This window comes from Saccharothrix tamanrassetensis, assembly GCF_014203665.1.
Taxonomy (GTDB): domain Bacteria; phylum Actinomycetota; class Actinomycetes; order Mycobacteriales; family Pseudonocardiaceae; genus Actinosynnema; species Actinosynnema tamanrassetense.
In genome coordinates, this window is record NZ_JACHJN010000016.1 from 1 (window position 1) to 56,297 (window position 56,297).

Here is a 56,297-nt window from a genome sequence, read left to right on the forward strand (position 1 = left end):
CACAGCCCCTGGCAACGCGGCAGCAATGAGAACACCAACGGACTGCTCCGCCAGTACTTCCCCAAAGGCACCGACCTCTCCGTCCACACCCAGGCAGACCTCGACAAAGTCGCCGCCGAATTGAACGGACGCCCCCGCCAGACCCTCGACTGGCGCAAGCCGATCGAGGTCTACAACGACCTGATCAACACCCACACGTCGCCATGACCACTTGACCCCACCTTGCCTTCTGGGACGTGTCGAATCAGAGTGTCGTCGTTCGACGCAGAGGTGACGGCTGGTCGACACGTCCGGGAGCGGCCCGGACCCAGCCGGCGAAGCCAGGGAGTGACGATGCGGTTTCTGCTGATGCACCGACTCGACGAACGCCACCCGGAAGCGTGGAACCCCAGCCAGGAGTTCATCGAGACGATGGGTGCGTTCATCCGGGATTCGATCGACAAGGGCATCCTCATCACCGGGGAGGGCGTCCACCCGTCCGCGAAGGGCGCCCGGGTCCGCAAGGCCCGCGACAGCGGGATCACCGCCACCGACGGGCCGTTCACCGAGGCCAAGGAGGTCATCGGCGGCTTCGCGCTGATCAACGCGAAGGACCGCGCCGAGGCCGTCGAGTTCGCCCGGCGCTACGCCGACCTGTTCGACGAGATCGAGGTCGAGGTGCGCCAGGTCGTGGAAGAGGAAGACCTGCCGACCCCGTCCTGACCACCTCCCGCGAGGCGGGCCGGGGGGATGCGGCGTCGGACTCCGCATCCCCCGACCGAAGGCTCCGGCACCGCGCCGTCTGTGGACGCGGCGCCGGAGCCGGTGTTCGCCGGATTCCTCAGCGCAACCCGGACGTCAGCTCATCCGACCCCGAGCGGATGGCGTCAGTACCAGTGCTGGTCCTGGTAACCGGTGGTGCACCTGAAACCGAACACCTTGCCGTCGCTGTGCGCCGCGATGCACTTCCCGCGGTGCTCGGCGTTCTCGATCAGGAAGCCGTCACCGACGTCGCGGAAGATCCAGCGCTGGTCCTGGTAAGTGTCACAGCGGTGGGTGAAGACGCGGCCGTTGGCGTGCATGGCGAGGCACGCACCGCTCTTGCCGTTGGCCAGCTGACCCACACCGCTGAGCGTCCAGAGCTGGTCCGCGTAGTCCGGTTCGCACCGGTACACGAACACCTTGGGGTGGTGGTTGGCGATGCACTTGCCGGACAGCTTCCTGTTCCGCAGCAAGAACCACGTCGCCTGCGTGTTCGCGTCGCCGGCCTTGGCGTCGGCGACCGTGCCCGTGGCCCGCGGGCTCTCCGCGGCGGACGCGGGGCCGGCCATGAGGATCAACCCCATTGCCGTGACCAACCCCAGTAACAGGCTGATGACCTTGTTTCGTCGCACTCCGATTTCCCCCTCTACCTTTTAGTGGAACCCCGGCGCCCCCTGGCACCGGTCGTGCGGGTCCGGTGGCCGGCGCGGGCCGCTGGTCCATGCCCTCGATCCGCCCGCCGGTGACCGCCGTGGGAAGACCCTGCCCGCCGGACCCCGACGGGAACGTTGACAGAACGTTGAATCGGCTCGTGGCCGCCGCTATACAGGACCGGGGAGGCCAGCACTGGGGGGAGCCGGCATGGCCGTGGAGTTCCGATTGCTGGGCAGCGTCGAAGTGCGGGTGGACGGCGAGCCGGTGGACGTGGGGCCGGCACGTCAGCGCTGCCTGCTGGCGGCGCTGCTGGTCGAACCCAACCACCCGGTTCCGGCGGATCGACTGGTGGACCGGGTGTGGGCCGACCGCAGTCCCCGCCGGGCGCGGGAAACGCTGCGCACCTACCTCACCCGGCTCAGGCACGCCCTCGCCGGCACCGACGAGGTGCGGATCGGGCGCGGCACGGGTGGGTACGTGTTCACCGTCGACCCGGCGGCCGTGGACCTGCACCGGTTCCGACACCTGGTGGCCGGGGCACGAGCCGCCGACCGGCCGGCGGCACTGGACCTGCTCGGGCGGGCGCTGGCGCTGTGTCGGGGCGAGCCGTTCGCCGGCTTGGACAGCCCGTGGATCAGCGCCGTCCGGGCGGAGGTGGAGGCCGAGCGGACAGCGGCCGAACTGGACCACACCGACCTGCTGCTGCACCACGGCCGGCACGGCGAGGTGGTGGCGGGACTGCGCGCCCGGGCCGTCGAGCGACCGCTGGACGAGCGGCTGGCCGGGCAACTCGTGCTCGCCCTCTACCGCTGCGGTCGCCAGGCCGACGCCCTCGACCACTGCCGGCGCGTCCACACCCGGCTGGCCGAGGAGCTCGGGGTGGACCCCAGCCCGCCCCTGAGACGGCTGCACCAGCAGGTGCTCGCCGCCGACCCGGCGCTGGCCCTTCCACCCAGCCCTTCGGACGCCACCCGGCCGGAGGGCGGCGGCAGGCCGTCCCCGGTGCCGCGGCAGCTGCCCGCACCGTCGCAGCTGTTCACCGGTCGATCCGACGAACTGCGCTGCCTCGCCACGGCACTGGACGCACCGGCGAACCACGGTGCCACGCTGGCGGTCTCCGCGATCGGCGGGACCGGCGGGATCGGCAAGACCTGGCTCGCGCTGCACTGGGCCCACCACCACCTCGACCGGTTCCCCGACGGGCAGCTGTACGCCAACCTCCGCGGCTTCGACCCCGGCGCCGAACCGCTGTCCCCGGCCGCGGCGGTCCGCGGTTTCCTCGACGCCCTCGGCGTCGCACCCGCCTCGGTCCCGCCGGACGCGGACGCGCAGTCCGCGCTGTACCGCAGCCTCGTCGCCGGCAAGCGGGTGCTGATCGTGCTGGACAACGCCGCCGGCACCGACCAGGTCGTCCCGCTGCTGCCCGGCAGCCCGACCTGCACCGTGCTGATCACCAGCCGCGACAAGCTCACCGGTCTGGTCACCACCCACGGCGCCCGCCCACTGCTGCTGGACGTGCTCGGCCACGAGGCGGCCGGTGAACTGCTCGCCCGTCCCCTCGGCGCCGACCGGCTCGCCGCCGAACCGGAAGCCGTCGAGGAGCTGCTGCGGCACTGCGCGGGTCTGCCGCTGGCGCTGGGCATCGTCGCCGCCCGCGCCGCCACCCACCCCGACCTCCCGCTGCGGGTGCTCGCCGACGAACTGCGCGACCGCACGACGCGGCTGGACGCGTTGGACACCGGCGAAGCGGACCTGAACGTGCGCGCGGTGTTCGCCTGCTCCCACCACGCGCTCGACACCGAGGCGGCGACCCTGCTCGGGCTGCTCGGCGTGGCCCCCGGCCCGGACATCGGCCTCGCCGCCGCCGCGTCCCTCGCCGCGCTGCCCCGTAACCGGACCGCCCTGCTGCTGCGGAAGCTGGAGACCGCGCACCTGGTCCAGCAGCACCGGCCCGGCCGCTACCGGATGCACGACCTGATCCGGCTGTGCGCCGCCGAGCAGGCGCACCGCGACCTGACCGAGGACACCCGCGTCGCCGCACTGCGCCGGCTGGTCGACTTCTACACCCACACCGCGTACGCGGGTGATCGGCTGCTGGAGCCGCACCGCGAACCCCTCCAGGTCGGCACCCCGGTCGCCGAATGCCGTCCCGAGCCGTTGCCGGACCAGGCAGCGGCACTGTCCTGGTTCGAGGCGGAGCACGCCTGCCTGCTCGCCGCGCACCGGCTGGCCGTCAGCCGGTGCTGGCACACCTCGGTGTGGCGACTGGCCTGGGTGCTGCGCACCTTCCACCGGCGACGCGGGCTCCTGCACGACGACCTCGCCGTCTGGCGGGCCGGCTTGACCGCCGTCGAACGACTCGGCGACGTCGCCGCCCAGATCCGGGCCCACCGGTTCCTCGGCCACACCTGGTCCGAGTCGGGCCGCTCCGCCGAGGCCGTGCGCCACCTCGAACGCGCCCGCTCACTGGCCGAGCAGACCAACGACACCGCGACCCGGGCCCACGTCCACATGGCCCTCGGGTGGATGGAGAAAGCGCGCGACGCCGACCGGCGGGCGCTGGACCACGTCGCCCACGCCGCACGCCTGTACCGGACCCTGGACAACCCCGTGTGGGAAGCGGACGCGCTCGCCACCACCGGCTGGTTCCACGCCGAGTCCGGCCGGTACGACCAGGCGCGCACCCACTGCGAGGCGGCACTACCGGTCTACCGCGTGCACCACGACCGCGAGGGCGAAGCCGACGCGCTGAACAGCCTGGGCTACATCGCCCACCACACCGGCCTGCACACCGAAGCACTCGACCACTACCGGCAGGCCCGCACCCTGTTCCGGGACCTCGGCCACACCTACAACGAAGCGGACACCCTGGACCGCATCGGGGAGACCCACGCGGTCCTCGGGCGCCCCGGCCCGGCCCGTGACGCCTGGCACCAAGCCTTGCAGCTCTACCTGGACCAGCAACGCGTCCCCGACACCGAGCGGGTCCGGCAACAACTCGCCGCACTCGAAGACGACTGAGGCGCCACGGTCCGCGCCTGCGCCCCCGGGTACCTCCGTCACCGGCCTGCCGCGACCCGCCCTCCGCGCCCGGCCCCTGCGGGCCGGAACGACCCTTCCGAGTCCTCGTCCCGCGGCCCGTGAACAGGCGGGCCCACGGTGGGGCGGCGTAGGCTCGCCTACCGTGAACGACACTGCGAAGGCTGCGGAGACCAGCGAAAACCCCGAGCACAGCCAGGGCGGGACGTACTCGGTCAAGGGCAAGGAGTTCACCCGCGACACCCGCTACATCACCACCCGGATCACCACCGACGGTCGTGACGGGTTCACCGTCGAACCCGGTCGGTACCGGCTGATCGCGGCGCGGGCCTGCCCGTGGGCGAACCGGGCCATCATCGTCCGCAGGTTGCTCGGCCTGGAGGACGCGCTCTCCCTCGGCCTCGCGGGTCCGACGCACGACGCCCGCTCGTGGACCTTCGACCTGGACCCGGGCGGTCGCGACCCGGTGCTCGGCATCGAACGCCTCCAGGAGGCCTACTTCCGGCGCGACCCGGACTACCCGCGCGGGATCACGGTCCCGGCGATCGTGGACACGACGACCGGCGCCGTGGTGACCAACGACTTCGCGCAGATCACCCTCGACCTGTCCACCCAGTGGCGGGCACACCACCGCGAGGGCGCGCCCGACCTGCTGCCCGCCGCGCACCGCGACGAGATCGACGCGGTCGACCAGCGGGTCTTCACCGAGGTGAACAACGGCGTCTACCGGTGCGGCTTCGCGGGCAGCCAGGAGGCGTACGACGCCGCGTACGAACGCCTGTGGACCGCGCTGGACTGGCTGGAGGACCGGCTGGGCGACCGGCGCTACCTGGTCGGCGACTCGATCACCGAGGCCGACGTGCGCCTGTTCACCACCCTGGTCCGCTTCGACCCGGTCTACCACGGGCACTTCAAGTGCAACCGCCGGAAGCTCACCGAACTGCCCAACCTGTGGGCCTACGCCCGCGACCTGTTCCAGACCCCCGGCTTCGGCGACACCGTGGACTTCGAGCAGATCAAGCGGCACTACTACGTCGTGCACAGCGACATCAACCCCGGCGGCATCGTCCCGAACGGGCCGGACCTGTCCGGCTGGACCACCCCGCACGGGCGTGAAGCACTCGGCGGACGGCCGTTCGGCGACGGCACCCCGCCCGGGCCCGTCAGCGAGTCCGAACGGGTGGATCCGGGACACACCCCGCTGCGTTGAGGGGCACCGTGCACCCGTCGGAACTCCACCTCGCGGTGATGGTGCTACGACAACGATCTTCGGTCGGCCGGCACTCGGCGTGACCGGAATCCGGGTGCGGGCTCTGTTGCCGAACCGCCGCGAATACGGTGACGGATCCGCCGGGGAGGGATCGGTTGCCCGGCTGTGGCAGATACCACCAACAGTGGGCGACAGCGGTTCCGGTGGGTAGTTTCGGGCCAGTGCCCACCACACTCGCGCCCCGAAGCAGACGTGCGGTGATCGGCGTGATGGTGGCCCTCTTGCTCGCGGTGGCAACGGTGGTGGCGCTCGACGCGACCGGCCGGGTGACGCTCGCCTACGACCGGGTCGCCGGGCGGCCCGCGGCGATCCTCGAAGAGGTGCCAGGACCGGAAACCGGACCCGCCTGCCCGCTCGACATGCGGTACGTGGACGAGGAACCCGGAGGTCTGCGCCAGGACGTGCTGGACGCCTGGCACCGGCTGCGCGCCACGGCGGGGGAGCAGGGGGTCCGGTTGTGCGTGCAGGACGGCAAGCGGAGCGTGGGCCAGCAGCAGCGGGAGTTCGACGAAGCCGTGCGCCGGTTCGGCAACGCGGAACTGGCCGCGCGGTACGTCCTGCCGCCCGAGAAGTCCATGCACGTCAAGGGACTCGCCGTGGACGTGCAACCGCTCGAGTCCGCGGGCTGGGTGGAGCGCAACGGACGCGCGCTGGGGTGGTGCCGCCGTTATCTGAACGAGGAATGGCACTTCGAGTACGACCCGGGCTACGTGACCGCCGGGTGCCCCGCGATGCTGCCGAGCGCCAGCGGGAGCTGAACAGGGATCGTTCCCGTGTGCCCTCGGTGTGCTCTGCGCTACGCTGCGCTGACGACTTTGGGGGTTGTGGGCGATGTTCTACTTCGGTGGTCTCTTCGGCGTGCAAGCTGGGCCTGTGGCTGTTCTGCCTGATCGACGTCATCACCACGGACGACGGTGACGCCCGGAACCTGCCGAAGTCCGGCTGGCTGCTGATCGTGCTGTTCTTCCCGCTGGTCGGCTCGATCGCCTGGCTGGTCGCGGGCAGGCCGGTGCGGCCGGTCGGCAGGCGGCGGCCCTTCGAGCGCGACACCCCCGCCTTCCCCGAGTACGACCGCCCCGGCCGGTTCGCCGCCGCCGATTCCGTGTCGGACGAGGAGTTCCTGCGCCGCTGCCGCGAGCGCGCCGAGGAGCAGCGGCGCAAGGCTCGCGAGGCCGAGGGCGGGAACCGCTAGGCTCCGGTCTGTCGCATGTGGACGCTCGGCTCGCCGGTGCCGACGCCGGGTCGGTGGGCGTGGACCTCATCCCGCTCTTGGCCGAGGCGGCGAGTTGGGCCGAGGACGCCACCGTCCAACTGTCGTGCGGGGACGGGATTCCCGGCCGGGGAACGATAATCCAGTGGCTCGGCCGGGGATGCGTCGTTAGCCTCGGGCCAATGATCTACGAGCACCCGTTGGCGTACCTGCTCGGGGTTGAGGGCACTGCCTTGCTGCGCGCGTTCACCGGGGAGCACGACCGCGACTTCGTGGATGCACGGATCTCCGAGATCCGCAGGTTGCTCGACGACGAGGCGCTGGCGAACGCCGCCGTGGACGTCGATCGGTTGGACACGGTCGACGGCTACCGGGTCTGGTCCGGGAGGTATGACGATCCGGGCAACGCGGCGTTCGACATCGACGGTCCCGTGGTCGAGGAGATCGTCGACGCGTTGCCGGTGGGTGTTGCCCTGGACGCCGCGTGCGGCACCGGTCGTCATGCGCGGTTCCTGGCCGAGCGTGGCCATCGGGTCATCGGTGTGGACAGTTCGCCCGACATGCTCGCGCGTGCCCGGGTACGGGTGCCCGAGGGCGAATTCCTGCTCGGCGACCTGCACCGGCTCCCGGTGTCCGACGCCGAGGTGGACCTGGTCGTCTGCGGCCTGGCGTTGACGCACATCCCCGCGCTCGAACCGGTGGTGGCGGAGTTCGCCAGAGTGCTGCGTCCCGGCGGACACCTGGTGATCTCCGACGTCCACCCCGAAGCCGTGGCGCGGGGCTCGGTTCCTTCCGTGCGCGGACCGGACGGACGACCAGGGCGGCTGGCCACCTATCGCCACCTGGTCGGCGACTACCTGCGCGCCGCCCTGCCGGTGGGACTGCGACTGCGGCGCTGCGAGGAGCCTCGCCTGCCGGTGCGGGACGAGCCCGGCCCGCCGGAGCCGACGACACCCGGGACCGTCGGGCCCTGGGAACTCTGGCCGTGGTGCCTGGCGGACCTGGTGCCCGAGGCGGCACGAGCCGCCAACGCCGGAATGCCCGCGATGGTCGTCTGGCACTTCCAGTTGGGCGAGTCCTGACCGACCGGCCACCGCTTTCGGCCACCTCGCGGTCCGGTCGCGAGGTGACCGTGCGGCTGATCAGCGGGTCGGCTCGCGCAGACCCGGTGCCTCGTCCGCGATCGTCGTGTCGGGCCCGTGTCCGGTGTGGACGGTCGTGTCGGCGGGCAGCGCGAGCAGTTTCGCGGTGATGGAGTCGATGATCAGGTCGTGGCTGGAGTAGGAGCGGCCGGTGGCACCGGGACCTCCTTGGAACAGCGTGTCGCCGGTGAAGACGGCCTTCAGCGCAGGGGCGTGGAAGCAGCACGCGCCGGGGGAGTGGCCCGGTGTGTGCAGGACGTGCAGGGTGGTTCCGGCGATGTCGATCCTCTGCCCGTCGGTCAGCTCGCCGTCGGGCTCGACGTCCGGGTGGCACATGCGCCACAGGACCAGGTCCGCGGGGTGGAGCAGCACCGGGGCGTCCGTGGCCCGGGCCAGTGCCGGTGCCACGCGCACGTGGTCGTCGTGCGCGTGCGTGGCCAGGATGGCGCGGACCTCGCGGCCCGCCACCACTCGGAGGATCGCCTCGACGTCGTGCGGCGCGTCGATCACCACGCACTCGGAGTCGTCGCCGACCACCCAGACGTTGTTGTCCACCCGGTGGGTCTCGCCGTCCAGGGAGAAGGTGCCCGAGGTGACCCCGTGGTCGATCCGGGCCATCAGAACACCACCACGGAGCGCAGCACGTCGCCGTCGTGCATCCTGGCGAACGCCTGCTCGACCTCGTCCAGCGCGATGGTCTCGGTCACGAACGCGTCGAGGTCGAGACGGCCCTGCCGGTAGAGGTCGACCAGGTACGGGAAGTCGCGGGACGGCAGGCAGTCGCCGTACCAGGACGACTTGAGCGAGCCGCCGCGCGAGAAGAAGTCGATCAACGGCATCTCCACTCGCATGTCCGGGGTCGGCACGCCGACCAGGACCACGGTGCCGGCCAGGTCGCGCGCGTAGAACGCCTGCTTCCACGTCTCGGGCCTGCCCACGGCGTCGATCACGACGTCCGCGCCGAACCCGCCGGTCAGCTCGCGCACCCGTGCCACCGCGTCCTCCGCCGAGGAGTCGACGCGGTGCGTGGCGCCGAAGCGCTCGGCCCACTCCAGCTTCCGGGGGTCGATGTCCACGGCGATGATCGTGGTCGCCCCCGCGAGCCGGGCGCCCGCGATGGCGGCGTTGCCGACGCCGCCGCAACCGATCACCGCGACGCTGTCACCGCGGCCCACCCCGCCGGTGTTCATCGCGGCGCCCAGCCCCGCCATGACGCCGCAGCCCAGGAGGCCCACCGCCAACGGCGAGGCGCTCGGGTCGACCTTGGTGCACTGGCCCGCGTGCACGAGCGTCTTCTCGGCGAACGCGCCGATCCCCAACGCGGGCGACAACGGCGTGCCGTCCGCGAGAGTCATCGGCCGGCCGGCGTTGTGGGTGTTGAAGCAGTACCAGGGCTTGCCCTTCAGGCACGCGCGGCAGGTACCGCACACGGCGCGCCAGTTGAGGATCACGAAGTCGCCCGGTGCCACGTCGGCCACGCCCGCCCCGACGGACTCCACGATGCCGGCGGCTTCATGGCCCAGCAGGAACGGGAACTCGTCGTTGATCCCGCCTTCCCGGTAGTGCAGGTCGGTGTGGCAGACCCCGCACGCCTGCACGCGCACCACGGCCTCGCCCGGCCCCGGATCGGGTACGACCACCTCCACGACCTCGACCGGCGCACCTTTGCCGCGTGCGATGACGCCGTGAACCGTCTGTGCCACGGAGAACTCCTCAGGATGATCCGCAATCGGTTATCAGGCCACGTGAAACCATACGGGCAGCGAGTCCCGGACGCGCGTGGCCTTCGCCGCGGTCACAGGGTGCTGTGCAGCGACTTCGAAGCGCTTCAGGTGCTTTACCGATGCGGGTACCCGAAGGGCCGCACACCATGCCTGGTGGTGCACGGCGGGCCCGGTCACCGTACGGCGCTGTCGACACCCGACCTGGTGAACGTGTTTTCCCGCCGTTCCGCAGCCGCCTTCACGGGTATCCGACCCACACTTCGGACGAGGGGAGTCGCTATGGAACACCACGACGACAAACCGACGCAGAGCCTGACCACCGACATGGACGACCGGCACAAGTCGTGTCGCAGCCGTCGGACGGTGCGCAATGTCCTGGCGTGTGCGGCTGTGGCCGCGATGGCAGGCGTCGGTATCGCGGTGCCGGGCCACACGAGTCTGGCGCAGCCCGCCACCACACCCACCCAGGCCGCCAGGAACGCCGATGCCGTCCAGCAGATCGTGGACATGGTCAACGCCGAACGGACCGGCGCAGGGTGTGCGGCGGTGACTTTGGACAACCGGGCGCAGCAGGCCGCGCAGGCGCACGCCGACGACATGGCCGCCCGTGACTACTACGACCACACGAGCCCGGAAGGCGCCGACGCGGGCGATCGCCTGGACGCCGCCGGCTACAGCTGGCGCAAGTGGGGCGAGAACATCCACAAAGGACCGTCCGGTGCCGAGCAGGCCATGCGGGACTGGATGGCCAGCGGCGGCCATCGCGCCAACATCCTCGACTGCGGATTCACCAACGTGGGCGTGGGCGTGAACACGAGCGCCAACGGCCCGTGGTGGGTCCAGGTCTTCGCCTCCTGACCGCGGAGCGAGTCGCCGGACTCCGGCGGACCGGTCGGATCAAGGCCGGCCTGCGTTCACCTCGCCCGCGTCGGCGACCCGGCCTGTGCGCGAGCCGGTCGTCACGCCACTCCACCGGACGAGGCCGCGCGGGCGCGCTCGGTCATACCGTCCAGGACGTCGACGTGCGTCTCGGGCACCGTGACGTCCAGGTGGATCACTCGGTCGCCGGCGCGGGTGAAGGTGAACTCGAAGAACGAGCAGCACGCGGTCTCCCTGGCGGTCAGCTCCCGCGCGGTGGTCTCCACCTCGGGCGTGCCGTCCAGCGTCAGTCGCAACCGTGTCGGTCCGGTGCGGTGGACCGCGCTCAGCGCGGTGCTGAACAACGTGTCGAACTCGGCTACCCGCAGTGGTTGCCGCGCGGTCGGCAGCGTGCAGTCCTGAGGTGCCCACGTCGGTTCGTGGCCGGTCTCCGTAGTCGCCATGACCCCACGGTAGGCCTGTACGTGGGTGGAGGAGGCGAGTGTCGAGCTGTGGTGATCGCGGTCGGTTACGGTCACGCGGTGACCGTTGCGCGTTCGATGCTGCTGTTCGTCATGGCCGCCGTGCTGGAGATCGGTGGCGCGTGGCTGGTCTGGCAGGGCGTTCGCGAGCATCGGGGCTGGGCGTGGATCGGTGCCGGCGTACTCGCGCTGGGTGCCTACGGGTTCGTCGCCACGTTGCAGCCCGACGCGCACTTCGGGCGCATCCTGGCCGCCTACGGCGGGGTGTTCGTGGCCGGATCGCTGGCCTGGGGCGTGGTCGCCGACGGCTACCGCCCGGACCGGTACGACGTGATCGGAGCACTGGTGTGCCTGGCCGGGGTAGCGGTCATCATGTATGCGCCCCGCAGCTGACGCACGGCCCCGACAGCACGTTCGGCGTCGAGCAGGCGTTCCTCACCCCGCACCACCACGTCCAGGATCCGTTGGTGCGGGGCGCCGAGCCGGCCGGTGCTTGGCGGCTGACGTCGAGTTCGGCCTACGACTGGGCCTCCTGATCCGCTGCCGCTTCGCACGACGGCGGTGGGCTGGTGACGACGAAGAAGGTGAAGTCCTCGCGGACCTTCGCGTCGACGGCCATGGGCAGGCGGACGCGGCCGTTGTCGACCATCCCTCTCACGGCGGGCCGACTCAGGCCGAGCCCGGCCGTGAGCAGCTTCTCGACCCGGATGGGTGCCGGGAGTTCGAATCTGATGACGACTTCGAGCGGCGCCGGATCCCCGCACTCCAAGTCGTAGAACGGCATGTCGGTCTCCAGCTCCCACGTGCCGCTCCAGTCGAGCCGGTATGCGGCCTTGCGGGCCAGGGCCGGGTCCATGACCAGACGTCGCACCATGGCCGGATCGTTGTTCTCGAACATCAGCAGCCGATCGTGCTCCAGCGCCTGCACGCGGATGCGCTCGTGGACGGGCGTTTTCGACGTGCGGCCGCACAGTTCGCAGCAGATCAGCATCCAGACGTCGAGGAGCTTGCCGCTCGCGTTCACCCGGAACTTCCCGGTGGGACGGTGGCGCGTGGACCTGCACGACACGCACGCTTTGACGATGGCGGGCAGTCCGAGTTCTCTGACCACCCACAGCGCTTTCCGGTCGACGTCAGGTTCGCCACCGTCAACGGGCACAGGGGTACTGCGGAAGTCGTTCATGGCTTCGGTCGATTCCAAAGTCTGTGGAGGAGGCATCGGGCAGCGCTTTGCCGTGCCGGGTATTTCCACCCGCTGAAGGACAAAGGGCCGGTGCCGGAAAGCGGAGCACGCCGACCGGCTCGACGTTGCACATCACGTCGCGTGAAGAAAGCCCGCACCGATTACACGGTGCGGGATTCGAGCGGCATGCCGGAGACAGACGGGGAGCGACTCGAACCCGTCTCATTCCGTACGCGTGCCTCTGCCTAGATCTCCATGCGCGCCATAGTGGTCAACCGGTAGGACGTCCGGCAACCTGTTTTCCAGGAGATGACGGTCGGTTGGCTGCGACGATTCATATCCGGGCCGGCGCTGGTGCCGGAAGCGGTTACCGAGGTCCCTCCGCGGCCACGGTGCCTCCCGTGCGACACGGCCTTCCCGACACTCGGTTGCCAGTGCCGAAGACCGTGGGTCAGCTCCGGCCGGTGGCGGTGAAGCGGAGGTAGCCGAGGTAGGTGACGGGGCGGAACGCGTCGGCCTGCGCGACGCCCTCGGCAGCGGCTTGTCGGGCGCGTTCGAGGACCACGGCAGCCTCGGCGACCGCGCGGTCGTGGTCCACGCGGGTTCGGGCGATGGCGGTGTTGGCGGCTTTCAGCTCGTCGGCCAGGGCGGCTTGTTCGGCCCGCAGGACTTCCCGCAGCTCACGGGTCGTCCTCTCGGCCTCGTTCCGGACCTGCTCGTACTGGGCGTCCAGCCCGGCCTTCTCGGCGGCGAAACGGTCTTTGAGGATCTGTCGCTCGGCGGGCGTCAACGACGTCGGCCCGCTGCCCGCCGCCTTGGTGGTGAGGTGTTCGCGCCACTGGTCGATCCGCGCCGCCTTCACCTCGCCGATCCCGGCGGCGCGCACGCTGCTCCCGTCGACCAGGACGAAGAACGCCACGCGGTTGGCTCCGTGCATGGCGTAGCGGACGCCGACGAAGTCCGCGGCGGTCCGGATGCCGACCGCTTCGAGGTTGGCGGTCAAAACCGGTCCCATGCCTTCGATACCGGCGGTCTTGACGGGGAACAGCGCCAAGCGCGCGCGCAGGTGCGCCTTCTGCCGCACGACCAGGATCCGTTGCTCTTCGAGGTGCATCCGGGCCGCCGACGCCTGCCGGTCGCGGTCGATCCGCTGGAGTTGCTCGTCGACGGCGCGCTGGTGGGTTCCGAGGCGCTGGTTGTGCCGCTGCTGGAGGGTTCGCCGACTGCGCTGCTGCTCGGCCTTGGACCGCTCGGCTTCCTGGGCGATCCGCCGGGCCTCCAGGTTGAGCCGGGTGAGGTGGGCGGCGGCGGCCAGTCGGGCGCGGACGAGCCGTTTGCGCTCGGCACGCGCGGCGCGGGCCCGGGAGTGCTCCGGCTGGCGGCGGTAGCCCAACGCCGTGGACGCCGTCCACGCCAGCACCGCCGACACGTCCACGATCGCCATCGCCTCGTCCACGAAGACGGCCGCCGGGACACCGAACGGCAGCAGCAGCACCAACAGCACCCACGTCAGCACGGTCAGGGCCGGCGTGCGCCGGTTGAACCGCACCAAGGGCGGCGGGGCGGGCATGTGGGCCTGGGCCTGCACGCGTTCCGCCATCCATGCCGGCAGGGCGGCGATGACCGGGACCGGGGCCTTGACCGGCTGCACGACGTCGAACGGTTCGAGTGGTTCGAGCGGCGGGGGCGCGGCGCGGTGGTGGAGCAGGATGTCCTGGAAGCGCTCGGCGAGCCCGCGCAGGCGCGCGTCCGGGTGGCCGGTGAGGGTGGCCAGCCGGAACGAACCCGTCGGGTCGGCGAAGTCGGACTCGGCGAGGAGCAGGTGCTCGGCGTCCTCGTCGCGCAGTTGGCGCCACAGCGACGGGTCGGTCGCCAGGGCCACGAGGGACAGGTAGACCACCCACGACGAGAACCGGTCGACGTCCGGACCGAAGTCGGCGGCGGTGCGGTCGGGCGACTGGTAGTTGCGGTGCCCGGTCTCGGCGGCGGGCAGCCCGGCGAGCGCGGGGACGTACATGCCGTCGTAGTCGACCAGCTTGATCGAGCCGTCGGAGCAGACGAGGAGGTTGCCGTGCTGGAGGTCGCCGTGCCCGACCCCCGCTGCGGCGAGTTCGGCGACCAGGCGCGCGAACCGCGTGGCGGTGTGGGAGAGGGCCGCGGGGTCGTCGGTGTTCCGCTCGATCCAGCGGACGAGGTTGACCGCCTCCACCCACTCCATCCGCAGCACGGGGTACCAGGTGCCCTCCACCAGGATGCCGCGCCCGATGTAGTCGAAGCCGACCGTCCAGTCGTCGTCCAGGCGCGCGAGGTGCTCGCCGACGGCGCGGTAGCGGGTCGCCTGCTCGCGCACCTCGCGGGTGAAGCACTTGACCGCGTAACGGGTGCCGTCGGCGACGGTCAGCGAGAAGACGCCGGCGAAGTTCCCCGAGATCGCACGGGGGCGGCCCAACGCGTCGACGCGGACCTCGGCCCCGGCGAGGTCGGTGCCGCGGAAGCACAGCGCGGTGTTCTGCAGCGCTTCGACGTAGGTCGCGCCGGACGGGAACGAGCGGGCGGGCTCCTCATCCGAGGTCCACGTGAACGACGGTGACGTCGTCATTGCGCATCAACCCCTCCTCCCGCGCCTTCTTCAACCACACCTCGAACCCGTCCGGATCACCGGATCGGGTGAACTCGGACAGCACGTGCCACGGCTGGTCACCACGTGCCGCCGCGCCGAGGAACCACGCGGCGAGCGCGTCGGTGCAGAGGAAGAACTGGTCGCCCTGCTCCGCGCTGCCCGACAGCGTCCGCACGTGCCGCGCCAGCAGCGCGTGGTCGCGGTTGAACGCGTTGACCAGCCCCGGCGAGTTGTCGAACGCCTCCGCGGACTCCAGCGGGAATGCTCGCAGCAGGCGGTCGTCGCGGGTGTGGAACAGGCAGCTGTCACCCAACGCGGCGACGTCCCACCGGGTGGCCGACGTCGAATCGGTGTCGAACCGCGCGGCCAGCACCGTGGCGTGCGGCCCCCGGTCCAGCTTGGGCTGCTCGTACCAGGCGATCGGGCGGCCGTCGGCCTCGCGCGTGGCCACGTAGTCGGCGAGCCACCCGCGCCAGGCCTCCCCGGCATCGACCAGGGCCGTCGCGAACCGGTCCACGTCCCGCAGCACGCACTCGTCGTCCCGCGTCGCGTCGATGACGGACCTGGTCAGCAGGTCCGCCCAATCGCCCGCGAGCAGGCTCTCCGACGCCCCGTCGGCCACGGCCGCGAACACGGGTTCGGCGAGCCAGGTCTCCGGGGCGGAAGCGGGCAGGACGTGCGCGACGTCCTCGCACTCCCGGAGTGAGTTGCCCTGCTTGGGCGTGCGGAGTGAAGAGGTGAACATGCCGCTGCTCAGCGCAGGTCCGTCGCACGCGTTCCGATGTCCAGGAACTGGACGAGCGAGGTGATGTCCGCGTTGTAGACGAAGCCGCGCGTCAGGTCGGTGGCCGTCACGCCCTGCTGCATCGCGTAGAAGCGCATGTGCGGCGGCAGGAGGCTGGACATGCCGAACAGGGTGCGCGAATAGGTGTCGGGCAGCGCGACGTCGGTGTCGGGGAACATCACCGGGACGGCTTTGGCGGCGGACACGTGCAGGTTGAACAGCAGTGCCGCGCCGTCGGCGCTGACGTGCGTCTGCACGGCCCACGCGGCACTGGCCGGGTCGCCGTCGGTGGACTCGCCGTCGGTCAGGTTGAGCACGATCGGCGGGAAGCAGTCCGGGTGCCGGGCCACCCAGTCCGACACCAGCGACTCCGCGCGGGACAGCGCCCGGCACATCGGCGTCGCACCGTTGGCCACCGGGTCCACCCAGACCGGGAAGCGGGTCGTGGTCTCCACCAGCCCGCCCGCGCCGTCGGGGACCTTCTTGACCCGCTTCTCCACCCGCGCGGGCTTCTCCGCGACCTGGCTGAGCGGCACGAGGTCACGTCCCGCGAGCGGTCCGGTGAACGCCGAGCCGACCGTGTGCCCGTAGCCGATGACGGCGATGTGGAAGTAGTCGCGGACGCCTTCCTCCTTCGCGCACTTCACGCTCAGCTCGGCGAGCAGCCGGTTGATGGCGTCGGCGACCACGTCCGCCTTGCGCTGCTGCGCACCGCCCCCGATCGGGTCGCTCATCGACGCCGACTGGTCGACCAGGAACACGAAGCAGGACGGGTTGGCGCGACTGATCTCGGCTGCATAGGTCACGTGAAGGTCCACCTCTCACGCGATCACCCGCTGTGGCACAGGCGTGATCGCGCTGACTCGACAGGCACTGCGCTGCGGTGTCGCCCCTGGGGACACGCAGTGTTGCCTGACGTACGACGGATGCGCTGGGAAAGCATGTGGATCACTCGACAGGTTAGCGCTATCCGAAGTGGGTGACGACGTACTCCACGCTCGGCCGTCTTGCTCCGGGTCATCGCTCCAGGTGCCTCAGGCCGGATCACCCGACCAGAGGGTGCCTCACGTCGTGCCGGTGGGCTCGCGGGATGTCCGAGCGGCCGTGGGTGCGGCCCGGCGCTGTCAACCGCCGAGGTTGTCCACGGCGGCGGACAGCTTCGCGGCGTGCTGCTCCAACTCGGCGTCGGTGAGCTCGGTCTGCCCCGCGCGACGGAGGAACTCCTCCCGGGTGATCAACTCCAGCCCCTCGCCCTGTCCGTCGGCGGCGGCCACCACCTCGACCCGGCCCTCCACCAGCACCAGGATCGGGTCCGGCAGGTCGGAGTCGAGTAGGCGGCGCAGATCCCGGCCGTGGACCGTGCCCGTGTCGTCGAAGGTCATGGTGTCGGCATACCCTTCGCGGCCGATCCCAACCGCGCCCTGTTCCGCCGGGGCGGACCGTCCCGCCAGGCCGCCCGTCGGGCTCAGTCCGGTGGTTCGGTCGCCCCTTCTTCCTCCTCCTGGATGTCGGACGCGGCCGGTGTCTCCCGCGCGACCGCGGGCAGCCCCACGTCCAGGTCCTCCACCGATGGGGTGCCCGGCGCCCGTGGCGGGTCGGGGTTGAGTGGTGCGTTGCCGGATTCGCTCATGCGGGACGGCTACCCAGCCGCCGGGCCGCCAAGCCGGATTCCCTCCCCCGTGCGATCACGCCACCGGAGTCGACCGACGAGTTCCGGCTCCTCCCGGACCCGCACCGGTAGGACTCCGAGTTCGGAGCGATCACCGTGCTGGGAGGATGGCCGACCGTGGTCGAGGTGAGTGAACGGACTGTGCGGGACCTGGCCGACCCGAAGTCGTTCGAGCGGGGCAGGAAGTACTTGGCCGAGGGGCGGGTGCGGCGGATCGGCGTGGACGGGACGACCGTGACCGGCACGGTGGACGGCACCCGCACCTACCGCGTGCGCCTGGAGGTGACCCGGCGCGGCCTGGGCGGGCGGTGCTCCTGCCCGTGGGGCTCCGAGGGCTTCTTCTGCAAGCACTGCGTGGCGACGGCGCTGGCGTGGCTGGCCCGAGGCGGCCAGGTGGGCCCCGCGCTCCCGAAACCCCTGTCGGACGAGCGGCTGCGCTCGTTCCTGCTCCGCTGCGACCACGAGTGGCTGGTCGACCAGGTGATGGCCGCGACGAAGACCGATCGCGTCCTGCGCGCCCGGCTCGCCGTCGCCGCCGGGGCCACCGCCGACAGCGCGTTCGACGACCGCGAGATCCGCGACCGCCTGGAACGCGCCATAGAGATCGCCGACTACGTCGACTACGGCGCCGCCCACAGCTATTTCGAGTACGTCCACGAGGCGCTGAACGCGGTGGCCGAACTGACCGACGGCGGCTTCCCGGACGCGGCGATCACCCTGTCCGAGTACGCGCTGGAACTGCTGGAGGGCGCCGCCGAGCGGGTGGACGACTCCGACGGCGGCTTCTGGGAGGCCCTGACCCGCGTCCGGGAGATCCACCTGACCGCCTGCGAAGCCGGATCCCCCGACCCGCTCGCTCTCGCCGAGCGCCTGCTGACCCACGCACTGGACAGCGAGTTCGAGGTGTTCCACGACGTCCTGCCCGACTACGAGCGCGTCCTGGGCCCGACCGGTCTGGCCCGGTACCGGGAGCTGGTCGAGGCGGCCTGGAACTCGCTGCCGCGGCGGAGGGCGAACGACTGCAGCAGCCGCACGCTGACCATCACCCCACCTGATGGAGCGCCTGGCCGAGTCCTCCGGCGGGGCCGACGCGCTGATCGACGTGATGGCCCGGAACGTGACCAGCGGCTACGACGCGCTGCGCATCGCCGAACGGCTGTGCGCGGACGGCCGCGAGGACGAGGCGTTGACGTGGCTGGAGCGAGGCTTGGCCGACCACGAGCCAGACCCCAGGCTCCGCGACCTGGCCGCGGAGATCCACCTGCGCGCCGGCCGCCGCGACGAGGCGGCGGCGATGCTCTACGCCAACTTCGCCGAGCGCCCCGTCCTCGACGCCTACCGGGCGCTGCGCGACGCCGCGGCCCACGACTTCCCGCGCTGGCGCGACCGCGCCCTCACCCTGCTCTCCGACACACCACCGGCGAAGGACCCGTGGTGGTCCGGCCGCTCGACACTGGTCGAGATCCTCCTCGACGAAGGCGATGTCGAAGCCGCCTGGCAGGCCGCCGCGGACGGGGGCTGCTCGGCGGAACTCCGCCTCCGCCTCGCCCGAGCCCGGGCCGTCACCCACCCGGCCGACGCCATCCCCGTCCTGCTGCGCGCCGCCGACCAGGCCATCGAAGGCCGCACCCGCGACTCCTACCGGTCGGCGGCCCGCCTCCTGTCCGAGGCCAAGCGCCTGTCCACCCGCTGCGATCGCGACACCGACTTCCACGACCACGTCACGACCCTGCGGCACACCCACCGCACCAAGTGGGCACTGCGCCAGGAGTTCGACCAAGCCGGCCTGCGCTGACCACCGCGCCCGCCGCCGGGACGACCGCGATCAACAGCGCGCCGCAACGGGCCGGGAGCCGGCCTCGTCGGGATCGTGACACCAGGCGCACGAGTCGGTGCCGAGCGACGAATGTCACGCCTGCCTGCGGTTATGACCATGGCCGGCGGGTTCGGCGATTCCCGCTTACGGGTATGGGAGCGGGCATGGTGCTCTCGTTGAAGCGGGCCGTGAGCGGGCGGCTGCTGTACTTCTTCATCCTCGGCGACATCCTCGGTGCCGGCGTGTACGTCCTCGTCGGCTCGGTCGCGGGGAAGTCCGGGGGCGCCGTGTGGCTGCCGTTGCTGTGCGCGCTCGGGTTGGCGACGCTCACCGGTGCCTCGTACGCCGAGTTGGCCACGAAGTACCCCAGAGCGGGCGGGTCCGCGCACTACGCGACGAGAGCGTTCGGCAACGCGGTCGGTTCGGTGGTCGGGTTCTGCATGCTCGCGGGCGGGATCGTGTCGGTGGGTGCGCTGGCGCGGGCGTTCGCGGGTGACTACCTGCGGTCACTGGTCGCCGTGCCGGTGGTGGTGGTCGTCGTGGTGCTGCTGGCCGGGTTGGCGGCGCTGAACATCCGGGGCGTCAAGGAGTCCCTGCGCGCCAACGCGGTGGCCACGGTCGTCGAACTCAGCGGGTTGGTGCTCGTGATCGGGCTCGGCGCCTGGGTGGTGCTGCGCGGTGACGCGGAGCCCGCCCGGCTCGCCCAGGTCGACACCGGGCACGGGGTGTTCGGCGCGGTGCTCGCCGGGACGGTGCTCGCCTACTACTCGTTCGTCGGCTTCGAGACGTCGGTCAACCTCGCCGAGGAGGTGCGCGACCCGCGGCGGTCGTACCCGAGGGCGCTGTTCGGCGCGCTGGCCACGGTCGGCGTCGTCTACCTCCTCATCGGACTGGTCACCAGCGCGTCCGTGCCGACCGACCGGCTCGCCGAGTCCAGCGGGCCGTTGCTGGAGGTGGTCCGGGTCGCCGGTGGCGTGCCGGAGTGGCTGTTCAGCCTCGTCGCGCTGGTCGCGGTCGCCAACGGCGCGCTGCTGACCGGCATCATGTCCTCCCGGCTGGCCTACGGCATGGCCCGCGACGGCCTGCTGCCCGCCGTGCTGGGCCGCGTCCTGCCCGGCCGCCGCACGCCCTGGGTGGCCGTGCTCACCACGTCCGGCGCGTCCCTGGTCCTGGCGTTGACCGGGGAGGTCGAAGCGCTTGCGAGCACGCTGGTCCTGCTGCTCCTGGTGGTCTTCACCGCCGTCAACGCCTCCGTGCTGGTGCTGCGCCGCGACCCCGGTGACGCCGAGCACTTCCGTGTCCCGGCCGTCGTGCCGGTGTTGGGCATCGGGTCGTGCCTGCTGCTGTTCACGCAGTTGGAGGCCGGTGTGTGGCTGCGCGGTCTGGTGCTGCTGGGGCTGGGTCTGGTGCTCGCCGCGGTGAACGTGGTGCGGCGCAAGCGCGCGGTCGCCGCGTCGGGAGAGGCCCTTTCCGCTCGCGGTGGTTCGACGAACGACGCTTGAGGCTGCCGATCCCCGCTCCGACGGCGGCACCGCCAACCGGTCGTGGTGACGGCCCGGTGACGGTCGGCCACGACTGCTACCATCGATGCGGAGAACCGTTCGGATGGAGACTCGACGTGTTGGGTGAAGACGACATCTCCGGGTGATACCCGGATGTGAAAGGGCCATCGGCGCTGCCGTTGTGGCCTTTTGTCGTCCACCTTTCCTGCTGGGCACAGTTCTGCCCACACCACACCCGAGGTCTCATCCATGTCCCACACCCGCGTCGTCGTTTCCGGCCTGTCCTTCTCCTGGCCCGACGGCACCCCGGTCTTCGAGGAGCTGTCCGCCACCGTCCCCGGCGGTCGCACCGGTCTCGTCGCCCCCAACGGGGCCGGGAAGACGACCCTGCTCAAGCTCGTCGCGGGCGACCTGAAGCCGTCGGCGGGGAGCGTCACCGTCGACGGCGTCCTCGGCCACCTCCCGCAGGACCTGCCGCTGACCGGTGAGCCGACCGTCGCCGAGGTCCTCGGCGTCGCGGCGATCCTGCGGGCGCTGGCGGCCGTCGAGTCCGGCGACGTCGCCGAAGAGCACTTCACCACCATCGGGAACGACTGGGACGTCGAGGAACGCACCCGCGCCCAGCTGGACCGGCTGGGACTGGGCGACATCGGCCTGGAACGCCCCCTGGGCACCCTCAGCGGCGGCCAGGTCGTCTCCCTGGGCCTGGCCGCGCAGCTGCTCAAGCGGCCGGACGTGCTGTTGCTCGACGAGCCCACCAACAACCTGGACCTCGACGCCCGCCACCGGCTCTACGACGTGCTCGACGACTGGCACGGCTGCCTCCTCGTGGTCAGCCACGACCGCGCCCTGCTCGACCGCATGGACCGCATCGCCGAACTCGACAGCGGCGAAATCCGTTACCACGGCGGGAACTTCACCGAGTACGAGCAGGCGGTCGAGGCTGCGCGGGAGGTCGCCGAGAAGAACATCCGCAACGCCGAGCAGGAGGTCAAGCGCGAGAAGCGGGAGATGCAGCAGGCCCGCGAGCGCGCCGCGCGCCGGGCGAGCAACGCCACGCGCAACCTCGGCAACGCCGGGCTGCCCAAGATCTTCGCCGGGACCATGAAGCGCAACGCGCAGGAGTCGGCCGCCAAGGCGGACGGAACGCACGCGGCGCGGGTCGGCGCGGCCAAGGCCAAGCTCGACCAGGCGGAGCGGGCCTTGCGGGACGAGCAGAAGATCAGCCTGGAGCTGCCGCAGACCGCGGTCCCCGCAGGACGCACCCTCTTCCTGGGCGAACGCCTGCGGGCCGGCTACGGCGAGCGGGACCTGTTCGCGGGCGGGGGCGCGGACCTGGCGATCCGCGGTCCCGAACGGATCGCGCTCACCGGTCCCAACGGCGCCGGGAAGTCCACCCTGCTGCGGATCGTCCACGGCGACCTGGAGCCCACCGGCGGCGACGTCAAGCGAGCCGACGGCCGGATCGCCTACCTGTCGCAGCGCCTGGATCTGCTGGACGACGAACGCACGGTCGCCGAGAACCTGGCGGCGTCCGCACCGGCGATGCCGCCGGCGCAGCGGATGAACCTGCTCGCGCGCTTCCTGTTCCGCGGCTCCCGGGCGCACCTCCCGGTCGGCGTCCTGTCCGGCGGGGAACGGCTGCGTGCCACGCTGGCCTGCGTCCTGTTCGCCGAACCGGCCCCGCAACTGCTGTTGCTGGACGAACCCACGAACAACCTCGACCTGGTCAGCGCCGGGCAGCTGGAGAGCGCGCTCAACGCCTTCCAGGGCGCGTTCGTGGTCGTCAGCCACGACGAGCGCTTCCTCGCCGAGATCAGGATCGACCGCGGGCTGCGGATCGAGAACGGCCGGCTGCTGGAAACGTCCGCGCCCGTCACGGCCCGTTGAAGCCGGGGCAGGCATGGCTGGAGCAGCTCTGCTCGCCGACTCCCCGGAGGACGCCCGGTGCCCCGGACCCGGTGCGATCGTGCTCGCCGGCCACGGCCGCAGGCTGCGCTCACGATGGCAGGGAGCAGAGATCCGCGTCGACCCGACATCGGCGGTGCGGCTGCCCCTCGATGCTTGGCCGAAGACGGCGCCGGGGTGTCGGTGTCGGGCAAGCCGGTCGGACTCCCGGCCGGGACCTCGCCCCACCCACCGGCGAGCTGCTCCCGCCGCATCTCGCCGTGCACGGGGACCGCTTCTCGGTGGGCGAAAAGGGTTGGGGACAGTCACTGGCCAGAACAAGGCCAGTTGGTCTCAAGACCGGGGCGGCGGCACCGCACTGATCGTTACATTGTGCGCCATGCCCAGCGTGGAGCGGCGATTCGACGCATTCCTGTCCTACAGCTTCGCCGCCGATCGACACCTGGCCCTCGCGCTGCAAGGGGGCCTGCACCGGCTGGCCAGGGCCTGGTACCAGCCCAGGGTGCTGCGCATCTGCCGTGACCTCAGCAACCTGCCCGCGAGCAGCGACCTCGCCGGCACCATCAGGGACGCGCTGGACAGCTCGCGGCACTTCGTGCTGCTGGCCTCCGAGCAGTCGGCGGCGTCGAAGTGGGTGCGGCAGGAAATCGACTACTGGCAGCAGAACCGCACGCCCGAGACGTTCCTGATCGCGCTCACCAGCGGCAAGATCGTCTGGGACGACGAGGCCGGGGACTTCGACTGGGCACGGACCACCGCACTGCCGCCGCAGCTCAGCGGGTGGTTCGTGGCCGAGCCGCTGTGGGTCAACCTGAACTGGACCCGCGAGGTGGGCCACCTGTCGTTGCGCAACGACCGGTTCCGCTCCGACGTCGCGACGCTCGCGGCGCCGATCCACAGGCAGCCGAAGGACTTCCTGGACAGCGAGGACCAGCGGCTGCACCGGTCCGCCGTGCGCACGCGGCGGATCGCCACCACCGCGCTCGCCGTGCTGACGGTGCTGGTGACGTTGCTCGCCGGGATTACCTGGCAACAGCTCGACGAGTCGAACCGCCGGCGCGACCAGGCACTGTCCCGCGAACTGGCCGCACGCAGCGGGGAACTCGGCGACCGCGACCCCGCTGTGGCGAAGCTGCTCAGCGTCGCCGCGTGGCGCATCAGCCCCACCCCGCAGGCCAAGGTCGCCATGCTGCGCGCCGCCGCGCGGCCGGGCATCGCCGCGCTCTCCGTGAACAGCGCACCGGTCGTCTCGGTGGCCTACTCGCTCGACGGCAAAACCGTCGCCGCGGCCGGCGCCGACGGCAAGGTCCGGTTCTGGGACACGGCGACGTTCCAGCAGGCCGGAGAACTGACCGCGGATGCCGACTGGGTGGTGTTCAGCCCGGACGGGCACCACTTGGCCACGGCGGGTGAAGTCGACGGCGCCCGTTTCTGGGATCTCGCCGCGCGCCGAGAGGCGGGCAACCCGCTCGGCTCCCCGACAGGCCCGACACCCGACCCGTCCGGGCGAGACGGGCACACGCGCCACAAGAACACGACGATCGCGTTCGGTCCGGACGGCAGGTCCGTCGCGACCGGCGTGGGCGACGGGACCGTGCGCATCTGGGACGTGGGCACGCGCGACCAGGTCGGTGCGCCGCTGGCCGGGCACCCCGGCGAAGAGAGCCCGTTCGCGGCGTTCTACCCGGCCGGGGGGTTCCTCGCCACTGCGGGCAACGACGGCACAGTGCGGTTCTGGGACGTGGGCACGCACCAGCAGCTCGGCCCGCCGCTGGCCGCGCACACCCCCGACCCCCAGAGCCCGATCGGCCCGGTGCTCGCGTTCAGCCCGGACGGCGCGACGCTCGCGAGCGCGGGCACCGACGGCACGGTCCGCTTGTGGGACACGGGTTCCCGGCAGGAGAAGGGCCCGCCGCTGAGCGGGCACACCCGCTCCGACCGTTCGCTGGTGCGGCCGTCGGTGGCGTTCAGCCCCAGCGGCACGATGCTGGCCACCGGCAGCCAGGACGGCACGGTCAGGCTGTGGCACATCGACCGGCAGCAGCAGATCGGCGCGCCGCTCGCGGGCCACAGCGGCCCGGTCACGTCGGTCGCGTTCGCCCCGGACGGCCGGACGCTCACCAGCGCCGGCTCGGACGGGAAGGTGCGGCTGTGGCACGTGGCCGGTCACGAGCAGGCCGGCAACGTGCTGGCCGGGCACGTCGCGAGCGTCTACGCGGTGGCCTTCAGCCCCGATGGGAGAACGCTGGCCAGCAGCGGCGACTACGGGGGGATAACCGACCGCCTCGGCAGCCCTTACGTGTGCGGGAACAGCGGCTGGGGTCTCTGCCTCAGCGGTTTCGGCTGGCTGAGCGCCAATGGCAGGGTTCTGGGCGGAGTCAAGGTCGTCTCACCGTCCAGGTACGACGACCACGGCGGGTGGCGGATCGCGGACGGTCCCACCGTGTTGCTGTGGGATGTCGAGCGGCGGCGGGAGACCGGCCGGATGATGACCGGCCACACCCGCACGATCCGCGCACTCGCGTTCAGCCCCGACGGCCGCACGCTGACCGGTGGCGGTTTCGACGACCCGTCCAGCAGCACCGGCCGGATCCTGGCGTGGGACCTCGGCGATCGCCGCACGGTCGCCAGCACCCCGGTCGGCAGGGACCGACCCGTCTGGGCACTGGCGTTCACCCCGGACGGCGAGTCGCTGGTCAGCGGCGGCGACCTGGAGGCGCTCGGCAACGTGACCCTCGCCGAGAGCGGCATCACGACCGACCCGGGCGAGGACGGCGGGCCGGGCGAGAAGGACAAGTCGACGGTGGTCTTCTGGGACTCTCAAGGCCGGTCGCGCGACGGCACGTTGCTCTACGACCGGGCCACCTACTCGATCACGTTCTCCCCGAACGGTTCGACCATCGCCACGAGCGGCGCGGACGGCCAGATCCGGCTGTGGGACGCCGCGTCCCGCAAGCAGTCGGGCGACCCGTTGCGAGGGCACACCGGCCCGGTCGGCTCCGTGTCGTTCTCCCCGGACGGCAAGACCCTGGTCAGCGGTGGGGACGACGGCACGATCCGGTTGTGGGACACCGCCACCCGCACGCAGCTCGGCGAACCGGTGCTCGGCCACACCGGACCGGTGTACTCGGTGACGTTCAGCCCGAACGGCGCCGTGCTCGCGAGCGGGAGCGGCGACAACTCCGTGCGGCTGTGGGACATTCCGACCCGCACCCAGGTCAGCGAGTCGTTCCTGGCGCACCGGGGGCCGGTGCGGTCGGTGCGGTTCAGCCCGGACGGCAGGTGGCTCGCGACCGGCGGCGAGGACATGGCGGTCCGCCTGTGGGACATCGGCTACGCGGCGGACGTCCAGGGATCGTTGTGCGCCATGGTGAACCGCACGCTCACCCATGCGGAGTGGGAGCGCCTGATCCCGGACGCGCCGTTCCACCAGACCTGCCTCTAGTCCCGGGCGACGGCAGCAGCGCCTTCGCCACCTCGTGCACGGATCCGCCCTCGCGCTCGACGCCACCGGCTCCCCGCCGGTGAGTCCGCGCACCCTCGTGATGCCCTCCCCACACCCTCCGCGCCACGGCCCGGAAGCCGCCGCGCAGGCAGGGCGTGGCGGCCCGCCTCACCGACGGGCGCCGGGTGGTTCCAGGAAGCCCGAGGTGACGAAGTACCGCAGGTACTTGTCGATCAGGTCCGCGTCGACCGGCGGGCAGGTCAGGTCCGCGTCGGCGATGCCCGCCTCGAAGTTGGCGCGACCGAACTCCGGGAACGTGCCGGCGAAGTACATCTCCTTCACCGAGAGGTCCGACTGGCGTGCTGATTCGAGGAATATCGGCATGAACGGCGCCATCGGTTGGTCCGGATCACGTGCGGTCAGGTCCGCCATGTGCTCGACCCAGGCGTCGTAGGGCACGGTCTCCACGTCGTACCCCAGCTCGCGCAGCCGGTCGACCACCAGCGCGAGCCGGGCGTCCCGGGCGTTGGTGACGTTGTACGCGTGCCCTTCCGCCGGGCGGTTCGCCAGGATGTGGACGATCGCGCGGGCGGTGTAGTCGACCGGCACGAAGTCCAGCGGCAGCGGGGCGTCCGGCGCCAGGCCGGTTTCGGCGATGCTGCGGAACAGCGCGCACATCATGGTGTCGGTGTTCCAGACGCCGGTGTCCCGCGCGCCGGTGATCTCGTAGGGCCGGTGGATGCCGACGGCGAGCCCCTGGTCGGCGGCCTGCGCCACGAGGCGTTCGGCCACCCACTTGGTCTCCGGGTAGCCGAGCGAGATGCGGTCGCCGAAGCGCAGCGGCGTGTCCTCGTCGACCTGGCGGATGCCGGCGGCCCCGAAGCCCGCGAGGACGGCGATGCTGGAGATGTGGTGGAACGCCTTGGGCCGACCGGTGCGGGCCAGGTCCAGGGCGCTGCGGGTGCCGCCGACGTTGGACGGTTCGAGCGCGCGGTACGGGTAGGCGAAGTTCACCCGGGAGCCGGAGTGCAGGATGGTGTCCACGTCGTCCGCCACGGCCTCGAACGTCTTCCCGTCCAGGCCCAGCCGAGGTGCCGCGAGGTCCCCGACGACGACCCGGACCCGGTCGGACACGGTCGCGGGGTCCAACCCGTAGCGGCGCAGCCGCGCCCCGAGCCGTCGCCTGCCCGCCTGCTCGTCCTCCGCTCTCACCAGGCACAGCACGCGGTCGGCCACGTCGCCCCGGACGAGTGCGTCGAGCAGGTAGGTCCCCAGGAAACCGGTCCCGCCGGTGAGGAACACCGTGCGGCCGGTCGGGGGCAGGCCGGTCGGGGACAGGTCGGTCGCGGTGGCGCAGCGGAACTCCGGGTCCAGCCGCGCTTCGGCCTCGAAGTCGACCTCGCCGTCGTCCGCGTGGGGATCCTCGCCGCTCACGAGGGCGTCGATGCGGGCCGCGAAGGTCTGCACGGTGGGGTTGGCCAGCAGGCCCCGGATCAACTGCCGGCTGCACGCGGCGGGCAACCGGAACTCGGCCCGGCACGCGGCGGCCAGCCGGGTCGCCTGGAGCGAGTGGCCTCCCAGGGCGAAGAAGTCGGTGTCCCGGCCGATCCGGTCGCCGACGCCGAGCAGGGTCGACCAGATCCGGGCGACCGCCCGCTCGCGGTCGGTCCGGGGCGGCTCGGAGGCGGGCGCGGGCCCGGCCTGGGGCGCCTCGTGGACCAGCCGGGACCGGTCGATCTTGCCCGCCCGCGTCAACGGCATCCGGTCGCGCACCAGGATGGGGTTGGGCACCATGAACTCCGGCAGTCGGTCGCGCAGGAACTCCCGCAGTCGCCAGGAGAGCTGGTCGGGCCCTACCTCGCCGTGCGGGGTGACCCATGCCAGCAGCCGGTCGTGGTCGCCGTCGCGGGGCGCGACCACGGCGGCTTCCCGGACCTGCCGGTGGGCGCTCAGGTGCACCTCGATCTCGTCCAGTTCGATGCGGTAGCCGCGCACCTTGACCTGCCGGTCGCGCCGGCCGGCGAACTCCAGCACGCCGTCGGGCCGCCACCGGGCCAGGTCGCCGGTGAGGTAGAGCCGACCGTCCGGGTCCGGACCGAGGTGGTCCGGGACGAACTTCTCCCGGGTGGCCGCCGGGTCGCCCAGGTAGCCCAGGGCGAGGCCGTCGCCGCCGACCCACAGCTCGCCCGTCTCGCCGGGGTCGGCCAGGCTGCCGTCGTCCCGCACGACGTACGCGGTCGAGTTGGCCACCGGTGTGCCGATCGGCACCGTCTCGGCGTCCGGGCCCAGTTCGGTCACCTCGTGCACCGTGGACAGCGAGGAGTTCTCGGTCGGGCCGTAGCCGTCGAGGAACGACCCCGGACGGCCGTGCGCGAGCACCTGGCGGACCGCCTCGGGCGACAGGGTGTCGCCACCCGCGATCAGGCACCGCAGCGAACCGAACAGGGCGGGCTCGACCCTGGCCATTCGGTGGAACAGCCCGGCGCTCAGCCACATCACGCTGACCTGCTCCGCGCGGAGCGTCCCGGCGAGCGCGGGCGCGTCCAACAGCGTCGCCACATCGGCCAACACCAGCCGCGCGCCGTTGAGCAGCGCGCCGAAGTACTCGAAGCAGGACACGTCGAACGTCGGGTTGGTGGTCGCGAGCAGCACGTCGTCCGAGGACAACCGCAAACGCGGATCACCGCCGCACGCCAGCCGGATCGGTCCGCGGTGCGGCACGACGACACCTTTCGGCGCGCCCGTGGAACCGGACGTGAAGATCACGTAGGCCGGATCGTCCGGTCCGATGTGGACGTTCCGCGCCGCGCCGGTGCGCTCGGCCTCCACCGCGACGTCGACCACCGTGAGGCGGTCGTCCACAGTGGACCTGTCCCGGTCGTCCGCGATCACGGTTCGGACGTTCGCCTCCTCCAGGACGTCGGCCAGGTGCCGGTCCGGGTACTCCGGGTCCAACGGCAGGTACGCCCCACCCGCCGCCATCACCGCGAGGATCGCCGTCACGCACTCCACCGACCGGTCGAGCAGCACCCCGACCACCTCGCCGGGCCGCACACCGAGGGCGACGAGGTGGTCGGCGAGCCGGTCGACCCGGTCACCCAGTTCCGCGTAGGTCAACCGCGTCGCGCCTTTGCGCACCGCCTCGGCTTCCGGCGTGGCCTCCACCTGGCGGGCGAACAGTTGCGGCACGGTTGCCGTGCGCGGGTATCCGGTCGACGTCCGGTTCCACTCGCGGACCCGGCCCTCGTGGTCGCTGTCGAACTGCACATCGCTGCGGAAAAATGGCATGGCGCAACTCCCGAGGGGGTCCCAGAACGGGGGAAAGGCGGTGGACTCCAGTGCGGAACGTACCCACGAGGCCGCCTCAAGCCACCTCCGACCAGCAGGTTCACCCGTTGAGCGCCATCGATCGCCCGTTTTTCTTCGCTCAGTCGGACGAGCTTCGCCCCGGTGGACAAAGGGTATCCTCCCGGACAATATCTCGGAATTCCCGAGATTCCGTCGAATATTTTCCAGAATGACCCGGCGGTCTGTTCCGGCTCTCTTGCACCACGTCCGCGGTTTCGCCCCGGACTCCGGTCGCGTTTGCTGCGGGGCACCTTCACCCGCGTGGTTGCCGGTGCATCCGGCAGTGGCCCCGGCGAGCCGCGCCCGCCGGGACCTCGGGACTCAGGCGGGGCGGAGGCGTGCCGGGAGGGCCTGGTGTCCGTTGGAGATGAACGAGCGGACCGGCCGCAGGTCGTCCGGAGGCACGGCGAGTGCCAGGTCCGGGAAGCGCTCGAACAGCGCGGGCAGGGCGATTTCGGCTTGCAGGTGGGCCAGTGGGGCGCCCAGGCAGTAGTGGACGCCGTGGCCGAACGCGATGTGGGTCTTGTCGGGGCGGGTGATGTCGAAGCTGTCGGCGGTCGGGCCGTGCAGGTCCGGGTCGCGACCGGCCGCGGCGTAGGCGGGCAGGATCGCGTCCCCGCGCCGGATGACGACGTCGCCCAGGTCGATGTCCTCCACGGCGTAGCGCAGCGGCACGTTCGTCACCGGGGCCTGCCACCGCAGGGTCTCCTCGGTCACGTCGCGCCAGTGGCGCTCGCCGGAGCGCACCAGCGCGAGCTGGTCGGGGTGGGTGAGCAGGGCGGCGATGGCGTGGTCGAGGAGGTTCACGGTGGTCTCGTGGCCGGCGGCGACGAACAGCAGCAGCGTGTCGACCAGCTCGGACTCGGTGAGCCGGCCGTCGTCCTCGTCGCGGGCGGCGACCAGGTCGCTGATCAGGTCGTCGCCGGGGTCGCGGCGGCGGCCGGCGACCAGGTCGTCGAGGATCTCGTAGATGTGGCGCTGGTTGGCTGCCGATTCGGCGGGTGTGGCGGTGGTGTCGAAGATGACGTCCACGGCCTGCCGGAGGCCGGGGCGGGTGTCGTCGGGCAGGTCGAGCAGCCGGCAGACCACCTCGATCGGCAGCGGGTAGGCGTACTTCGTGCGCAGGTCGGCCACGTCCGGGCCGGCGTCCAGTTCGTCCAGCAGGTCGTCCGCGATCCGGGTGATCGCGGGCCGCAGCGACTGCGTGCGGCGGGGCGTGAAGGCCTTGGACACCAGGGACCTCAGTCTTCGGTGGTTCTCGCCGTACGCGGTGAACATCGTGTGGACCGAGATCCACATGTGCAGCGGCCACTCCTCGTCGACCCGGCCCTCCCGCCAGGCGGGCCAGTGGCGGTGCGGGTCCTTGGACACCCTGGGGTCGCCGAACAGCCTCCGGAGCACGTCGACCCGGTTGGCCGACCAGGCCACCACGCCGCCGGGCAGTTCGACGGGCGTCACCGCTCCACGTTCCCGCAGGAGTGCGCCTTCACCGTGGATGTCGTGACCGGTCGGGTCCAGGGGAAACGGTTCCATGCCTTCATGGTGATCACCAGGGCGAGGCCGGGTACACCGCTGAGCGGCTCATCGCCCCGAACGTGGTACCCCGCGATCTGCGGTGTCCGCTGTCCGGGGCGACGGCCCGGTCCGGCCGGTCCGGTGGTCGGCGGGTCCGGGCGGCCCGCGGCGCAGCGGGACGCGCCGGTCGCCGGGCACCACGGCCGAGCGCGTCAGTCCAGGCAGAACTCGTTGCCCTCGGGGTCGGCCATCACGATGAAGCCGCCGCTCATCGGGGGAGCGGGCTCGTCCCGACGCACCCGCGTGGCCCCCAGCGCGACGAGCCGCTCGCACTCGGCCTCCAGCGCCGCCATCCGCTCCTCTCCCCGCAGCCCGGGAGCCGTGCGGACGTCGAGGTGGACCCGGTTTTTAACGACCTTTCCCTCCGGAACCTGTTGGAAGAACAAACGCGGCCCGTGCCCGTCCGGGTCCTCGATGGCCGACCTCGTGTTGCGCTGCTCCTCGGGGACGCCGACGCGCGCCAGGAAGTCGTCCCACGCGGCCAACGGGTCGGCACCTTCGGGCAGGTCGACGCCGGGCGGGCCGGGGTGGACGTAGCCCAGCACGTCGCGCCAGAAGGAGGACAGCGCACGCGGGTCGTGGGCGTCGAAGGTGACCTGGATGTGGCGGCTCATCGGGTAGCTCCGTTCATGGCGGGTTCGGTGCGCAGGTAGAGGTCGCGCGGTGGGCGGACGTCGGACAGGTGGCGGTTCAGCCCGCGGTACCCGCGCAGCGTCCGGTTCCGGTGTTCGTCGGCATCCACGGAACCCACCATGACACCCAATGCGGACGGATCCGGTCCTCTATCAGGCCCCGACACCCTGTGGAGTGGCCCCGTAGTACCGGCGTGGCGGACCCGTTCCGCTCTCCTGCCAAGTGGTTTCCACCAGCTCCTGCTCGCGCGGCCTGAACAGCAGCTGGTAGATCGTGCCTCCCCGCGGCCCGGCAATCGATAGCGCATTCGTTCCTCAGCCAAGGTAGCCGTGCAGGAAGACGTGGATGCTCGACGTCACGATTTCGGTGATCTCGTCCGGCGCGGGGACCGCGCCGAGGTAGGCCGGGTCCACCACCGAGACGAGCGTCATCAGGTGGATGGCCGCGCGCTCGGGGTTGTCGATGCGCAACAGCCCCCGGTCCCCGGCCTTGGCCATGTAGCCGGCCAGCTCGCGGCGGACGCGCAGGGGCCCGGTCTCCTGCCACGCGGTGATCGCGGCCGGCGGGATGTGCCGCGCCTCCGCGTTGATCGCGGAGGCGGTGGCTGGGTGGGTCAACGAGGTCGCCGGCCGACATCCCGCCGTCACCGCCGGCGACGTGGTCGTCGAGCCCGTCGACCTGGCCGACTACGACCTGCCGTTGCTGGACGAGCCCGCCCCGGCGATGTTCGGGGTGTACAGCAAGCCGCACACCCGGCGCTGGGCCGCCACGATCGCCTCGTTCGACGGGTTCGTGTTCATCACCCCGGAGTACAACCACTCGGTGCCCGGCGCGCTGAAGAACGCGATCGACTACCTGTACGCGGAGTGGAACGACAAGGCGGCGGGCTTCGTCAGCTACGGCGTGCACGGCGGCGTCCGCGCGGTCGAGCACCTGAGGCTCACGATGGCCGAGTTGAAGGTCGCCGACGTGCGCAGCCAGGTCGTGCTGCCGGTATTCACCGACTTCAAGTTCAGTGACCCGAACGAGCCGATGGACCCCGGTGTGGTGGCGCCCGGCCCGCACCAGGAGCCGACCCTGATGGAGATGCTGGACGAGATCATCGCGTGGTCGAACGCCCTCAAGCCGTTGCGCACCCAGAGCGCTGCCGCCGTAGGCGCCTGACGGCATCCGCGGGGTTTGCAGGTCTTCAGGACCCGCGAACGCCGTGTTGACCGGCCCTCCCCGTCCAGCGCTACGCGACGGTCCACCGGGTGAACCGGCACTCCGCCGGCGCGGGGCTGCGTGGGCAGCGGACCGGCCGCTCGACGGTCAGGGCGGCGTGCCGTGCCACGTCTCGACTTCAGGCAGTGCGTGCGCGGTCGTAGACGAGGGCGATCTCGCCCAGCTCGCCGGTCTCCTGGTGCGCGAGCGTCCACTTCGAACTCGGCAGGCCGTCGTCGAACAGCCGCTGCCCGTCCCCGGCGATCTCGGGGCAGAGCAAGAGGTGCAGCCGGTCGACCAGGTCCGCCGCGAGGAGAGCCTTGATGACGCTCGGACTGCTGTTGACGAGGATGTCGCCCTCACCGGAGGCCTTGAGTTCGGTGACGACGTCCGCGGCGGGGGCGTTCACCACGCGGGTGCGTTCCCACGGTGCTTCGGTCAAGGTGGTCGACAGGACCACCTTTTCCGTGTCCACCAACCACTTCGCGTATTCGCGATCACGTGGATCGGCGTTCTCGTCGTCGGCGACCGTCGGCCAGAACCCGAGGAACCCCTCGGCATTGCGTCGGCCGAGCAGTGCGGTCGTCGCGCCCTCCCAGATGCGGGTGAGGTGGTTCCGCGCGACCTCGGTGGTCGCGTAGCGGACGATCGCGCCGGCGTCACCGGGTCCGCCGGGGCCGTTGTAGCGCCCATCGAGGGTGAGGCCGAGGTTGGCGGTCACCTTGCGCGCGGTCGAGTCGGTCATGGCTGTACTTCCTCTTCTTCGGTGGGGACCAGCTCGGTGGTGCGCCGAGTTCGGCCGATGGCGTCGGTGAGGTTGTCGAGCACCTGACCCCAGCCGGTTCCGATCCCGGCGATGTAGGGGACGGCCTCGACGGTCGTCTCGGTGATGCGCAGATCAACCCGCAACAAGGTGCCCTCCGGGGTCGGGGTGAGGGTCAGGTCGTAGTGGCCGGTGAACGAGACCGCTCCGGGTGCGTCCAGCACCGAGAGGTCGAACACGAGGCGCTCGGGTTCCTTCGCGGCGTGGACCTTCCCTTCGGAGCGGTACCGCCCTTCGGCGTCGCGGTATTCCAGGACCGCGCGCCCGCCCTCCAGCGGCTCCAGAACGCAGTCGGTGACCGTCATCGACGGCGGAGCCCACCACGACGCCAACAGGTCGGGGTCGACCCAATGCCGCCAGACGACGTCCCTCGGCACGGCCAGCACGCGTTCGAAGGAGAAGGTGCGACCGTCGGCCCACCTGTCCCGATCCGCGACCGCGGATTCCGCCTCGATGGCCGCCCGGTACCGCGCGATGACGTCCCGTTCGCCCTCGTGCGCCTCGGTGGCTTCGACCAGTTGCCGCAGTCGGTGCGACAGGGCTGCCAGTGGTTCCGTCTCGACCGCGTAGACGCGACGTTGTCCGAGGGGGAAGACGGTGACGAGACCGGCGCGGGCGAGGGTCTGGAGGTGCTTGGTGGTCTGCGGCTGCCGCAACCCGGTCGACTCGGCCAGCTCGCCGACAGACCGGGGGCGCTCGGCGAGCAGTTCCACGATGCGCCACCGCGCGGCGTCCCCGAGTGCTGATGCGATCCGATCCACGAGCGGTAGTATTCACTTGAACGAATATGCTTGTCAAGGAATATCTCATGGACGTGCGTCCACGCACTGCCGCTCAAGCAGTCCCGCAGGTCGCTACCTGCGCTTTCAACAGAAGGCGGTGCGGTTATGACCTTCGAGGAGTGATCGCCGCGTAGATCGGGTACCTGCGCCACAACCGACTGACCAAAGAGGAGTGGACGTGACCGTCTCCGGCATCATCAGCGCGCTGATCGTGGGCTTGATCATCGGCCTGCTGGGCCGACTCGTCGTGCCCGGCAAGCAGCGCATCCCGATCTGGCTGACCATCGTCGTCGGCTTCATCGCCGCGATGATCGGCACCTTCATCGCCAACGCCATGGGCGTGGGCGACACCCGCGGCATCGACTGGATCGAACTGATCATCCAGGTCGCAGTAGCCGCCGCCGGCGTCAGCCTCGTCGCAGGCCTCTACGGCCGCAAGCACGTTCACTGACACCCGTCTCTCCGATCGGCGCGGCAGGCGGCCCCTCACCAGGCCCGCCTGCCGCGCCGCTGTTCACCGCAGCGAAAACTTCCTGGTGCGAGCGTCGGTACTCGGGTTCACCGGGCGGCTATACCTCGACTGCGGCGCCTACTTTCGTTGCCCAAGTCCTGGAACAGGCGCCCTCCAACGAATCACCCGCTACCCCGGATGGCCACCGCGTCGCCGAACGCGCACCGATCTGGTCAACCGTCCCAAGTGGACCGTCAATGTGGTCGACCCGTCGCCCAATCGGCCGGCAACGGTCAAGGCGTAGATCGCGGACGCCACCACATCCGTGACGACCGGCGGGTGCTTGGTTTCGGTGAGCGCGTCGTACACCTGGAACCTGCCCGTGCGACCCCGTACGACAAAGACGTTCGAAGCCGCCGCGACGGTGGCACCGGGGTTGGCTTCGAGTGCGGCTCGTCCCCACGACACCACGTCATGCACCTCCGAGGACAGCAGAACGGCAGCGCTTTCCCGCAACGCTGTGTCCAAGACGTCCTCTTCGACCGCCAAGTGGTGGTCACGTCCTGCGGTGTCGAGCCAGACAGGTTCGGCGAGCGGGGCGGGAAAGCGTTCCAGCACCACGGCCGTCCCGGCGGAGATGCCGGTGACCACCCGGTAGGCGGACACATGCCTGACCTCCGGTACCGGATCATCCACTGGACGCACGGCCGACCGCACGTCGCCGATCGGTAACGACATGGTGCGGTACAACAGATCGCCGAGCGCCTGTGAGCCTTGCCCGCGCAGCGCGAAGGCCCGGTCGACGATCGGCTCGTAGGTCGTCTGGTCATGCCCGGCGATCGCGGCATCGACCTGCCCGCGCAGATTCCCCGCCCGGTCTAGCCACTCCGCGTGCTTGGCCAGCGCCGCTATCGGTGTACCCGGCACGATCTCGTCGTCGTGGAACGCGCCGAGCAGTAGCGGCACGCCCAACGCCGCCCCGTAGAGGCTGATCGAGCCGTGATCGGAGATCAGCAGGTCCGCCGACACCAGCGTCGCGTGCCAACCCTCGTGTGGCGGCACGAGTAGCACACCCGCTTCACGTGCCGAGTGCAGCCAGCCCCGCACCTGGTAGGGACTGTGCCCGAACCACACACTGGGGTGCAGGACGACAGCCACCTTGTACTCGTCCCGAGGCAGCGAGGAGAGCAGCCTGGCGGCCAACCCCAGCTCGCTCGCGATCATCGAACGCCGCCCCCACGTCGAGTTGAGCACGACCAGCCGCTGGTGGCCGTCGACTCCCAGCGCGCGCCGGTAGCGCCGCCGATGGGGAACGCTGACCAGCAGGCGGTCCAGGCAGACGTCACCCGTCACCACCGCGCGCGGCAGCGCCTCCGGGCAGCTCGCTGCCAGGCGGTGCAACTCCTCTTCGTGGGACAACACGATCGCCGCTGGCACGACTCGCCCGTCACGGACGAGTTGGTCGGATCTGAAGCCGGAGACCGACATCGGATCGCCGATCCCGTTCTTGATGTACTTGCCGCGCCCGACGCCGTGCGGCAGGACGACGACAGGTGCGTCCAACAGGTGAAGATCACCCGCTTCGCTGGCGGCGATGGCCAGGTCGAACCGCATGCCGACGGCTTGCTCCCAAGGCACCAGCCGGCCGCCCAAGGACCGCACGAAGTCGACCACCCCGTCGTTGAACGCCGAGCTGCGCTCGTGGGTGAAGACCACTTGGATCCGCGGATCGTGGCGGATGAGGCTCAACACGTCGAGCAGCCGGGTCGTCGTCGTCACCGTCCGGGTGACGACCAAGACCGTGCGCTCGAAGCCCACCGTGATCCACCGATCGGCATCCGACCCCACGGGCACCCGAACCGGCGGATCAGCCGACACGGCCACCGCCTACTCGCCTTGTCGCACGACCACCAGCCGTCCGGGCGTGGCGCGATGGTCGAGAACGGGGCACGAGGTCGGATCCTAACCGGTCCGCCCCGCCGCTCCTTGCGTGAAGAAGAGGGAGCAGTCGTCTGCCAGTCGTCTGCCGGAGACGGAGATGAGCGGCACCGGCAGACGGAACGGCGAAACGCGTCAGGACGTGAAGGCGAGGCCGACGATGTTGCCGGGAGCCAGGCCGGCGAGGGTCGCGCGACCGGTGTCGAGGTTGACGCGGTAGAGCTTCGGGCCGGACGCCGCCAGGGCGTGCCCGCTGGGCGAGATGTCGAATCCGTTGGTGGCGCCCAAACGGGTGCCGAGCGGGCCGACGGGGAACAGTTGGCCGGTGTTGGGCGAGACGACCGGTGTGACGCCGGTGCGGGTGCCCTGGGTGGACAGGGTGTTGTTGCGGGAGTCGATCACGTAGAGCGTGGTGGAGGTGGCGCCGGCGACGCTGTTGGTGTAGCCGGCCGCCGCGACCTTCGGCGCTTCGCCGCCGCTCGGGTAGGCGAGGGTGCCGTCGGTGGCCGCCACCGCCCCCGTGTCGGGGTGAAGGCGGAGGTTCTGCCCTTCGGAGGTGACCAGGCGGATGCGGTCCACGGTCGGGTTGAAGTCGAAGCCGATCGCACGCCCGTTGAGGGTGACCGGCGCGCCGATGCCCGTGGCCTTCCCGGTACGCGGGTCGACGGTGTAGAGCCTGCCGGACTTGCCGACGCCGTAGAGCGCGCCGGTGGCGGGACGCACGTCGATGCCGACCAGCCGGTCGTGCTTGTCCAGGCCGCGGACGCGGACGCGGTGTCCCAGCAGCGGCAGCGCCGTGCTGCCGGTGGTGAGCGTGCCGTCCTCGGTGAGCAGGTGCACTTCGGCCCTGCCTCCCGTGGCGCCCGCGGTCCCGGGTGCGGCGATCGCCGCGGCTAGTGCGGCGGCTGCCGCCAGCACTGCCATGCGGGTGATGCGCATGAGAAGTCCTCCTGAGGTCGGTGTCGGCTGTGTGTACGCACACCGATCGCGTTGTGTTGAACGCAAACCGATCTGGATCGCCGTTCCACGCGTACGTACAGGGGGAGCGGGAGAGGGCGGACATGGGAATCACCGGTCGGAGGTTCGACCTCGGTGCCGAGCAAGGCATCCGCGAGGCGTACGCCGCGCACGGCGGTGAGCTGTACCGGTACGCGTTGCGGTCACTGCGCGACGACGGCGCCGCGCAAGACGTGGTGCAGGAGGTGTTCCTGCGCGCCTGGAAGTCGGCCCGCAAGTACGACCCCCGCCTGGCCAGCCTGAGGGTGTGGCTGTTCGCGATCGCCCGCAACGCCATCATCGACCACGTCCGGCGCGACCGGCGGCCGGACCCGGTGGCGACGATGCCCGCGGTCGACGCCGGGTTCGCCGACGAGGCGCTGGACCGGTGGCTGGTGGAGGAGGCGCTGTCGCGGCTCAGCGCGGACCACCGCGCCGCACTGGTGGAGACGTACCTGCGGGGCAGGTCTTATCGTGAGGTCGCTGCCGAACTGGGCATTCCCCAGGCCACCTTGCGCAGCCGCGTGTACTTCGGTCTGCGCGCGTTGCGGCTGGCGATGGACGAGATGGGGGTGCGGCCATGATCAACGACCCGTACCGCCGGGACCTGGGCGCGTTCGTGCTGGGCCAGTTGCCCCCGGAAGAGGAGACCGCGGTCCGTGCCCACGTGGACGGCTGCCCCGAGTGCCGCGCCGAGGTGGCCGAGCTTCGTCCGGTCGCGCTGCGACTGCGCGACGTCGACCCCGGCCGGCTGGACCACGAGATCCCGGTACCGCCGCTGCTGGGCGAACTGGTGCTGGAACGGGTGCGCGGTGAACGCCGCCGCGTTCCCCGGTGGGCCGTCCTGGGCGCTGCCGCCGCGCTGATCGCCGTAGTCGCAGGAGGGTTGGGCTGGTACCTGGGGAAGCCGTCGATCCCGCTGGAGCCGGTCCCGCTGGCCCAGACCGCGCCCGGTGTGCAGGCCGACGCCGCGCTCGTCCCGCACACGTGGGGTGTGGAGATCAAGTTGACCGCCAGCGGTCTGGCTCCGGGTGAGTCCTACCGCGTCATGATCAGCGATCGCCGAGGTCGTGACGTGTCGGCGGGCTCGTTCGTCGGCACCGGTTCGGCGCGGATGCGGTGCAACCTCAACAGTTCCGTGCTGCGGGAGGACGCCACCGGGTTCACCGTGCTCGATCCGGCGGGGAACGTGGTGCTCTTCGCCCGTTTCCCTTGACTGCCGACTACGACCACAGGTGACGGCAGCCGGGTACTGCTGGTGGCCGCCGCCGTCGATCAGGGCGATTCGACCGCGCGGGGTGCCGTGGGCGGAGGCCCGTCATCGGAGGCGTAGCTGATCTCTATCAGGGTGTCGGTGTTCGCGATGCGCAGCAGCCGACCCAGCCGGTCGGGCACGCCGGTCAGCGCGAGGCTGCCGCCGACGGCCCGGGTCTGCAGCCACACGTCGATGACCGCGCTCAACCCCGACGAGTCGCAGAACGACACCCCGGACATGTCCAGCACCAGCCGGGTGCACCCGCCGTCGATCTCGGCCTTCGCCTGGTCGCGAAGGGTCTGGGAGGTGGTGGTGACGAGTTCGCCGGCGACGAGGATTTCGGTGTGGTTGCCGTCGAGGGGGCGGACGGTCAGGAGCAACGAGGTGGTCATGGGCTTGGGCGCTCCGAGGTTGCCGTGGAAGAGCCGTGATCAAGGATCGCACCGGTGCCGCCCGAGAGCACGTCGAGCGCCTTCGCGCTCACGCCGCCCTGCCGGACACCGCCGAGTGCAGAACGTGCCGACCGTGTGGCCGACCGCGACCTGCGCCGTCCGCTCGCTCGCCCACCATCCTCATCGGACGACCCCCTCCGCAGCCCCTCTGACGCCGAACCATCCCCACACCACGCTTGTCTCACCACTGGCTTCCCGCTCCAGCCGCGTACCCGCCCTCGGCCAACCCCACTCACTCGTCCAAGCCTCCACACCACCCGTTCCAGCGTTCTCCCTTGAGTCCGACCACACCGACAGTGGCCGGCATAACACCGCCAACGCCCAGAACACCCGGCTCGCCATCGCCGACCGGCAGCTCCATTCACGCGCTGTTGGCCATCGCTATGATCATGGCCACCGGAATGGCCGTCCTGCCGAGCACAGGACGCCGGATGGAAACTGGGGGAGCCTGTCGTGACGACAGCACTGATCGTCGGAGATATCCAGCGGGGCATCACGACCGACTACCCGTTCGCCAGGCGAGTCATACCGCCGCTCACCGAACTCCTCCCGCGCGCCCGTGCGGCCGGTGTCCTCGTCGTGTTCGTGCACTTCGCCGTCCGGGCCAACGGGGTCGACCTGCCGCCGGGCAACGAACTGTTCAGGACGTTCTACGAGGCGGGGGACACCTTCCACGAGGGATCGGCCGGAACCGGGATCGCGCTGCCGGTCGCCGACGAGGACGTCGTCGTGGTGAAACGCCGCGCCAGCGCGTTCGCAGGCACAGACCTCGACCTCGTGCTCCGCGCGCGCGGCGTGAGCAGTCTCGCGATCGCCGGAGTCGCGACCAGCGCAATGGTGGCCGCGACGTGCTACGACGCGGCCGACCGCGGCTACCAGGTGACCGTGCTGCGTGACGGTTGCGCCGACGGTGATGAGGCAATGCACGACTTCTTCATGGACGCCGTCTTCCCCAGCCGGGGATTCGAGGTCGTGCCCTGCGCCGGTTGGCATGGAGAGCGACGCTGACCCGGCCGACAACCGCCCGTTAACCCATGCTGGTGTGCACCAAACCCGGCCGCTCGATCCCACGACGACCAACAACGGGCAGTGCGCGTGATCTCATCGGTCCACGGCCCGGCGTGCGGCGGTCCGCAGGATGATCGCGAGCCGGGGTGCGGCAATCAGGATGATCGTGAGTAGCTCGGTCCACCGCCGGGCACGAGGTGTCCCGGCTGCGCGCAGGTCCAGCATCCATGCCGTCCACTCCTCCTGGTACTCATCCCTGGCATGGGCCGGGAGCAGGCGGCTCGCACCCACAATGGAGCGGCAGGACCGCAGGGAATGTTTCCCGGTACCGGTTGTGACGCCCTCCGCCCTGCGTGGGTACCGAGACCCGATGGCGAGGGCGACGGCGGTGACGCTGCCGACGAAGACGACGACGGGGCCGCTACCGACGACGGTGAGGAAGGCGACGGCGATGGCGGCGATGGCGGCAACGGCGGCGGTGGCCACGGCGATGGTGATGATGGCGGCGGTGACCGCGGTGGCACAGGCGACGGCGTCGGTGACAGCGACGGCTGCGGAGGCGAGCGTCTCGCGGCTGCATCGCATCTTGTACGACATGGTGGTTTCTCCGGCTAGTGTCCGGGTCGGGGACGCAGCGCCGAGTGGCCGCCGGTCGTGGTCGTTTCGGCTCGTGTGACGGCTTGGTAGGCGGTAGCGGCCCCGTGGCCGGTGAAGCGGTAGTAGCGGCGTCGGGGGCGGCCTTGGTCCTCGTGGTTGGCGGCGTCTTCCCAGAAGCTCTCGATCAGCCCGGCCTGCTGGAGGCGGTTGAGGATCGGATGCAGGGTGCCGGTCTTGAGTCCGCTCTGGCGGGCGATGTCGAGTCCGTAGCGCGGCACCGTCGGGTCTTCCAGCAGCACGCGCAGTACCGCGACCGTCTGCGGTGTCATCCGTGGCCCGGTCATGACACGTACTCTACCTAGCTAGACATCGCTGCGCTACCTAGGTAGACAAGCTTCTGAACAGGGATTATGTCACTGCTCGGCTGGGCCGTGGCCCGTGCCCCAACACAGCGCCCACGTCGCCGACGATCGTCACTTCCAGGTTGCCGGGGTCCGAGCGCGCTGCCGCACGGACGGGCGCACGCGGAGGACTCGGCGCGCCTGGCGCCGTAGCCGTCGTCGTGATCTGGTGGACCGCGGGGCCGATGGTCCAGGCCTCGCGATACCGCCGGTCGGAGTCCGGTCGCCGGAGACCGCGTGGTGATGATCCGAGGAGGGGTTGTGGACAAGACGGTCGTGGTGGGCGTGGACGGTTCACAGGTAAGCCGGAACGCGTTGCGCTGGGCGGTGGAGGACGCCGAACGGCGCGGGTGCGCGGTAGAGGCGATCCTGGCGTGGCACGTCGACTACGGCCTGGTCGCCGGCCCGATGTCGGCGACCGCCGCGGCGAGCGTGGACCGCGAGCGCGTGCGCGAGGCGTACCAGGCGGTGCTGGACGACGTCGTGCGCGACGTGGACGGGAACGTCCGTCCGGTGCTGGCCGAGGGTGACGCGCGGGACGTGCTGGCCAAGGCGTCCGAGCACGCCGTACTGCTGGTGGTCGGAAGCCACGGCGCAGGGCCGATCCGGGAGGCGCTGCTCGGTTCGGTCAGCTCCCACTGCGTGCACCACGCCGCGTGCCCGGTGGTCGTGGTCCGCGAGCCCAAGTAGCAGCGCAGGCTCCAAGTAGCGGCGCCGGCTCGCGGTGAGGTCCCGGCGCGCGAATCGGTCGGCTTGGCGACCCGTTCGTCACGTGGAACGCTGGACTCGTGGTCAACCCCGGAGGCGAGATGTCACACCGTCTGCTCGGCGGTCTGCGACTCGACGAGCTGCTGGACGAGATGCGCGAGCGGTTGACCGAGATCGGCTCGACACGGGACAAGATGCAGGGCCTGCTGGACGCGGTGCTCGCGGTGGGCGCGGGCCTGGAGTTGGACTCGACGTTGCAGCGGATCGTGCAGGCGGCGGTCGAGTTGGTCGGCGCCCGGTACGGGGCGCTGGGCGTGTTGGGCGCCAGGGACAACCTGTCGGAGTTCGTCTACGTGGGTATCGACCCGGAGACGCGTTCGCACATGGGTCATCTGCCGGAGGGCAAGGGCCTGCTCGGGTTGTTGATCGAGGAGCCGAGGGCGATCCGGCTGCACGACCTGGCGGAGCACCCGGCGTCGGTGGGTTTCCCGGCCAACCACCCGCCGATGCACAGTTTCCTCGGTGTTCCGGTGCGGGTGCGGGACGAGGTGTTCGGCAACCTCTACATGACCGAGAAGGTGGACGGCGCGGACTTCACGCCGGACGACGAGGTGGTGCTGTCGGCGTTGGCGGCGGCGGCGGGCGTGGCGGTGGAGAACGCCCGGCTGTTCGAGCGGTCGCGGATGCGGGAGCGCTGGCTGGAGGCCACCGCGGAGATCAACTCGGAGCTGTTGGGCGGTGCGTCCTCCGGCGACGCGCTGTACCTGATCGCGCAGCGGACCAGGGAGCTGTCCGGGGCGTCGATGTCGCTGATCGTGCTGGCCGAGGGGGTCGGGGAGCGGCGGCTGCGGATGGTCGCCGGGGCGGGTGCGCGGGCGGAGGGCCTGGTCGGCGGGGTGTTCGCCGGCGCCGGGTCGTTCGTGGACGAGGTGCTGGACTCCCGCACGCCGATGCTGATCGAGGACCTGGAGGGCCGGCTGGGGGACACGTCGGTGGAGGTGGGGCCGGGTGTGGCGGTGCCGCTGCGCACCGGTTCGGTGAAGACCGGTGTGCTGCTGGTGGCGCGGGACAAGGGCAGCGCCCAGTTCGGTGCGGACCAGGTGCCGCTGCTGGCGTCGTTCGCCGACCAGGCGGCGGTGGCGTTGGAGTTCGCCGAGAACCAGCAGGCCCGGCGGCAGGTCGACATCCTCGAAGACCGCGACCGGATCGCCCGTGACCTGCACGACCACGTGATCCAGCGGCTGTTCGCCACCGGCATGAGCCTGCAGGGCGCGTTGGGCGCGATCCGGGAGCCACGGGTGCGTGAACGCGTGCAGAAGGCCGTCGTCCAGCTCGACGAGACGGTGTTGGAGATCCGTACCTCGATCTTCGACCTCCAGGCCGGCGACGACGTGCCGGGCCTGCGCCGCCGCCTGCTGGACCTGATCTCCGAGCTGACCGAGGACGTCCCGATCACGCCGACCGTCCGGATGACCGGCACCGTGGACAACTCGGTGCCCGAGCACATCGGGGAACACGCCGAGGCGGTCGTGCGCGAGGCGGTCAGCAACGTCGTGCGACACGCCCGTGCCGGCGAGTTGATCGTCACCGTCGAAGCCGCCGAAACCCTGACGATCACCGTGGTCGACAACGGGATCGGCATGCCCGACCAGGTCGCGCGCAGCGGCCTGCGGAACCTGGAGCAACGCGCCGTCGAACTCGGCGGGACCTGCGCGGTCGGTTCCGGACTCGACGGCGGCACGCGGATGACCTGGCAGGTGCCGCTGTCCTGACCCACTCCTGCCCACCCACGTCGCGGCGTTCAGGACCGGTGTGTGGAGTGCGCGGCGCTCGTCGGCACACGGCCGCGAGCGTCGTTCTGGCAGGGACGACAGCGGCGAAGCTCCCGGCCCTCAGCCCGGGCTGATCGAGTCCATCAGCAGGTCGCCGACCGAGCGGCGCGGCGCGGGCGGGACCGGCGAGCCGAATCCGATCCGCAGCACGGTCTGCGGGACGATCACGCCGCCGATCGCCCGACGCAATTCCTCGCGGACCGGGCGCACCTCGATCGCCTGGGACATGAACGACCCCGACATGCCGAGGCTCGTCGCCGTGAGCAGCACCCGTTGCAGCGCCTGCCCGGCCTGCAACTCCGCGAGGGGCCCTTCCTGGAACGAGCAGAGCACCACGACCAGCGGGTCGGACTCGTAGTCCTTGCCGGGTGGGCGTTCCACGGCCTGGAAGTCGCGCAGCGCCCACTCGTCCTGGGGCGCCGGGCGGATTCCGCCCGAGGCGGGTGGGACACCGTCGTCCGACCTAGGGCCGGTCCACTCGGCCAGTTCGGCGCGCACGGCGGGGTCCTCGCGCTGGATGCGGTGTGCTTTGGCCACGAGGCCCTGCAACCGGGCGCGTTCGCCGTGGTCGGTCACGACGTGCAACCAAGAGCGCTCCTGCTCGGCCGCCCGCACCAGCGCGTAGCGGTGTGCGGCCGGGATGGCGGCGTCGCGGAACGGTTTGCGGTTGGACCGCCTGATCGGGACCGCCCTGACCAGTTCCCTGGTCTCGTCGTCGGGATCGCGGTGCCCGCCTCGGCGGATCGTGGCCAGGGCCCCGGGAGCGTCCCCGCCGGGCACCAGGGTGACCAGTGGCCGGATGCCGCGGGCGCGAAGCGCGAGGCACAGGTTGAACAACGCGGCACCGCAGGCCAGCCGCAACTCCCGGTCCTCCGGATCGGTCGCCGGGAGTCGACGCGCGGGATCCGCGTGCAGTTCGATGCAGTCGCCCGCGAGGCGGAACCGCCACGGCTGGGTGTTGTGCACAGAGGGGGCGAGTGTCGCCACCGCGAGGACCTCGGCCACCTCGTGGCCGTCCAGCCCCAGTACCCCGGTCAGTCCTGTCATCGTTCTGCTCCGCCCGCATCACCTGTCCGAACCACTCCCACCACTGTCCGGATGGGGCGGGTGCCGCCACACGGTCGAAGGTCCCGAACAGGTCGGGATGGCGTTGGGACGGGCGAGAGGGGTTCGGGCAGGTCCTGACCCGGCGTGGCTCGGGTTCCGGCACCACGGCCGCTAACTGCGTGTCGGACACAGCCCAGGCCACCTGCCTTGCCCACAACGGCGGCAAGTCGCGCTTCTCGCCGGCAGTCGTCGCCGGGCCGGCGCACCGGCCTGGCTGCTCAGGGTCGAAGGTCCCTGCCCACGGAGGACCGCCGCCACTGATCGCGGCGTTCGCCGGCGGGGACGCTGGAGGCGGCCACCGAGGAGGAGACATGGACGGCAGGATCGTGGTGGGCGTGGACGGATCGCCCTCCAGCCGGAGCGCGCTGCGATGGGCTGTCGAGGAAGCCGGGTTCCGGAGGACCGAAGTCGAGGCCGTTCTCGTCTGGCACGTGGACAACGGCATGGTCATCGGACCGATTTCCGCCGACCTGGCCGCCGGAACGGACCCGGAGAGGGCGTGCGACGACTGGCGCGCGGTGCTGGACGACGTGGTCGCGGAGATCGGCGCGGAGACCGGCGCCGAAATCCGGACCGTGCTCGCCGAGGGTGACCCCCGCGAGGTGCTGACCAAGGCGTCGGCGGACGCGGCGCTGCTGGTGGTCGGCACCCGGGGTGTCGGTCTGATCCGCGAGGTGCTGCTGGGCTCGGTCAGCTCCTACTGCGTGCACCACGCGCACTGCCCGGTCGTCGTGATCCGCGAGCCGAAGCCCGAGCGCACCGAACCGAAGCCGGTCCTGACCCCCGGACCGCTGCTGTGACCGCGCACCTCGCCGACGACTGCGGCCGGCGCGGCGTGAAGGCCCTGGTCGTCATCACCTCCGCCGTGCCGGTCGAGCGCGCGGCGTGGCTGCGCCGGCCCGCACCCGCTCGCGGTGGACGCCAGGGTGCGCGTCCGCCCAGGCAGCCGAAGATCGTCACCGAACCGAACGAGGTGGAGTCATGAACGCAGGTCCGATCGTGGTCGGAGTCGACGGCACGCCCGCAGGTGGGCGCGCGTTGCGCTGGGCCATGGACGAGGCGACGCTGCGGAACGTCCCGCTGCACGTGGTCCACGCCTACCAGCACGAGGCGATGACGGACTGGACGATGACGAGTGAGCAGGACACGCAGGCCCGCGCGGAGTCGCTCGTGGAGGACGCCCTGCGCGCGGCGGCGGTGGGTCGGTCGGAGCTTCCGCAGGTCGTCCGCCGGTGCGTGCGGGGGCCCGCTGCCGAGGCGCTGGAGGCGCAGGCACGAGGCGCGTCGATGCTCGTCGTGGCAGCGCACAACGGGAGTCGGCTGCTCCGGGCCGTGCTGGGCAGCACGAGCGCGCACTGCGTGCGACACGCGACCGTGCCGGTGGTCGTGCTGCCGCCGGAACAGGAGCAGGACGGCGAGGCCACGGTCGGCTCGGCCCGGGAGGGGGAGCGATGAGGGTCCGGGACGTCATGACCCGCGACGTGGTGACCGTGTCGCCGGACTCCCCGGTGCGTGACGCGGCGGTGCTGCCGGCCCCCAAGGGGTTCACCACCCTGCCGGTGGTCGATGAGTGGGGGGAACCGGTCGGTGTGATCACCGAGGCCGACGCCTTGCGCGACCGGCTGCCGGTCGACCCACGATCGCTCGTGCACGGGGAAGCCCCGCACGGACGTCCGGTTCCGCGTCGGACCGTTGCCGAGGTGATGAGCGAGCCGGCGGTCGGCGCGTCACCCGACATGGACGTCGCCGAGCCGGCCCGGCAGATGCTGGAACACGGCGCGCGCAGCGCGTGCGTGCTGGACGGCCGGCGGCTGGTCGGTGTCGTCACCCGTCGCGACATGCTGCGAGCGATCAGCCGCGACGAACGCGACCGGCATGTCGCCGCGGTCCCCGGCGTGGTGGATGTCGGTTTCCCGGAGGCGGGCCATGCCGTCGGCCACGGCTGAACGCGACGTCGCACCACACGGCCTGCCGGTCCACGAGGTCGTGCTGATCGCCGAGACCGACGCGGACACCGGCCTGTCCGGCGCCACGGCCGGCGAACGGCTGGCCACGTCGGGGCCGAACAGGCTGCCCGAGCGTCGCGGCCCGGGCCGGCTGCGGCGGATGCTCGGCCAGTTCCACAACCCGTTGATCTACGTGCTGCTGGGTGCGGCGGCGCTGACCGCCGTCCTGGGCGAGGTGGTCGATGCCTCCGTGGTGCTCGGCGTCGTCCTGGTCAACGCCATCGTCGGCTACCTCCAGGAAGTGCGGGCCGAACGCGCGCTCGACGCCCTGGAGGCGATGGTCCGCACCGAGGCGACCGTGATCCGCGACGGGACGGCTGTCCGGGTCACGTCCGAGGAGTTGGTGCCCGGCGACCTGGTGGTGCTGGAGGAGGGCGACCAGGTGCCCGCCGACCTGCGGCTGGTGCGCACGCGCGAACTGCGCGTCGACGAGTCCGCGTTGACCGGCGAGTCCCAGCCGGTGGCCAAGGACCCGCTGCCGGTCCCGCACGACACGGCGTTGGCCGACCGCACGAACATGGCCTACTCGGGCACGCTCGTCACCACCGGCGGCGGACGAGGAGTGGTCGTGGCCACCGGCGCGGACACCGAGATCGGCCACGTGCACCGGCTCGTCGGCAGCACCAGGGCCGTGCAGACACCGTTGACGCGCAAACTGGCCAGGTTCAGCAAGGCGCTGACGGTGGTGATCATGGGGCTGGCGGTCGTCAGCGTCGTCATCGGCGTGCTGCGCGGCGAGCCGTTCGCCGACATGGTGACCGCCGCCGTCGCCCTCGCCGTGGGCGCGATCCCCGAAGGGCTGCCCGCCGCGGTCACCGTGACGCTGGCGATCGGTGTCGCCCGGATGGCCCGCCGCAACGCCGTGATCCGCCGCCTGCCCGCCGTGGAAACCCTCGGCAGCACGACCCTCGTCTGCACCGACAAGACCGGCACGCTCACCGCCAACGCCATGACCGTGCGCCAGGTCGTCGCCGGCGGTGACCGGTGGGAGGTCGACGGCATCGGCTACTCGCCGCTGGGGGAGCACCCGCCGGCGCCGGACGCCGTGCGCGAGGTCCTGCTGGCCGGGCTGGCGTGCAACGACGCCGACGTGGTGCTCCACGAGGACCGCTGGACCGCTGTCGGCGACCCCACCGAAGCCGCGCTGGTCGTGTCCGCCCGCAAGGCCGGCTTGACGTCGGACGACGTCCCCGAGCGCGTCGACGAGCTGCCGTTCACCTCGCAACGCCGATTCATGGCCACCCGCCACGTCGGTGGCGTGGTCTACCTCAAGGGAGCGGTCGAGAGGATCTCCGGGTTCACCGGTTCCACCGATCGCCCGGAAGCCGAAGCACTGGCCGGACAGGGGCTGCGCGTGCTCGCGTTCGCCCGCGCACGGGTGCCCGAGGACGTGCCGCTCACCGAGGACGCCCTGCACGGGGCGGTGCTGCTCGGCCTCCAGGCGATGCACGACCCGCCGCGCCCGGAGGCGCTGGAGGCGGTCCGGGCCTGCCAGGACGCGGGCATCGAGGTCCGGATGATCACCGGCGACCACTTCGGCACCGCCCGCGCGATCGCCGACCGCTTCGCCCTGGCCGACGGAGCCGTGCACGCCCGCGTGTCGCCGGAGGAGAAGCTGAAGCTGGTCAAGGAGTTCCAGGCGGCCGGGAACGTCGTGGCGATGACCGGGGACGGCGTCAACGACGCCCCCGCGCTGCGCCGGGCCGACATCGGCGTCGCCATGGGCCGCAGCGGCACCGAGGTCGCCAAGCAGGCCGCCGACATGGTGCTCACCGACGACAACTTCTCGTCCATCCGCGCGGCGGTGGAAGAGGGCCGGGCGGTGTTCGACAACCTGCGCAAGTTCATCATCTGGACCCTGCCGACCAACATGGCCGAGGGCCTGGTCATCCTCACCGCGATCCTGCTCGGCACCGCGCTGCCGATCCTGCCCGTGCAGATCCTGTGGATCAACATGACCACCGCCGTCGCCCTGGGCCTGACCCTGGCCTTCGAACCGCGGGAACCGGAGGTCATGCGCCGCCCGCCGCTACCGCCGTCGCTGCCACTGCTCACCCGCGCGTTGGTGCACCGCATCCTGCTGGTGTCCGCGGTGCTGCTGGCCGGGTCGTTCGCCGCGTTCCACCTCAGCGGCGGGCCGCTGGACGAGGCGCGGACGGTGGCGGTGAACGTCTTCGTGGCCGCCCAGATCGCGTACCTGTTCAACTGCCGATCGCTGGAACAGCTCCGGCCGCGAGTCGGCCTGCGGCGCAACCCCTGGCTGCTGGTCGGCGTCACCGTGACCATCGCCCTGCAACTCGCGTTCACCTACCTACCCGCGATGAACACCCTGTTCCACACCGCGCCGATCGGCTGGAGTGCTTGGGCGGCCGTGGTGGCGCTGGCGGTGGTCGCGTACGGCGTGGTCGAGCTGGAGAAGTGGTGGCGCCGTCGGATCAAGGGCCGGGCAGAGCCCGCTCTCGGCGCACCATCCGCTCCTGAGGCACGTGACGAGTCGGCGGTGTAGCGCGGACCGAACAGGACTTCCGCGATGTGACCACGCGGGCGGCCGGAGGTGGGTCACCCGATGGTGTCCTCCTGTGCGGCACCGACATGTGCCATGTCGGTTGAGGTATCCCCGTGATGACCGGGCAACAGACCCGGGCCGACGGTAGGAAGGGTGGGAGATCGCCATGATGAAGGTGTCGAAGTCATCGCTGGCCGGAGTTGCCGGTGCGGCGTGCCTGGTGCTCGCCTCGCCCTTGGTACTGGCCGGTACGTCCTTCGCCGATCAGGAAGCGGACATCACCGTCGACTCGGTGACGCTGCGATCCGACACCGACCTGAAGGTGAGTGTGACCTACAGCTGTTCGCCGTACAACCAAGAGGACGACGACGCGGAAGGACCGATCAACAACCTGGTGGTGATCACCCACACCGCTCACGGCAACCAGTACGGCTCTACCGCCCCGGTTTGCGATGGGCGGTCCCACACCGCGGACGTCATCACGCACCACGACTGGGCCGACCACGACCCCGGCGACAACGTCACGGCCTCTGCCACCCTGGCCAACTGGTCGGGGTCTCCCGAAGCAATCGACGAGGGGAGCTTCACGCTCTGATGCAGCCGTCCGCGACCCGGCGGCCACAGAAACCGGTGGACAACGCGCACATCCATGGTGATCGTGGGCGTCATGCAACAGCAGGACATCTGGAATTCCGATGTCGCCCAACGTTATGACACGGCGGGTACCGGCATGTTCGCGCCGGAGGTGTTGGGGCCGACCGTCGACCGCCTCGCCGAACTCGCGGGAGGTGGACCGGCGCTGGAGTTCGCCATCGGAACCGGGCGCGTGGCCGTCCCGCTCGCCGAGCGCGGCGTGTCCGTCACCGGCATCGAGTTGTCACCTCCGATGATCGACCGTCTGCGCACGAAGGCGGACGACTCGACCATCCCCGTGATCGTCGGTGACATGGCAAGTACCGTCGCCCCGGGGACATACGCGCTCGTCTACCTCGTCTACAACACGATTTCCAACCTGCAGACCCAAGCCGAGCAGGTGGCGTGCTTCCGCAACGCCGCCCGCCACCTCACACCAGGCGGCCGGTTCGTGATCGAACTCTGGGTTCCCGAGCTGCGCAAGCTCCCACCAGGACAGCAGGCCACGGTCTGGCACTCCGAACCCGGCTACATCGGCTTGGACATCTATGACGTCCTGCATCAGCACGTCGTCTCGCACCACTTCTCGTTCGACGAGAGCGGGCAAGCTCGGCTGGCCCGCAGCCCACACCGCTACATCTGGCCGGCTGAGCTCGACCTCATGGCGCAGATGGCGGGATTCGAGCTCGAGAGCAGACACGCGGACTGGACCGGAGCCGAGTTCACCGCCGACTCGCGCTCCCACGTGTCCGTCTACCGCATCCCGCAGGACCGCTGATCCTGCCGACTGACGCGGGACCACTGCGGCCAGAGCCGCGAACCAGAACCGGTCCACGGGCTCGCAAGGGACCGGGTCTACGAGTCGCCCGAAGAACTGCGTTCCCGATCCGGTGGTTCAGCGGTCGGGGAGGCGTACGTCGTCCGGGTCGCGGTCGGGGCGTAGGCCGCGCCAGGAGGGGTGTCGTAGGCGGCCGTCTGTGGTCCATTGGCGGAATTCGATGTCGCCGACGAGGACCGGGTCGACCCAGTGGGCGTCGCGGGCGTGCTCGCGTGGGATCTGGGAGCTGAACGGGCTGGTGGTTCGCCGCAATCCCTGTAGGCGGTGTCGTAGGTCGGTGAGCGTGGTGTGGCTGAAGCCGGTGCCGACGTGTCCGATGTAGACCAGACCGGTGTCGTCGTGGGCTCCGAGCAGTAGGGAGCCGATGGTGTCGGAGCGGCGGCCTTGTCCGGGTTTCCATCCGCCGACGACGGCTTCCTGGGTGTGGCGCAGGGGTGTCTTGATCCAGGACGGTGAGCGGCGGCCGGGTTCGTAGCGGGAGTCGGTGCGTTTGCTGACGATGCCTTCGAGTCCGTACTGGGCGGCGACGTGGAGCAGGGTGGCGGGTTCGGTGTCGGGGAAACTGGGGGGTACCTGGACGGGGTGGTTGCCCGGCAGCGACAACCCGGTCAACAGCCGGCGGCGTAGCCGGTAGGGCTCGGTGGTGAGCGGGCGGCCGTCCAGGACCAGCAGGTCGAACACGTAGTAGGCCACCGGCACCCGGTGCAGGGAACGCACGGCGGGGCTGCGCGTGCGTTGTTGCAGCAGCCCGAAGTCGGGTCGTTGGTCCGGTCCGAGGGCGACGATCTCCCCGTCGAGCACGATGGTGCGTTCGTGCAGCAGATCGGACAGGATCCGCAACTCCGGGAACCGGTCGACCAGGTTGAGCCGGTTTCGGCTGAGCAGCCGCACGGTGTGCCCGCTGCAGTGCGCCACCGCCCGGTACCCGTCCCACTTGAACTCCGCACTCCACCCCGCCCCGACCGGAGGCTCACCGGCCGTGGCCAGCATCGGCTCGATGACCAGCGGCTCACCGCCGGCCGCCGCTCGGGCCGCGTGTCCCATACCGGCCACCTCCCGCACATCAGGCCGGTATTCATCGTCACCCGGAATCGGGACGAGGGCGACTCGGGACACCTTCGGCTACCCCGGCGTCCTGATCTCCATGAGCATGAAGGCCTGATTCCTGGGGCAAGCCGCGGTGACCTCCGTCGCGCTGCCCGCGCGACACGGCATGGCCGGTCAGCCGGCGAACCTGCCGAACAGGTGCGCGGCGGGGGCGTCCGGGTCGTCGCCGTAGAAGAACTCCGCGAGCGCTCGGTGGAACTCGGCGCGATTCAGCCCGCCGGAGCCGTCCAGGTCCAACGCCTCGAAGACCGCGGCACAGTCCTCCGAGGACACATTGCCCGCCAGGCCGAAGATCTGCCCGAACTCCGCCTGGTCGACCCGGTCGTCCCCGTCGAGGTCGATCAGGTCGAAGTAGCAGTCGGCCACCGGCCCGACCTGCTGCGGGTACAGCGCGGGATCGGCCAGCGCCCGCCGGAACCCCTCGGTCATCTCCCGCAGATCGACCTTCCCGTCACCGTCCCGGTCCATCGGTGCGATCACGTTGGCCCAGAACGCGTCCAACCCCTCGGTCAGCCGGCGGGCGGTCGTGGACTCCGGCGCGGCACCACGGGCAGCGATGTAGCGCTCGCCCATCAACCGGACATCCCCACGGGTGATCACCCCGTCGCCGTCGACGTCCGCGCCGTTGAACCACTGGCGGTACTTGAGATCCCGAACTCCAGTCATGACCACGCAACGTAGTCACACTAATACGTGAGTGTCCAAGCGACGCGGCCACCGGCCAGCAGGGATCATCCATTCAGGTGGTGCCGTGGTCGACCCTGTCCGGCACGTCGGCCGTGGTGAACGTCAACTGGGCGGCACGAGGCTCGGTGGTGCGAAGGCGAGCACGTCGGGAAGGGGCTCGTCGTAGAACTCGACGTCGACCAGCGCACTGAGGGCACTCGGTCCTTGGGACAGGCGCGAGCACGGCCGATCCGCGGTGAGGACGTTCGGATTGCCGTGGCGGTCCAACGTTCCGCTCAGGCCCGGCTGGACCGGATCCCACCAGGCTCCCGTGGACAGTTGTACGACGCCTGGCATGACGTCGTCCGATAGGACCGCGCCCGCGAGACAGCTGCCCCGGTCGTTGTAGACGCGCACGATCATGCCGCTCTCGATGCCGCGCGACGCAGCGTCCAGCGGATTGATCGCCACGGGCTCACGACCACGGATCTTCGAACTGAGGCTGTGGTCACCGTTGTCGTACTGGCTGTGCAGGCGTGAGGCGGGCTGATTCGAGATCAGGTGCAGCGGGAACCGGTCCGACAGGTCGGCACGAAGCCACTCCACTGGTTCATACCACTTCGGGTGCCCGGCGCAGTCGTCGTAGCCGAACGAGTCGATCTCCTCCGAGAAGATCTCGATTCGGCCCGACGGCGTCGGCAGGGGGAAGCGCTGGGGATCCGAGCGGAGGGCCTCGAAGCTGCCGGGAAACGGCCCGGTCGACGCCGGCAGCTCAGCGGTGGAGCTTCGCCAGAAGTCGTCGAAGCTCGGCAGAGCGGCATCGTCGCCGAGCTTGGCCCTCGTCTGTTCGTAGAGGTGTCGGACCCAGCCGATCTCGGAGCGCGACTCCGTGAACTCCTGCTCGAAGCCGAGCCGGGAGGCCAAGGCGGCGAAGATGTGGTGATCGGTGCGCGACTCGCCCGCCGGCTCGCGGACTTTCGGCATCGCGACGAGGTGGGGGTCCGAGAATCCGGCGGCGAAGTCGTCGCGCTCCAGGCTGGTGGCGACGGGGAGGACGATGTCCGCGAACTTGGCCGTCGTGTTCCACCAGGCTTCGTGGACCACCACCGTGTCAGGGGTCTGCCAGGCGCGGGTCAACCGATGGAGGTCCTGGTGGTGGTGGAACGGATTCCCTCCGCACCAGTAGACCAGGCGAAGCTCGGGCAACGTGAGGCGCTTGCCGTCGTAGTCGATGACCTCGCCCGGGTGCAGCAGGGTATCGGCGATCCTCGCAACAGGGATGAAGTCCGGAACCGGGTTGGCAACCTCCGGTACCGTCGCGACGAAGGCGCGGTCCCTGGCAACGCCCGTCGCGTCCATCGTCGCGTAACCCGCGCCCCAGCCGCAGCCGGGCCGACCCATCGAACCCGCCATGGCGGCCAGCACGACGGACATCCAGATCGGTTGTTCGCCGTGGTCCGCCCGTTGCACCGCGTAGTTGACCATGATGAGAGAACGTCGGGTGGTCAGGCGGCGAGCCAGGTCGGTGATCGCGTCGCGACTGATGCCCGTGATCTTCGCCGCCCAGGCGGCGTCCTTCCGAATGCCGTCGAGTTCGCCGAGCAGGTAGGAGGCGAAGCGGTCGAACCCGACGCAGCACCGGCGCAGGAAGTCCTCGTCGTGCCACCCGTTGACCAGCATCGTGTGTGCGATGCCGAGCATCGCGGCGGTGTCGGTGTTGGGGACGACGGGCAGCCACTCGGCGTCGAGGAAGCCGGCGACGTCGCTGCGGATGGGGCTGATGTTCACGAACCGGACGCCGGCCTCACGGCACTGGCGTTGCAGGTCCTGCGTCTGGTGCCTGGCCAGCCCGCCAGGGTTGATCTGGCTGTTCTTGAGGGCCAACCCTCCGAACGCCACGACAAGCTCACAGTTGTCGACTACCTCCGCCCACATCGGCATCCGGCTCTGGTAGCTCCACGGATGGCCGCCGATCACATGGGGGAGGATGACCTCCAGAGCCGCGGTGCTGTAGGTGTTGCGAGCGTCGGTGTATCCCCCGTCCAGCGCCAGGAACCGGTGGAGTTGTCCCTGCGCGTGGTGGAACCTGCCCGCACTCGCCCAACCGTACGATCCGCCGAACACCGCGCTGTCCCCGTGTTGTGAACGAACTCGACGGAGTTCATCGCTCACCAACGTGATCGCGTGGTCCCAGCTCACTTCTACGAAGGCGTCCGTGCCTCTGGCCGTGCCATGGGCGCGCGGCTCGCCGTTCAGCCAGCCTTTGCGCACCGCGGGGCGCAACACGCGAGCGCTGTCGTCGGCGGCCGTCACCATTCCGGGGCCGATAGGCGACGGAGCGGGGTCATCGTGCCTCGGCTCGATCCGCACCAACCGGCCGGAATCGACTACGGCGACAAAACTGCCCCAGTGCGTCGCAACCGACATGCGTCGTTCCATCACGCATCAACTCCACCTCTGAAGTTTCTTGATCCTGGACGACGGTTGCCCACGTCGCGGGAGTGATGAAAGGGAGCCCGTCGCTCACGCCGTCCGACTCGCGGGCACGAGCCGGCGTCCGGCTGCGCGAGCGGGGAGAACCCCGCGCGGGAGTCGCTCATCAGCGGCGTCTCCGTCCCGCCGTCCGGTGTGCCGTGCGGTGCGGCTCTTGGCGGGCGACGTGGCATCCACGGTAGTCCCGACCAGGGCGAGGCAGAAGACGATGTCGTGTTCTACGAGTACCCGCATGACGATCAACCGCGGTCTTTCGCGTTCACCTCGCCCGAGGGCGGCTTGCTGAGGCGGGAGAACGTCCGGCAGCGGTTCTGGGGCCGGCCTGGGATGGGCGCAAGCCGGACTGCCCGGAAGTGGCCGATCGCGAGCCCCCGATCCTGCCGTGGCCCACCTTCCGTGAAGCACGTCACATCACGCGACGTGGTGGCCGAGGACGGCATCCCAGAGGAGGCGCGGCGGGCACAGCTGGACCACGAAGATGAAGGGCGTCGCCCGCACCTACGAGCATGTGACGCACGTCATGCGGAATCAGATGGACGAGTTGTTCGAACGCCATCGATCTTCCAGACCACGCAAGAAGCCCGGCCTCAAGATCGAGTACCGGGCTTCTGAACTGCGTACTTCGTTGGTGGACGATACTGGGATTGAACCAGTGACCCCTACCGTGTCAAGGTAGTGCTCTCCCGCTGAGCTAATCGTCCGAGGCGGAGACGGGAATCGAACCCGTGTACAGGGCTTTGCAGGCCCTTGCCTAAGCCACTCGGCCACTCCGCCATGATTCCCGGCAGCTAGAGACTAGCACCTGGAAGTCTGGCTTGAGCCCAAGGGGCCCTCTGCCGAGCGGATGACGAGACTCGAACTCGCGACCCTCACCTTGGCAAGGTGATGCGCT

General features: G+C 70.8%; 52 protein-coding genes, 3 tRNA genes and 3 pseudogenes (1 of these 58 running past the window's edge). 28 read left to right on the top strand and 30 right to left on the bottom strand.

Features of this window, described 5'->3' with window-relative positions:
- On the top strand, positions 1–207 hold a 207-nt coding region (locus tag FHS29_RS34440), incomplete at its 5' end, for an IS30 family transposase (protein ID WP_184698587.1).
- A gap of 126 nt (positions 208–333) precedes the next feature.
- Positions 334–702, top strand: a complete 369-nt coding sequence (locus tag FHS29_RS34445) for a YciI family protein (protein WP_184698589.1) — start codon at positions 334–336, stop codon at positions 700–702.
- A gap of 164 nt (positions 703–866) precedes the next feature.
- Here FHS29_RS34445 and FHS29_RS34450 read toward each other — a convergent pair whose 3' ends face one another.
- Complete coding sequence (locus FHS29_RS34450; RefSeq protein WP_184698591.1) at positions 867–1,325, bottom strand: RICIN domain-containing protein; 459 nt, start codon at positions 1,323–1,325, stop codon at positions 867–869.
- 277 nt (positions 1,326–1,602) lie between these two features.
- Here FHS29_RS34450 and FHS29_RS34455 point away from each other — a divergent pair, with 277 nt between their 5' ends.
- The 5 genes and pseudogenes from FHS29_RS34455 to FHS29_RS34475 all read left to right on the top strand — a co-directional run bounded on the left by FHS29_RS34455 (position 1,603) and on the right by FHS29_RS34475 (position 7,996).
- Positions 1,603–4,416, top strand: coding sequence for an AfsR/SARP family transcriptional regulator (locus FHS29_RS34455; protein WP_184698593.1), 2,814 nt, complete (start codon positions 1,603–1,605; stop codon positions 4,414–4,416).
- 268 nt (positions 4,417–4,684) lie between these two features.
- Positions 4,685–5,644: a glutathione S-transferase family protein gene (locus FHS29_RS34460; RefSeq protein WP_312865241.1), complete on the top strand. Its 960-nt coding sequence runs from the start codon at positions 4,685–4,687 to the stop codon at positions 5,642–5,644.
- 221 nt (positions 5,645–5,865) lie between these two features.
- Positions 5,866–6,462 (top strand): D-alanyl-D-alanine carboxypeptidase family protein, encoded by a 597-nt coding sequence (locus FHS29_RS34465; RefSeq protein WP_312865233.1) that lies wholly within the window; start codon positions 5,866–5,868, stop codon positions 6,460–6,462.
- Between the two features lie 73 nt (positions 6,463–6,535).
- Positions 6,536–6,896, top strand: a pseudogene (locus FHS29_RS34470) (PLD nuclease N-terminal domain-containing protein).
- A gap of 200 nt (positions 6,897–7,096) precedes the next feature.
- A complete protein-coding gene (locus FHS29_RS34475) occupies positions 7,097–7,996 on the top strand; it encodes a class I SAM-dependent methyltransferase (RefSeq protein ID WP_184698597.1) in 900 nt (299 codons plus the stop codon).
- A gap of 60 nt (positions 7,997–8,056) precedes the next feature.
- Here FHS29_RS34475 and FHS29_RS34480 read toward each other — a convergent pair whose 3' ends face one another.
- Together FHS29_RS34480 and FHS29_RS34485 are read right to left on the bottom strand one after the other, a co-directional pair.
- The gene (locus FHS29_RS34480; protein WP_221457224.1) at positions 8,057–8,674 is read right to left on the bottom strand and encodes an MBL fold metallo-hydrolase; all 618 of its coding nucleotides are present in this window, start codon (positions 8,672–8,674) and stop codon (positions 8,057–8,059) included.
- Positions 8,674–9,759, bottom strand: a complete 1,086-nt coding sequence (locus FHS29_RS34485; RefSeq protein ID WP_184698599.1) for an S-(hydroxymethyl)mycothiol dehydrogenase — start codon at positions 9,757–9,759, stop codon at positions 8,674–8,676. The genes FHS29_RS34480 and FHS29_RS34485 overlap by 1 nt, the downstream gene beginning before the upstream one ends.
- Positions 9,760–10,059: 300 nt before the next feature.
- Here FHS29_RS34485 and FHS29_RS34490 point away from each other — a divergent pair, with 300 nt between their 5' ends.
- Positions 10,060–10,638, top strand: a complete 579-nt coding sequence (locus tag FHS29_RS34490; protein WP_221457225.1) for a CAP domain-containing protein — start codon at positions 10,060–10,062, stop codon at positions 10,636–10,638.
- A 101-nt stretch (positions 10,639–10,739) separates the two neighbouring features.
- On the opposite strand, the gene FHS29_RS34495 is transcribed toward FHS29_RS34490, so the two are convergent.
- Positions 10,740–11,102 (bottom strand): hypothetical protein, encoded by a 363-nt coding sequence (locus tag FHS29_RS34495; protein WP_184698601.1) that lies wholly within the window; start codon positions 11,100–11,102, stop codon positions 10,740–10,742.
- A 78-nt stretch (positions 11,103–11,180) separates the two neighbouring features.
- Between FHS29_RS34495 and FHS29_RS34500 the strand changes: the two genes are divergently transcribed.
- Positions 11,181–11,513, top strand: a complete 333-nt coding sequence (locus FHS29_RS34500; protein ID WP_184698603.1) for a YnfA family protein — start codon at positions 11,181–11,183, stop codon at positions 11,511–11,513.
- Positions 11,514–11,637: 124 nt separating this feature from the next.
- Here the strand turns inward: FHS29_RS34500 and FHS29_RS34505 are convergent, their stop codons facing one another.
- The 6 genes from FHS29_RS34505 to FHS29_RS34530 all read right to left on the bottom strand — a co-directional run bounded on the left by FHS29_RS34505 (position 11,638) and on the right by FHS29_RS34530 (position 17,337).
- Positions 11,638–12,303, bottom strand: a complete 666-nt coding sequence (locus tag FHS29_RS34505) for a DUF1062 domain-containing protein (protein ID WP_246441169.1) — start codon at positions 12,301–12,303, stop codon at positions 11,638–11,640.
- A 451-nt stretch (positions 12,304–12,754) separates the two neighbouring features.
- Positions 12,755–14,902: a hypothetical protein gene (locus FHS29_RS34510; RefSeq protein WP_184698605.1), complete on the bottom strand. Its 2,148-nt coding sequence runs from the start codon at positions 14,900–14,902 to the stop codon at positions 12,755–12,757.
- Positions 14,865–15,668, bottom strand: a complete 804-nt coding sequence (locus FHS29_RS34515) for a protein phosphatase 2C domain-containing protein (protein ID WP_184698608.1) — start codon at positions 15,666–15,668, stop codon at positions 14,865–14,867. The genes FHS29_RS34510 and FHS29_RS34515 overlap by 38 nt, the downstream gene beginning before the upstream one ends.
- 8 nt (positions 15,669–15,676) lie before the next feature.
- The gene (locus FHS29_RS34520) at positions 15,677–16,513 is read right to left on the bottom strand and encodes a vWA domain-containing protein (RefSeq protein WP_184698610.1); all 837 of its coding nucleotides are present in this window, start codon (positions 16,511–16,513) and stop codon (positions 15,677–15,679) included.
- 318 nt (positions 16,514–16,831) lie between these two features.
- On the bottom strand, positions 16,832–17,089 hold the full coding sequence (locus FHS29_RS34525) for a hypothetical protein (protein WP_184698612.1): 258 nt from the start codon (positions 17,087–17,089) through the stop codon (positions 16,832–16,834).
- A gap of 83 nt (positions 17,090–17,172) precedes the next feature.
- Entirely contained in the window at positions 17,173–17,337 is a 165-nt protein-coding gene (locus FHS29_RS34530) for a hypothetical protein (protein WP_184698614.1), read from the bottom strand.
- A gap of 321 nt (positions 17,338–17,658) precedes the next feature.
- Between FHS29_RS34530 and FHS29_RS38570 the strand changes: the two are divergent.
- From FHS29_RS38570 to FHS29_RS34545, 5 genes and pseudogenes are all read left to right on the top strand, one after another.
- Positions 17,659–18,321 (top strand): annotated as a pseudogene (locus FHS29_RS38570) (DUF6880 family protein); the annotation flags it as partial.
- Positions 18,322–18,430: 109 nt separating this feature from the next.
- Positions 18,431–19,171 (top strand): DUF6880 family protein, encoded by a 741-nt coding sequence (locus tag FHS29_RS37380; protein WP_246441171.1) that lies wholly within the window; start codon positions 18,431–18,433, stop codon positions 19,169–19,171.
- A gap of 233 nt (positions 19,172–19,404) precedes the next feature.
- Positions 19,405–20,694, top strand: a pseudogene (locus tag FHS29_RS37385) (APC family permease); the annotation flags it as partial.
- Between the two features lie 249 nt (positions 20,695–20,943).
- Complete coding sequence (abc-f, locus tag FHS29_RS34540; protein WP_184698618.1) at positions 20,944–22,584, top strand: ribosomal protection-like ABC-F family protein; 1,641 nt, start codon at positions 20,944–20,946, stop codon at positions 22,582–22,584.
- A gap of 397 nt (positions 22,585–22,981) precedes the next feature.
- Complete coding sequence (locus tag FHS29_RS34545) at positions 22,982–26,047, top strand: toll/interleukin-1 receptor domain-containing protein (RefSeq protein WP_184698620.1); 3,066 nt, start codon at positions 22,982–22,984, stop codon at positions 26,045–26,047.
- A gap of 168 nt (positions 26,048–26,215) precedes the next feature.
- Here the strand turns inward: FHS29_RS34545 and FHS29_RS34550 are convergent, their stop codons facing one another.
- The 6 genes from FHS29_RS34550 to FHS29_RS34570 form a co-directional block, all read right to left on the bottom strand.
- Positions 26,216–29,335: an amino acid adenylation domain-containing protein gene (locus FHS29_RS34550; protein ID WP_184698622.1), complete on the bottom strand. Its 3,120-nt coding sequence runs from the start codon at positions 29,333–29,335 to the stop codon at positions 26,216–26,218.
- Between the two features lie 381 nt (positions 29,336–29,716).
- Complete coding sequence (locus FHS29_RS34555; protein WP_184698624.1) at positions 29,717–30,928, bottom strand: cytochrome P450 family protein; 1,212 nt, start codon at positions 30,926–30,928, stop codon at positions 29,717–29,719.
- A gap of 194 nt (positions 30,929–31,122) precedes the next feature.
- Entirely contained in the window at positions 31,123–31,584 is a 462-nt protein-coding gene (locus FHS29_RS34560) for a VOC family protein (protein ID WP_184698626.1), read from the bottom strand.
- Positions 31,581–31,712 (bottom strand): hypothetical protein, encoded by a 132-nt coding sequence (locus tag FHS29_RS37945; protein WP_281391811.1) that lies wholly within the window; start codon positions 31,710–31,712, stop codon positions 31,581–31,583. The genes FHS29_RS34560 and FHS29_RS37945 overlap by 4 nt, the downstream gene beginning before the upstream one ends.
- Before the next feature lie 43 nt (positions 31,713–31,755).
- The gene (locus FHS29_RS37950; protein WP_184698769.1) at positions 31,756–31,899 is read right to left on the bottom strand and encodes a helix-turn-helix transcriptional regulator; all 144 of its coding nucleotides are present in this window, start codon (positions 31,897–31,899) and stop codon (positions 31,756–31,758) included.
- An 18-nt stretch (positions 31,900–31,917) separates the two neighbouring features.
- Positions 31,918–32,220 (bottom strand): TetR/AcrR family transcriptional regulator C-terminal domain-containing protein, encoded by a 303-nt coding sequence (locus FHS29_RS34570; protein WP_184698628.1) that lies wholly within the window; start codon positions 32,218–32,220, stop codon positions 31,918–31,920.
- Between FHS29_RS34570 and FHS29_RS34575 the strand changes: the two genes are divergently transcribed.
- Entirely contained in the window at positions 32,204–32,767 is a 564-nt protein-coding gene (locus tag FHS29_RS34575; RefSeq protein WP_312865235.1) for an NADPH-dependent FMN reductase, read from the top strand. The two genes, FHS29_RS34570 and FHS29_RS34575, sit on opposite strands and share 17 nt — an antisense overlap.
- 178 nt (positions 32,768–32,945) lie before the next feature.
- Here the strand turns inward: FHS29_RS34575 and FHS29_RS34580 are convergent, their stop codons facing one another.
- Both FHS29_RS34580 and FHS29_RS34585 read right to left on the bottom strand, forming a co-directional pair.
- Positions 32,946–33,551 (bottom strand): dihydrofolate reductase family protein, encoded by a 606-nt coding sequence (locus FHS29_RS34580; RefSeq protein ID WP_184698632.1) that lies wholly within the window; start codon positions 33,549–33,551, stop codon positions 32,946–32,948.
- Positions 33,548–34,390: a metalloregulator ArsR/SmtB family transcription factor gene (locus FHS29_RS34585; RefSeq protein WP_184698634.1), complete on the bottom strand. Its 843-nt coding sequence runs from the start codon at positions 34,388–34,390 to the stop codon at positions 33,548–33,550. Before FHS29_RS34585 ends, FHS29_RS34580 begins: the two co-directional genes overlap by 4 nt.
- Positions 34,391–34,589: 199 nt before the next feature.
- Here FHS29_RS34585 and FHS29_RS34590 point away from each other — a divergent pair, with 199 nt between their 5' ends.
- Entirely contained in the window at positions 34,590–34,862 is a 273-nt protein-coding gene (locus FHS29_RS34590; protein WP_184698636.1) for a GlsB/YeaQ/YmgE family stress response membrane protein, read from the top strand.
- A 189-nt stretch (positions 34,863–35,051) separates the two neighbouring features.
- On the opposite strand, the gene FHS29_RS34595 is transcribed toward FHS29_RS34590, so the two are convergent.
- Entirely contained in the window at positions 35,052–36,680 is a 1,629-nt protein-coding gene (locus tag FHS29_RS34595; RefSeq protein WP_184698638.1) for a hypothetical protein, read from the bottom strand.
- A 255-nt stretch (positions 36,681–36,935) separates the two neighbouring features.
- Complete coding sequence (locus FHS29_RS34600) at positions 36,936–37,739, bottom strand: DUF4394 domain-containing protein (protein ID WP_184698640.1); 804 nt, start codon at positions 37,737–37,739, stop codon at positions 36,936–36,938.
- A 122-nt stretch (positions 37,740–37,861) separates the two neighbouring features.
- Here FHS29_RS34600 and FHS29_RS34605 point away from each other — a divergent pair, with 122 nt between their 5' ends.
- Positions 37,862–38,380, top strand: coding sequence for a sigma-70 family RNA polymerase sigma factor (locus FHS29_RS34605; protein WP_184698642.1), 519 nt, complete (start codon positions 37,862–37,864; stop codon positions 38,378–38,380).
- Positions 38,377–39,012, top strand: coding sequence for an anti-sigma factor family protein (locus FHS29_RS34610; protein ID WP_184698644.1), 636 nt, complete (start codon positions 38,377–38,379; stop codon positions 39,010–39,012). Before FHS29_RS34605 ends, FHS29_RS34610 begins: the two co-directional genes overlap by 4 nt.
- A 59-nt stretch (positions 39,013–39,071) precedes the next feature.
- On the opposite strand, the gene FHS29_RS34615 is transcribed toward FHS29_RS34610, so the two are convergent.
- Positions 39,072–39,443: an STAS domain-containing protein gene (locus FHS29_RS34615; RefSeq protein ID WP_184698646.1), complete on the bottom strand. Its 372-nt coding sequence runs from the start codon at positions 39,441–39,443 to the stop codon at positions 39,072–39,074.
- Positions 39,444–39,956: 513 nt separating this feature from the next.
- Between FHS29_RS34615 and FHS29_RS34620 the strand changes: the two genes are divergently transcribed.
- Positions 39,957–40,511, top strand: coding sequence for a cysteine hydrolase family protein (locus FHS29_RS34620; protein ID WP_184698648.1), 555 nt, complete (start codon positions 39,957–39,959; stop codon positions 40,509–40,511).
- A 93-nt stretch (positions 40,512–40,604) separates the two neighbouring features.
- Here FHS29_RS34620 and FHS29_RS34625 read toward each other — a convergent pair whose 3' ends face one another.
- Together FHS29_RS34625 and FHS29_RS34630 are read right to left on the bottom strand one after the other, a co-directional pair.
- On the bottom strand, positions 40,605–41,108 hold the full coding sequence (locus FHS29_RS34625; protein WP_184698650.1) for a hypothetical protein: 504 nt from the start codon (positions 41,106–41,108) through the stop codon (positions 40,605–40,607).
- 14 nt (positions 41,109–41,122) lie between these two features.
- Positions 41,123–41,452 carry a PadR family transcriptional regulator gene (locus tag FHS29_RS34630; protein WP_184698652.1) on the bottom strand — a complete coding sequence of 110 codons (330 nt, stop codon included), beginning with the start codon at positions 41,450–41,452 and terminating at the stop codon, positions 41,123–41,125.
- Between the two features lie 318 nt (positions 41,453–41,770).
- Here FHS29_RS34630 and FHS29_RS34635 point away from each other — a divergent pair, with 318 nt between their 5' ends.
- Together FHS29_RS34635 and FHS29_RS34640 are read left to right on the top strand one after the other, a co-directional pair.
- Positions 41,771–42,199, top strand: coding sequence for a universal stress protein (locus tag FHS29_RS34635; RefSeq protein WP_184698655.1), 429 nt, complete (start codon positions 41,771–41,773; stop codon positions 42,197–42,199).
- Positions 42,200–42,318: 119 nt separating this feature from the next.
- Positions 42,319–43,989, top strand: a complete 1,671-nt coding sequence (locus FHS29_RS34640; RefSeq protein WP_184698656.1) for a sensor histidine kinase — start codon at positions 42,319–42,321, stop codon at positions 43,987–43,989.
- A gap of 120 nt (positions 43,990–44,109) precedes the next feature.
- Here FHS29_RS34640 and FHS29_RS34645 read toward each other — a convergent pair whose 3' ends face one another.
- Positions 44,110–45,096 (bottom strand): Acg family FMN-binding oxidoreductase, encoded by a 987-nt coding sequence (locus tag FHS29_RS34645; RefSeq protein WP_184698658.1) that lies wholly within the window; start codon positions 45,094–45,096, stop codon positions 44,110–44,112.
- A gap of 371 nt (positions 45,097–45,467) precedes the next feature.
- Here FHS29_RS34645 and FHS29_RS34650 point away from each other — a divergent pair, with 371 nt between their 5' ends.
- The 7 genes from FHS29_RS34650 to FHS29_RS34680 all read left to right on the top strand — a co-directional run bounded on the left by FHS29_RS34650 (position 45,468) and on the right by FHS29_RS34680 (position 51,079).
- Positions 45,468–45,956, top strand: coding sequence for a universal stress protein (locus FHS29_RS34650; RefSeq protein WP_184698660.1), 489 nt, complete (start codon positions 45,468–45,470; stop codon positions 45,954–45,956).
- The gene (locus FHS29_RS34655) at positions 45,953–46,141 is read left to right on the top strand and encodes a hypothetical protein (protein ID WP_184698662.1); all 189 of its coding nucleotides are present in this window, start codon (positions 45,953–45,955) and stop codon (positions 46,139–46,141) included. Before FHS29_RS34650 ends, FHS29_RS34655 begins: the two co-directional genes overlap by 4 nt.
- Entirely contained in the window at positions 46,138–46,611 is a 474-nt protein-coding gene (locus tag FHS29_RS34660; RefSeq protein ID WP_184698664.1) for a universal stress protein, read from the top strand. Before FHS29_RS34655 ends, FHS29_RS34660 begins: the two co-directional genes overlap by 4 nt.
- A complete protein-coding gene (locus FHS29_RS34665; protein WP_184698666.1) occupies positions 46,608–47,102 on the top strand; it encodes a CBS domain-containing protein in 495 nt (164 codons plus the stop codon). Before FHS29_RS34660 ends, FHS29_RS34665 begins: the two co-directional genes overlap by 4 nt.
- Positions 47,083–49,668, top strand: a complete 2,586-nt coding sequence (locus tag FHS29_RS34670; RefSeq protein WP_184698668.1) for an HAD-IC family P-type ATPase — start codon at positions 47,083–47,085, stop codon at positions 49,666–49,668. The genes FHS29_RS34665 and FHS29_RS34670 overlap by 20 nt, the downstream gene beginning before the upstream one ends.
- A gap of 166 nt (positions 49,669–49,834) precedes the next feature.
- Positions 49,835–50,263: a hypothetical protein gene (locus FHS29_RS34675; protein WP_184698670.1), complete on the top strand. Its 429-nt coding sequence runs from the start codon at positions 49,835–49,837 to the stop codon at positions 50,261–50,263.
- Between the two features lie 72 nt (positions 50,264–50,335).
- Entirely contained in the window at positions 50,336–51,079 is a 744-nt protein-coding gene (locus FHS29_RS34680; protein ID WP_184698672.1) for a class I SAM-dependent DNA methyltransferase, read from the top strand.
- A 117-nt stretch (positions 51,080–51,196) separates the two neighbouring features.
- Here FHS29_RS34680 and ligD read toward each other — a convergent pair whose 3' ends face one another.
- The 6 genes from ligD to FHS29_RS34710 form a co-directional block, all read right to left on the bottom strand.
- Complete coding sequence (gene ligD, locus FHS29_RS34685) at positions 51,197–52,183, bottom strand: non-homologous end-joining DNA ligase (RefSeq protein WP_246441173.1); 987 nt, start codon at positions 52,181–52,183, stop codon at positions 51,197–51,199.
- Positions 52,184–52,360: 177 nt separating this feature from the next.
- On the bottom strand, positions 52,361–52,912 hold the full coding sequence (locus tag FHS29_RS34690; RefSeq protein WP_184698674.1) for an EF-hand domain-containing protein: 552 nt from the start codon (positions 52,910–52,912) through the stop codon (positions 52,361–52,363).
- 123 nt (positions 52,913–53,035) lie between these two features.
- Positions 53,036–55,351: a molybdopterin-dependent oxidoreductase gene (locus tag FHS29_RS34695; RefSeq protein WP_184698676.1), complete on the bottom strand. Its 2,316-nt coding sequence runs from the start codon at positions 55,349–55,351 to the stop codon at positions 53,036–53,038.
- Between the two features lie 680 nt (positions 55,352–56,031).
- A tRNA-Val gene (locus FHS29_RS34700) sits at positions 56,032–56,106 on the bottom strand.
- Between the two features lies 1 nt (position 56,107).
- Positions 56,108–56,179, bottom strand: a tRNA-Cys gene (locus FHS29_RS34705).
- A 65-nt stretch (positions 56,180–56,244) separates the two neighbouring features.
- Positions 56,245–56,297, bottom strand: a tRNA-Gly gene (locus FHS29_RS34710); it runs 20 nt beyond the window's last position.

Bases quoted from the DNA above. Each gene is read 5' to 3' on its own strand.
- FHS29_RS34445 (WP_184698589.1), top strand. From the start codon at position 334: ATGCGGTTTCTGCTGATGCACCGACTCGACGAACGCCACCCGGAAGCG.
- FHS29_RS34450 (WP_184698591.1), bottom strand. From the start codon at position 1,325: ATGGGGTTGATCCTCATGGCCGGCCCCGCGTCCGCCGCGGAGAGCCCG.
- FHS29_RS34455 (WP_184698593.1), top strand. From the start codon at position 1,603: ATGGCCGTGGAGTTCCGATTGCTGGGCAGCGTCGAAGTGCGGGTGGAC.
- FHS29_RS34475 (WP_184698597.1), top strand. From the start codon at position 7,097: ATGATCTACGAGCACCCGTTGGCGTACCTGCTCGGGGTTGAGGGCACT.
- FHS29_RS34480 (WP_221457224.1), bottom strand. From the start codon at position 8,674: ATGGCCCGGATCGACCACGGGGTCACCTCGGGCACCTTCTCCCTGGAC.
- FHS29_RS34490 (WP_221457225.1), top strand. From the start codon at position 10,060: ATGGAACACCACGACGACAAACCGACGCAGAGCCTGACCACCGACATG.
- FHS29_RS34495 (WP_184698601.1), bottom strand. From the start codon at position 11,102: ATGGCGACTACGGAGACCGGCCACGAACCGACGTGGGCACCTCAGGAC.
- FHS29_RS34505 (WP_246441169.1), bottom strand. From the start codon at position 12,303: ATGAACGACTTCCGCAGTACCCCTGTGCCCGTTGACGGTGGCGAACCT.
- FHS29_RS34510 (WP_184698605.1), bottom strand. From the start codon at position 14,902: ATGACGACGTCACCGTCGTTCACGTGGACCTCGGATGAGGAGCCCGCC.
- FHS29_RS34515 (WP_184698608.1), bottom strand. From the start codon at position 15,668: ATGTTCACCTCTTCACTCCGCACGCCCAAGCAGGGCAACTCACTCCGG.
- FHS29_RS34525 (WP_184698612.1), bottom strand. From the start codon at position 17,089: ATGACCTTCGACGACACGGGCACGGTCCACGGCCGGGATCTGCGCCGC.
- FHS29_RS34530 (WP_184698614.1), bottom strand. From the start codon at position 17,337: ATGAGCGAATCCGGCAACGCACCACTCAACCCCGACCCGCCACGGGCG.
- FHS29_RS37380 (WP_246441171.1), top strand. From the start codon at position 18,431: ATGGAGCGCCTGGCCGAGTCCTCCGGCGGGGCCGACGCGCTGATCGAC.
- abc-f (WP_184698618.1), top strand. From the start codon at position 20,944: ATGTCCCACACCCGCGTCGTCGTTTCCGGCCTGTCCTTCTCCTGGCCC.
- FHS29_RS34545 (WP_184698620.1), top strand. From the start codon at position 22,982: ATGCCCAGCGTGGAGCGGCGATTCGACGCATTCCTGTCCTACAGCTTC.
- FHS29_RS34550 (WP_184698622.1), bottom strand. From the start codon at position 29,335: ATGCCATTTTTCCGCAGCGATGTGCAGTTCGACAGCGACCACGAGGGC.
- FHS29_RS34555 (WP_184698624.1), bottom strand. From the start codon at position 30,928: ATGGAACCGTTTCCCCTGGACCCGACCGGTCACGACATCCACGGTGAA.
- FHS29_RS34560 (WP_184698626.1), bottom strand. From the start codon at position 31,584: ATGAGCCGCCACATCCAGGTCACCTTCGACGCCCACGACCCGCGTGCG.
- FHS29_RS34580 (WP_184698632.1), bottom strand. From the start codon at position 33,551: ATGACCGACTCGACCGCGCGCAAGGTGACCGCCAACCTCGGCCTCACC.
- FHS29_RS34600 (WP_184698640.1), bottom strand. From the start codon at position 37,739: ATGCGCATCACCCGCATGGCAGTGCTGGCGGCAGCCGCCGCACTAGCC.
- FHS29_RS34605 (WP_184698642.1), top strand. From the start codon at position 37,862: ATGGGAATCACCGGTCGGAGGTTCGACCTCGGTGCCGAGCAAGGCATC.
- FHS29_RS34610 (WP_184698644.1), top strand. From the start codon at position 38,377: ATGATCAACGACCCGTACCGCCGGGACCTGGGCGCGTTCGTGCTGGGC.
- FHS29_RS34615 (WP_184698646.1), bottom strand. From the start codon at position 39,443: ATGACCACCTCGTTGCTCCTGACCGTCCGCCCCCTCGACGGCAACCAC.
- FHS29_RS34625 (WP_184698650.1), bottom strand. From the start codon at position 41,108: ATGTCGTACAAGATGCGATGCAGCCGCGAGACGCTCGCCTCCGCAGCC.
- FHS29_RS34630 (WP_184698652.1), bottom strand. From the start codon at position 41,452: ATGACCGGGCCACGGATGACACCGCAGACGGTCGCGGTACTGCGCGTG.
- FHS29_RS34640 (WP_184698656.1), top strand. From the start codon at position 42,319: ATGTCACACCGTCTGCTCGGCGGTCTGCGACTCGACGAGCTGCTGGAC.
- FHS29_RS34645 (WP_184698658.1), bottom strand. From the start codon at position 45,096: ATGACAGGACTGACCGGGGTACTGGGGCTGGACGGCCACGAGGTGGCC.
- FHS29_RS34650 (WP_184698660.1), top strand. From the start codon at position 45,468: ATGGACGGCAGGATCGTGGTGGGCGTGGACGGATCGCCCTCCAGCCGG.
- FHS29_RS34660 (WP_184698664.1), top strand. From the start codon at position 46,138: ATGAACGCAGGTCCGATCGTGGTCGGAGTCGACGGCACGCCCGCAGGT.
- FHS29_RS34665 (WP_184698666.1), top strand. From the start codon at position 46,608: ATGAGGGTCCGGGACGTCATGACCCGCGACGTGGTGACCGTGTCGCCG.
- FHS29_RS34670 (WP_184698668.1), top strand. From the start codon at position 47,083: ATGCCGTCGGCCACGGCTGAACGCGACGTCGCACCACACGGCCTGCCG.
- FHS29_RS34675 (WP_184698670.1), top strand. From the start codon at position 49,835: ATGATGAAGGTGTCGAAGTCATCGCTGGCCGGAGTTGCCGGTGCGGCG.
- FHS29_RS34680 (WP_184698672.1), top strand. From the start codon at position 50,336: ATGCAACAGCAGGACATCTGGAATTCCGATGTCGCCCAACGTTATGAC.
- ligD (WP_246441173.1), bottom strand. From the start codon at position 52,183: ATGGGACACGCGGCCCGAGCGGCGGCCGGCGGTGAGCCGCTGGTCATC.
- FHS29_RS34690 (WP_184698674.1), bottom strand. From the start codon at position 52,912: ATGACTGGAGTTCGGGATCTCAAGTACCGCCAGTGGTTCAACGGCGCG.
- FHS29_RS34695 (WP_184698676.1), bottom strand. From the start codon at position 55,351: ATGGAACGACGCATGTCGGTTGCGACGCACTGGGGCAGTTTTGTCGCC.